The 54,432-nt window shown below is 65.6% G+C and carries 59 protein-coding genes and 1 pseudogene (2 of these 60 cut by a window edge); 32 read left to right on the forward strand and 28 right to left on the reverse strand.

The window, feature by feature from the left end; all coding sequences use genetic code 11:
• Positions 1-5 carry the start of a GyrI-like domain-containing protein gene (locus tag ACIG5A_RS31315; RefSeq protein WP_397246638.1) on the reverse strand. Its footprint begins 553 nt before the window's first position, so 5 of the gene's 558 nt are visible here — the first part of the coding sequence; the start codon lies at positions 3-5; the stop codon falls past the left edge of the window.
• A gap of 89 nt (positions 6-94) precedes the next feature.
• On the opposite strand from ACIG5A_RS31315, the gene ACIG5A_RS31320 reads away from it, so the two are divergent.
• Entirely contained in the window at positions 95-988 is an 894-nt protein-coding gene (locus ACIG5A_RS31320) for a serine hydrolase (protein ID WP_397247961.1), read from the forward strand.
• A gap of 39 nt (positions 989-1,027) precedes the next feature.
• On the opposite strand, the gene ACIG5A_RS31325 is transcribed toward ACIG5A_RS31320, so the two are convergent.
• On the reverse strand, positions 1,028-1,978 hold the full coding sequence (locus tag ACIG5A_RS31325) for a LysR family transcriptional regulator (protein ID WP_397246640.1): 951 nt from the start codon (positions 1,976-1,978) through the stop codon (positions 1,028-1,030).
• 83 nt (positions 1,979-2,061) lie between these two features.
• Here ACIG5A_RS31325 and ACIG5A_RS31330 point away from each other — a divergent pair, with 83 nt between their 5' ends.
• The 4 genes from ACIG5A_RS31330 (at position 2,062) to ACIG5A_RS31345 (ending at position 4,611) form a co-directional block, all read left to right on the forward strand.
• Entirely contained in the window at positions 2,062-3,069 is a 1,008-nt protein-coding gene (locus ACIG5A_RS31330; RefSeq protein ID WP_397246642.1) for an MBL fold metallo-hydrolase, read from the forward strand.
• An 89-nt stretch (positions 3,070-3,158) separates the two neighbouring features.
• Entirely contained in the window at positions 3,159-3,416 is a 258-nt protein-coding gene (locus ACIG5A_RS31335) for a hypothetical protein (RefSeq protein WP_397246644.1), read from the forward strand.
• 53 nt (positions 3,417-3,469) lie between these two features.
• Complete coding sequence (locus ACIG5A_RS31340) at positions 3,470-4,219, forward strand: SDR family NAD(P)-dependent oxidoreductase (protein ID WP_397246646.1); 750 nt, start codon at positions 3,470-3,472, stop codon at positions 4,217-4,219.
• Positions 4,220-4,227: 8 nt separating this feature from the next.
• Positions 4,228-4,611: a MerR family transcriptional regulator gene (locus tag ACIG5A_RS31345; RefSeq protein ID WP_397246648.1), complete on the forward strand. Its 384-nt coding sequence runs from the start codon at positions 4,228-4,230 to the stop codon at positions 4,609-4,611.
• Between the two features lie 5 nt (positions 4,612-4,616).
• On the opposite strand, the gene ACIG5A_RS31350 is transcribed toward ACIG5A_RS31345, so the two are convergent.
• Entirely contained in the window at positions 4,617-5,042 is a 426-nt protein-coding gene (locus tag ACIG5A_RS31350; RefSeq protein WP_397246650.1) for a hypothetical protein, read from the reverse strand.
• Between the two features lie 105 nt (positions 5,043-5,147).
• Entirely contained in the window at positions 5,148-6,287 is a 1,140-nt protein-coding gene (locus tag ACIG5A_RS31355; RefSeq protein ID WP_397246652.1) for an alanine racemase, read from the reverse strand.
• A 266-nt stretch (positions 6,288-6,553) separates the two neighbouring features.
• On the opposite strand from ACIG5A_RS31355, the gene ACIG5A_RS31360 reads away from it, so the two are divergent.
• The 3 genes from ACIG5A_RS31360 to ACIG5A_RS31370 all read left to right on the forward strand — a co-directional run bounded on the left by ACIG5A_RS31360 (position 6,554) and on the right by ACIG5A_RS31370 (position 10,401).
• Positions 6,554-9,070, forward strand: coding sequence for a hypothetical protein (locus ACIG5A_RS31360; protein ID WP_397246654.1), 2,517 nt, complete (start codon positions 6,554-6,556; stop codon positions 9,068-9,070).
• 222 nt (positions 9,071-9,292) lie between these two features.
• Complete coding sequence (locus tag ACIG5A_RS31365; RefSeq protein WP_397246656.1) at positions 9,293-9,589, forward strand: hypothetical protein; 297 nt, start codon at positions 9,293-9,295, stop codon at positions 9,587-9,589.
• Positions 9,590-9,666: 77 nt separating this feature from the next.
• On the forward strand, positions 9,667-10,401 hold the full coding sequence (locus tag ACIG5A_RS31370) for a hypothetical protein (protein ID WP_397246658.1): 735 nt from the start codon (positions 9,667-9,669) through the stop codon (positions 10,399-10,401).
• Here the strand turns inward: ACIG5A_RS31370 and ACIG5A_RS31375 are convergent.
• Positions 10,389-11,255 (reverse strand): phytanoyl-CoA dioxygenase family protein, encoded by an 867-nt coding sequence (locus ACIG5A_RS31375; protein ID WP_397246660.1) that lies wholly within the window; start codon positions 11,253-11,255, stop codon positions 10,389-10,391. The two genes, ACIG5A_RS31370 and ACIG5A_RS31375, sit on opposite strands and share 13 nt — an antisense overlap.
• 53 nt (positions 11,256-11,308) lie before the next feature.
• Here ACIG5A_RS31375 and ACIG5A_RS31380 point away from each other — a divergent pair, with 53 nt between their 5' ends.
• Positions 11,309-11,887: a TetR/AcrR family transcriptional regulator gene (locus tag ACIG5A_RS31380; RefSeq protein ID WP_397246662.1), complete on the forward strand. Its 579-nt coding sequence runs from the start codon at positions 11,309-11,311 to the stop codon at positions 11,885-11,887.
• Between the two features lie 132 nt (positions 11,888-12,019).
• Positions 12,020-12,430: a cupin domain-containing protein gene (locus tag ACIG5A_RS31385; protein WP_397246664.1), complete on the forward strand. Its 411-nt coding sequence runs from the start codon at positions 12,020-12,022 to the stop codon at positions 12,428-12,430.
• On the opposite strand, the gene ACIG5A_RS31390 is transcribed toward ACIG5A_RS31385, so the two are convergent.
• The gene (locus ACIG5A_RS31390) at positions 12,328-13,785 is read right to left on the reverse strand and encodes a PLP-dependent aminotransferase family protein (protein WP_397246666.1); all 1,458 of its coding nucleotides are present in this window, start codon (positions 13,783-13,785) and stop codon (positions 12,328-12,330) included. The genes ACIG5A_RS31385 and ACIG5A_RS31390 overlap by 103 nt on opposite strands.
• Positions 13,786-13,947: 162 nt before the next feature.
• Positions 13,948-14,814, reverse strand: a complete 867-nt coding sequence (locus ACIG5A_RS31395) for an NAD-dependent epimerase/dehydratase family protein (protein ID WP_397246668.1) — start codon at positions 14,812-14,814, stop codon at positions 13,948-13,950.
• A 114-nt stretch (positions 14,815-14,928) separates the two neighbouring features.
• On the opposite strand from ACIG5A_RS31395, the gene ACIG5A_RS31400 reads away from it, so the two are divergent.
• Complete coding sequence (locus ACIG5A_RS31400) at positions 14,929-15,543, forward strand: TetR/AcrR family transcriptional regulator (RefSeq protein WP_397246670.1); 615 nt, start codon at positions 14,929-14,931, stop codon at positions 15,541-15,543.
• Here ACIG5A_RS31400 and ACIG5A_RS31405 read toward each other — a convergent pair.
• Positions 15,488-16,483, reverse strand: coding sequence for a hypothetical protein (locus ACIG5A_RS31405; protein WP_397246672.1), 996 nt, complete (start codon positions 16,481-16,483; stop codon positions 15,488-15,490). The genes ACIG5A_RS31400 and ACIG5A_RS31405 overlap by 56 nt on opposite strands.
• 10 nt (positions 16,484-16,493) lie before the next feature.
• Positions 16,494-17,636: an FG-GAP repeat domain-containing protein gene (locus ACIG5A_RS31410; protein WP_397246674.1), complete on the reverse strand. Its 1,143-nt coding sequence runs from the start codon at positions 17,634-17,636 to the stop codon at positions 16,494-16,496.
• A 139-nt stretch (positions 17,637-17,775) separates the two neighbouring features.
• On the opposite strand from ACIG5A_RS31410, the gene ACIG5A_RS31415 reads away from it, so the two are divergent.
• Entirely contained in the window at positions 17,776-18,276 is a 501-nt protein-coding gene (locus tag ACIG5A_RS31415) for a carboxymuconolactone decarboxylase family protein (protein ID WP_397246676.1), read from the forward strand.
• Positions 18,277-18,397: 121 nt separating this feature from the next.
• On the opposite strand, the gene ACIG5A_RS31420 is transcribed toward ACIG5A_RS31415, so the two are convergent.
• The 4 genes from ACIG5A_RS31420 to ACIG5A_RS31435 all read right to left on the reverse strand — a co-directional run bounded on the left by ACIG5A_RS31420 (position 18,398) and on the right by ACIG5A_RS31435 (position 20,643).
• The gene (locus ACIG5A_RS31420) at positions 18,398-18,784 is read right to left on the reverse strand and encodes a VOC family protein (RefSeq protein ID WP_397246678.1); all 387 of its coding nucleotides are present in this window, start codon (positions 18,782-18,784) and stop codon (positions 18,398-18,400) included.
• A 46-nt stretch (positions 18,785-18,830) separates the two neighbouring features.
• Positions 18,831-19,742 (reverse strand): VOC family protein, encoded by a 912-nt coding sequence (locus tag ACIG5A_RS31425; RefSeq protein ID WP_397246680.1) that lies wholly within the window; start codon positions 19,740-19,742, stop codon positions 18,831-18,833.
• Positions 19,743-19,816: 74 nt separating this feature from the next.
• Positions 19,817-20,200: a VOC family protein gene (locus ACIG5A_RS31430; protein WP_397246682.1), complete on the reverse strand. Its 384-nt coding sequence runs from the start codon at positions 20,198-20,200 to the stop codon at positions 19,817-19,819.
• A 71-nt stretch (positions 20,201-20,271) separates the two neighbouring features.
• Positions 20,272-20,643, reverse strand: coding sequence for a nuclear transport factor 2 family protein (locus ACIG5A_RS31435; protein ID WP_397246684.1), 372 nt, complete (start codon positions 20,641-20,643; stop codon positions 20,272-20,274).
• 175 nt (positions 20,644-20,818) lie between these two features.
• On the opposite strand from ACIG5A_RS31435, the gene ACIG5A_RS31440 reads away from it, so the two are divergent.
• The 4 genes from ACIG5A_RS31440 to ACIG5A_RS31455 all read left to right on the forward strand — a co-directional run bounded on the left by ACIG5A_RS31440 (position 20,819) and on the right by ACIG5A_RS31455 (position 23,173).
• Positions 20,819-21,409: a TetR/AcrR family transcriptional regulator gene (locus ACIG5A_RS31440; RefSeq protein WP_397246686.1), complete on the forward strand. Its 591-nt coding sequence runs from the start codon at positions 20,819-20,821 to the stop codon at positions 21,407-21,409.
• Between the two features lie 174 nt (positions 21,410-21,583).
• Positions 21,584-22,549: a Gfo/Idh/MocA family protein gene (locus ACIG5A_RS31445; RefSeq protein ID WP_397246688.1), complete on the forward strand. Its 966-nt coding sequence runs from the start codon at positions 21,584-21,586 to the stop codon at positions 22,547-22,549.
• Positions 22,546-22,818, forward strand: coding sequence for a hypothetical protein (locus ACIG5A_RS31450; protein ID WP_397246690.1), 273 nt, complete (start codon positions 22,546-22,548; stop codon positions 22,816-22,818). The genes ACIG5A_RS31445 and ACIG5A_RS31450 overlap by 4 nt, the downstream gene beginning before the upstream one ends.
• Positions 22,819-22,939: 121 nt before the next feature.
• On the forward strand, positions 22,940-23,173 hold the full coding sequence (locus ACIG5A_RS31455) for a hypothetical protein (protein ID WP_397246692.1): 234 nt from the start codon (positions 22,940-22,942) through the stop codon (positions 23,171-23,173).
• Positions 23,174-23,285: 112 nt separating this feature from the next.
• Here ACIG5A_RS31455 and ACIG5A_RS31460 read toward each other — a convergent pair whose 3' ends face one another.
• From ACIG5A_RS31460 to ACIG5A_RS31470, 3 genes are read right to left on the reverse strand one after another with little or no spacing between them, the layout of a single operon-like run.
• Positions 23,286-23,609: a DUF1048 domain-containing protein gene (locus ACIG5A_RS31460; protein WP_397246694.1), complete on the reverse strand. Its 324-nt coding sequence runs from the start codon at positions 23,607-23,609 to the stop codon at positions 23,286-23,288.
• 10 nt (positions 23,610-23,619) lie between these two features.
• Positions 23,620-23,967, reverse strand: coding sequence for a DUF1048 domain-containing protein (locus ACIG5A_RS31465; protein WP_397246696.1), 348 nt, complete (start codon positions 23,965-23,967; stop codon positions 23,620-23,622).
• Positions 23,964-24,272 (reverse strand): PadR family transcriptional regulator, encoded by a 309-nt coding sequence (locus ACIG5A_RS31470; protein ID WP_397246698.1) that lies wholly within the window; start codon positions 24,270-24,272, stop codon positions 23,964-23,966. Before ACIG5A_RS31470 ends, ACIG5A_RS31465 begins: the two co-directional genes overlap by 4 nt.
• A 161-nt stretch (positions 24,273-24,433) precedes the next feature.
• On the opposite strand from ACIG5A_RS31470, the gene ACIG5A_RS31475 reads away from it, so the two are divergent.
• The 3 genes from ACIG5A_RS31475 to ACIG5A_RS31485 all read left to right on the forward strand — a co-directional run bounded on the left by ACIG5A_RS31475 (position 24,434) and on the right by ACIG5A_RS31485 (position 26,279).
• A complete protein-coding gene (locus ACIG5A_RS31475; RefSeq protein WP_397246700.1) occupies positions 24,434-24,724 on the forward strand; it encodes a MerR family transcriptional regulator in 291 nt (96 codons plus the stop codon).
• Between the two features lie 40 nt (positions 24,725-24,764).
• The gene (locus ACIG5A_RS31480) at positions 24,765-25,604 is read left to right on the forward strand and encodes an alpha/beta fold hydrolase (RefSeq protein ID WP_397246702.1); all 840 of its coding nucleotides are present in this window, start codon (positions 24,765-24,767) and stop codon (positions 25,602-25,604) included.
• A gap of 177 nt (positions 25,605-25,781) precedes the next feature.
• Entirely contained in the window at positions 25,782-26,279 is a 498-nt protein-coding gene (locus ACIG5A_RS31485; protein WP_397246704.1) for a hypothetical protein, read from the forward strand.
• Between the two features lie 41 nt (positions 26,280-26,320).
• Here ACIG5A_RS31485 and ACIG5A_RS31490 read toward each other — a convergent pair whose 3' ends face one another.
• The gene (locus tag ACIG5A_RS31490; RefSeq protein WP_397246706.1) at positions 26,321-27,211 is read right to left on the reverse strand and encodes a LysR family transcriptional regulator; all 891 of its coding nucleotides are present in this window, start codon (positions 27,209-27,211) and stop codon (positions 26,321-26,323) included.
• A gap of 231 nt (positions 27,212-27,442) precedes the next feature.
• Here ACIG5A_RS31490 and ACIG5A_RS31495 point away from each other — a divergent pair, with 231 nt between their 5' ends.
• The 4 genes from ACIG5A_RS31495 (at position 27,443) to ACIG5A_RS31510 (ending at position 31,748) form a co-directional block, all read left to right on the forward strand.
• Entirely contained in the window at positions 27,443-27,823 is a 381-nt protein-coding gene (locus ACIG5A_RS31495; protein WP_397246708.1) for a VOC family protein, read from the forward strand.
• 93 nt (positions 27,824-27,916) lie between these two features.
• Positions 27,917-29,455, forward strand: a complete 1,539-nt coding sequence (locus tag ACIG5A_RS31500) for an MFS transporter (protein WP_397246710.1) — start codon at positions 27,917-27,919, stop codon at positions 29,453-29,455.
• Entirely contained in the window at positions 29,440-29,982 is a 543-nt protein-coding gene (locus ACIG5A_RS31505) for a serine hydrolase domain-containing protein (RefSeq protein WP_397246712.1), read from the forward strand. Before ACIG5A_RS31500 ends, ACIG5A_RS31505 begins: the two co-directional genes overlap by 16 nt.
• A gap of 308 nt (positions 29,983-30,290) precedes the next feature.
• Positions 30,291-31,748: a serine hydrolase domain-containing protein gene (locus tag ACIG5A_RS31510; RefSeq protein ID WP_397246714.1), complete on the forward strand. Its 1,458-nt coding sequence runs from the start codon at positions 30,291-30,293 to the stop codon at positions 31,746-31,748.
• Positions 31,749-31,922: 174 nt separating this feature from the next.
• Here ACIG5A_RS31510 and ACIG5A_RS31515 read toward each other — a convergent pair whose 3' ends face one another.
• Positions 31,923-32,543, reverse strand: coding sequence for a TetR/AcrR family transcriptional regulator (locus tag ACIG5A_RS31515; protein WP_397246716.1), 621 nt, complete (start codon positions 32,541-32,543; stop codon positions 31,923-31,925).
• Positions 32,544-32,613: 70 nt separating this feature from the next.
• Between ACIG5A_RS31515 and ACIG5A_RS31520 the strand changes: the two genes are divergently transcribed.
• Positions 32,614-34,086, forward strand: coding sequence for a carotenoid oxygenase family protein (locus ACIG5A_RS31520; RefSeq protein ID WP_397246718.1), 1,473 nt, complete (start codon positions 32,614-32,616; stop codon positions 34,084-34,086).
• Between the two features lie 89 nt (positions 34,087-34,175).
• The gene (locus ACIG5A_RS31525) at positions 34,176-35,342 is read left to right on the forward strand and encodes an MBL fold metallo-hydrolase (RefSeq protein ID WP_397246720.1); all 1,167 of its coding nucleotides are present in this window, start codon (positions 34,176-34,178) and stop codon (positions 35,340-35,342) included.
• Between the two features lie 469 nt (positions 35,343-35,811).
• Here the strand turns inward: ACIG5A_RS31525 and ACIG5A_RS31530 are convergent, their stop codons facing one another.
• Positions 35,812-37,089 (reverse strand): ATP-binding protein, encoded by a 1,278-nt coding sequence (locus ACIG5A_RS31530; RefSeq protein ID WP_397246722.1) that lies wholly within the window; start codon positions 37,087-37,089, stop codon positions 35,812-35,814.
• A 253-nt stretch (positions 37,090-37,342) separates the two neighbouring features.
• On the opposite strand from ACIG5A_RS31530, the pseudogene ACIG5A_RS31535 reads away from it, so the two are divergent.
• The 4 genes and pseudogenes from ACIG5A_RS31535 to ACIG5A_RS31550 all read left to right on the forward strand — a co-directional run.
• Positions 37,343-37,507 (forward strand): annotated as a pseudogene (locus ACIG5A_RS31535) (DUF255 domain-containing protein); the annotation flags it as partial.
• 184 nt (positions 37,508-37,691) lie between these two features.
• Entirely contained in the window at positions 37,692-38,648 is a 957-nt protein-coding gene (locus tag ACIG5A_RS31540) for a hypothetical protein (RefSeq protein WP_397246724.1), read from the forward strand.
• Positions 38,649-38,730: 82 nt separating this feature from the next.
• Positions 38,731-39,594 carry a TIGR02391 family protein gene (locus ACIG5A_RS31545; protein ID WP_397246726.1) on the forward strand — a complete coding sequence of 288 codons (864 nt, stop codon included), beginning with the start codon at positions 38,731-38,733 and terminating at the stop codon, positions 39,592-39,594.
• 361 nt (positions 39,595-39,955) lie between these two features.
• Positions 39,956-40,198 (forward strand): hypothetical protein, encoded by a 243-nt coding sequence (locus ACIG5A_RS31550; protein WP_397246728.1) that lies wholly within the window; start codon positions 39,956-39,958, stop codon positions 40,196-40,198.
• 149 nt (positions 40,199-40,347) lie between these two features.
• On the opposite strand, the gene ACIG5A_RS31555 is transcribed toward ACIG5A_RS31550, so the two are convergent.
• From ACIG5A_RS31555 to ACIG5A_RS31590, 8 genes are all read right to left on the reverse strand, one after another.
• A complete protein-coding gene (locus ACIG5A_RS31555; RefSeq protein WP_397246730.1) occupies positions 40,348-40,569 on the reverse strand; it encodes a hypothetical protein in 222 nt (73 codons plus the stop codon).
• Positions 40,570-40,572: 3 nt separating this feature from the next.
• Positions 40,573-41,373: an IS21-like element helper ATPase IstB gene (gene istB, locus ACIG5A_RS31560; protein ID WP_397246732.1), complete on the reverse strand. Its 801-nt coding sequence runs from the start codon at positions 41,371-41,373 to the stop codon at positions 40,573-40,575.
• Positions 41,370-42,932, reverse strand: coding sequence for an IS21 family transposase (istA, locus tag ACIG5A_RS31565; RefSeq protein ID WP_397246734.1), 1,563 nt, complete (start codon positions 42,930-42,932; stop codon positions 41,370-41,372). Before istA ends, istB begins: the two co-directional genes overlap by 4 nt.
• A gap of 391 nt (positions 42,933-43,323) precedes the next feature.
• Entirely contained in the window at positions 43,324-43,509 is a 186-nt protein-coding gene (locus tag ACIG5A_RS31570; RefSeq protein WP_397246736.1) for a hypothetical protein, read from the reverse strand.
• 267 nt (positions 43,510-43,776) lie between these two features.
• Positions 43,777-46,446: a tetratricopeptide repeat protein gene (locus tag ACIG5A_RS31575; RefSeq protein ID WP_397246738.1), complete on the reverse strand. Its 2,670-nt coding sequence runs from the start codon at positions 46,444-46,446 to the stop codon at positions 43,777-43,779.
• A gap of 184 nt (positions 46,447-46,630) precedes the next feature.
• Complete coding sequence (locus ACIG5A_RS31580) at positions 46,631-47,950, reverse strand: tetratricopeptide repeat protein (RefSeq protein ID WP_397246740.1); 1,320 nt, start codon at positions 47,948-47,950, stop codon at positions 46,631-46,633.
• Positions 47,947-48,315 (reverse strand): hypothetical protein, encoded by a 369-nt coding sequence (locus ACIG5A_RS31585; RefSeq protein ID WP_397246742.1) that lies wholly within the window; start codon positions 48,313-48,315, stop codon positions 47,947-47,949. The genes ACIG5A_RS31580 and ACIG5A_RS31585 overlap by 4 nt, the downstream gene beginning before the upstream one ends.
• 185 nt (positions 48,316-48,500) lie before the next feature.
• On the reverse strand, positions 48,501-49,919 hold the full coding sequence (locus ACIG5A_RS31590; RefSeq protein ID WP_397246744.1) for a DUF4041 domain-containing protein: 1,419 nt from the start codon (positions 49,917-49,919) through the stop codon (positions 48,501-48,503).
• Between the two features lie 239 nt (positions 49,920-50,158).
• On the opposite strand from ACIG5A_RS31590, the gene ACIG5A_RS31595 reads away from it, so the two are divergent.
• The gene (locus ACIG5A_RS31595) at positions 50,159-50,293 is read left to right on the forward strand and encodes a hypothetical protein (protein WP_397246746.1); all 135 of its coding nucleotides are present in this window, start codon (positions 50,159-50,161) and stop codon (positions 50,291-50,293) included.
• Positions 50,294-50,332: 39 nt separating this feature from the next.
• Positions 50,333-53,167 (forward strand): hypothetical protein, encoded by a 2,835-nt coding sequence (locus tag ACIG5A_RS31600; protein WP_397246748.1) that lies wholly within the window; start codon positions 50,333-50,335, stop codon positions 53,165-53,167.
• A 16-nt stretch (positions 53,168-53,183) separates the two neighbouring features.
• Here ACIG5A_RS31600 and ACIG5A_RS31605 read toward each other — a convergent pair whose 3' ends face one another.
• A complete protein-coding gene (locus tag ACIG5A_RS31605) occupies positions 53,184-54,110 on the reverse strand; it encodes a hypothetical protein (protein ID WP_397246750.1) in 927 nt (308 codons plus the stop codon).
• Between the two features lie 314 nt (positions 54,111-54,424).
• Here ACIG5A_RS31605 and ACIG5A_RS31610 point away from each other — a divergent pair, with 314 nt between their 5' ends.
• Positions 54,425-54,432, forward strand: partial view of an FAD-binding protein gene (locus ACIG5A_RS31610; RefSeq protein ID WP_397247963.1) — the beginning only. The gene runs 1,102 nt beyond the window's last position; only the first 8 of its 1,110 coding nucleotides appear in the window; the start codon lies at positions 54,425-54,427; its stop codon lies beyond the right edge, outside the window.

Below are 54,432 nucleotides of genomic sequence, written 5' to 3' on the forward strand. Positions count from 1 at the left end.
TTCATCGCACTCCTCGTGATCGGGTGCCGACCAGCCTCGACCCTCCCGCGACGGGAGAGTCAAGCGACCAGGAATGCTGGCAGTCGTGCGGGAGATGTTCGAGAGCGCGGGCGTGCGCGGCTGGGTGCACGCGAGATGTTTCGACTGTGGCGCGGACGCGGGGTACGGCGCCGATCGGCCGGTGGTGCTCGCCTCGGTGGTGAAGGTGCCGCTGGTGCTGGAGTTCGCGCGGCAGGTCGCGGCGGATCAGCTGGATCCGGCGGACCGGGTGCGCGCCGGTGCGGCGGATCGGCTCGGTGGTGTCGGTACCGCGGGCTGTCTCGACGATGTCGAATTGAGCCTGCGCGATGCCGCCATGTTCGCGCTGACCCTCAGCGACAACACCGCCGCCGACCTGCTTTTCGATCGGGTCGGCCTCGACAATGTGCGCTCACTGTTGCGCGAGCTCGGTCTTGCGCGCACCAGGATCGTCGGCGCGCCGCGGGATATCGTGCTGAGCATGGCCGAGGATCTCGGCGCGGGCGATGCGGCCGAATTCGCGGCCCGCTTCGCGGAATTGACGGCGGCGCAGGTGCTGGCCACCCGCGCATTGGATCCGGAGCGGACAAGCGCGAGCACACCGCGCGAGATGACCAGGCTGCTCATGCTCATCGGCACGGAGCGCGCTGGTGCGCCGACGGCCTGCCGCTGGGTGCGCGACCTTATGCTGCGCCAACTCAATTGGTATCGCCTCGCTTCGGCCTTTCCCCCCGCCGCGGTGGTCTGGTCCAAGACCGGAACGCTGCCCGGCATCCGCAACGAGATCGGGGTAGTGGAGTATCCGGGCGGCGGGCGTTACGCCGTAGCGGTTTTCACCAGGGCGGACACGGTGGAGCAGCGAATGCCCGAGGCGGAGTTCGCGATCGGCGCGGTCGCGCGGCAGGCGATCGAAAGCATCCGCCACGAAAGGCCTTCCACCGCCTCGGATGCGCAGTGCCGCTGCTGCTGAGCGGTTGCTTGCCGCGGCCGCCGAGGTGGCGGGAGCCCGTCACAGATCGCCGTACACCACGTCCCACGGGCGCTGCGGTAGTTCCCGCGCGGGTGCGGGCCGGGATGCGCCGTCGCCCTGGACAATCCGCGCGATCAGCTCGGCGAGCTCGCGCACCCGCGGATGCGGCGCCGCCGACGGCCAGGCCAGCGACAGCCGCCAGTGCAGCGTGCCCTCCGGCAGCGGACGCCAGACCACCCTCGGTTCCTTCTGCGCGACCATGCCCTGGTCGAAGGCCACGCCGCGGCCGGAAAGCACCATGCCGAGCAGGAATTCGGGATTGCGCGCATGCGATACCCGGCTCGGCCGGAAGCCGTGCTCCCAGCAGGTGCGCAGCGTCGCGTCGTACAAACCCGGGGCGGCGGCCCTCGGGAAGATCACCAGGCCGAGCCCGGCCAGGTCCGCGAGCGTCAGGGTTGCGCGCCCGGCCAGCGGCGAATCGCGCGGCAGCACTACGCCGAGCGGAGTGTCCACCGCGGGGCCGAGTTCCATACCGACCACATCGACCGGATGTTGCAGCAGCCCGGCGTCCAGTTGTCCGTCGGCGAGCAGGCGCACCTGTTCGGCCGTCGTCAGCTCCTGCAGGTCGACCCGGATCTCGCGACTCTCGAACGCGGTGAGGATGGCGGCGAGCACCCGGCCGGCCAGCTCGGGCGGCACGCCGACGCGCAAGGCGTCGATCTCGCCCCGATGCGCCTTGCCGACAAGGGATTTCGTGCGCTCCCAGCGGGCGAGCAGATCCTTGGACTCGCCGAGCAGGATCTGCCCGGCCTCGGTGAGCTCGACCCGTTTGCTGTCCCGGTCGAAAAGGCGGGCGCCGAGATCGGTTTCGAGCCTGCGGATGCGCTGGCTCAGCGGCGGCTGGGCGATGCCGAGGCGCTCGGCGGCCCGTCCGAAATGCAGTTCTTCGGCGACGACGACGAAATACCGAAGCTGGCGCAGCAGGTCCACGCTGCGACGATATCGGTTCCGATATCGTCGCCGACGGTCGCTGGTCTTGGACAGCCGTACCGATCGTGTGTTGTGGTGCCCGCATGACACGTTTTCGACGGCGGGAGTTCTTCGGTCTGGCCGCGGGCGCGCTGCTGGCCGGTGCGGCCGCGGCCTGCGGACGCGGCGAATCCGGCAGTGCCGCTTCAGGAGTCACCACGCCCGCGGCCACCACCGCCGCGGATGCGCCTGCCGGCGGCGTGACACTGCGCTGGTGGGGCAACAACGGCTGGGAGATCCGGCTGCCCGGCGGCAAGACCGTGCTGATCGACCCCTGGCTCACCCGATTCCACACCGGCACCTACAGCAAGGAGGGCGCGAACCCGCAGACGCCGATCTCGGTCGACACCGCGCTCATCGACCACTACGTGGACAGCGGTGAGCTGCGCGCCGACCACATCCTGGTCACCCACGGGCATTACGACCACCTCACCGACGTGCCGTACCTGGCGAAGAAGACCGGCGCGACGGTGCTCGGCACCGAGACCCACCTCAACCTGATGGCCGCGCTCGGCGCACCGGAGGATCAGCTCGCGATCGCCACCGGCGGCGAATACCTGAAGTTCGACGGCTATACGATCCGCGTCCTCAACGCGCTGCACTCGGCCAGCGGCGACCGTGCCGAGGTCGCCTTCCCGGGCACCCGCCCCGGCTACGGCATCACGAAACCACCGCAGCCCAAGGTGATTCGCGATCTCGTGGAGGGCGGGACGCTCGCCTACCAGGTCAGCGGCGGCGGCGTGAGCGTGCTCGACTTCGGCGGCTCGAACTACATCGAATCCGAATTGGCGGGCTTGCACCCCGATCTGCTGCTGCTCCCCGCCGGCGGCGGCAAGATCCAGGACTACGTCGCCCGCCTGCTCCGCGCCACCGGCTATCCGCGCTATGTAATACCCACCCACTGGGACGATTTCGACTACCCCCTCACCGAACCCGCCAAGGACTGGGGCGGCCTGACCGCGCTGCGTACCGCCGTCACGGCGGCCAGCCCGGGCACCCGCTTCGTCCCCGTCGACCACCTGGAACTCTTCACCCCTGCCTTCACCGAGTGATGCACCGGGCGGTGGGCCGAAAGTTAGGCTGGTAGGCGCAGGTCGGCTGGGGGCGCGGCGAAAGCCGCGGGAGGAGTTGCGCCGATGAGATGGCCGGAACGGTCGAGCAGGGCCAACCCGGACTTCCCGTACGACAGTCCGGCGCGGCCGAGACTGCCACCGGCGCAGGTGATTCAGCGGCGGAAGCGGCGTTCCGGAAGCTGCGTCGCCGGGTGAGCGACGAGGCGACAGCCCGCCGCCTGGTGGCTCACGAGCGATCCCGGCACCCGGGCGCCGACGAGGTGACGCTGATCGAGCGGGCGATCGCCCGATTGGACAACGACCGGTACCGCCATGGCTCGATATGAATTGTGCTGCCGGGCTTGACCTTCACCCCGGGGGCCGGGTTTAGCGTCGCGGTATGAGTGCAGCGATGGCATTGACGGGGCGTGCGGTGGTCATCACCGGCGGTGGTACCGGTATCGGGCGGGCGGCGGCGCGGCGGTTCGCCGGGGTGGGTGCGGACGTGCTGATCACGGGGCGGACCGAGCGGACATTGGCCGACGTGGCGGGGGAGACCGGTGCGCGGTTCGTGGTCGCCGATGTCGCCACGGCCGAGGGGCGTGCCGCCATCGTGGGCGCGGCGCTCAGGGAGTTCGGTCGCATCGATGTGCTGGTGAACAACGCGGGGATCACCCGGCCCGCACCGCTGGGTGAGATCCAGCCGGCGGTGGCCGAGCAGCAGTTCGCCACCAATCTGACCGGGCCGCTGTTTCTTACGCAATCCGCGCTGCCGCATATCGGGCGGGGCGGCGTCATCGTCAACATCACGTCGAACGGCCCGGAGCGGGGCTGGCACGGTGCCTCGATCTACGGCGCGACCAAGGTGGCGATGGACTTCCTCACCAGGACTTGGGCATTGGAGCTGGCGGAGCGGGGGATCCGGGTTGTTTCGGTGGCGCCTGGCATCACGGAGACGCCGATCCTGACCAACGCGGGACTGACCGCGGCGCAACTGGATTCGGCCAAGCAGTACCTGACCCGCATTCCGCTGGCCCGAATCGCCGATCCGGACGAGATAGCCTGGTGGCTGGTGACCGTCGCCCGCCCGGAGGCCGGATACCTGACCGGCCAGGTCATCCGGGTGGACGGCGGCCTGGGCGCGGCGTGAGGTGCGGCATGCGGATCGGTGAACTGTCCCGGCGAACCGGGGCGACCCGGCGCGCACTGCGCTACTACGAAGAGCACGGACTGCTCCCGGATCAGCGCACCCCCAACGGCTACCGCGACTACGACGAGCACGCGGTCCAGCTGGTGTACCGAATCCGCCAGCTCCTGTCGGTCGGCTTCACCGCCGAGGAGATCGTCGGCTTCCTGCCCTGCCTGGACTCGATAACCGAACCCCACCCGGTGTGCCCCGAGGGCGCCGCCGCGATCGCCCGGAAACTGTCCGCCGTGCAATCCACCATCGACGAACTCACCGTCACCCGCGACCGCCTCACCACCTTGCTCGATGCGGCGGCCGGAGGCGTGGTGACCCGGCCGGTGCGGAAGGCTGGGTAGCAGTCCTACTGCCCGCGGGCGACGCAGCGGAACCAGCCGCGGAAGCTGATCTCGCAGAATGCGCCGGCGTGGGACAGCTTCGGACCGAATGGGCCCTGGTCGTTGGCGACCTGGAAGAAGTCGGGGTTGCCGCCGGGCAGGGTGTAGGGCTGGCTGAAGTCGTAGGAGGGGTGGATGCCGCCCGCGTCCTGGATCGACTGCGGGGCAGGGATATTGATGGGTGTGCCGCCGCCGATGGGGAGGGTGAAGACGGTGACGTTCTGCCAGCCGTCGCAGCCGATGACGCCGTCGGGCGTGATGGCGCAGTTCTTGCCGCCGTAGTTGAAGTACACCGACCCCGCCGGTGCGGCCTGCGCGGTCGCGGCCGTGACCACCGGAATCGATACCGCGGCCGCCACGCCGATGATCAAGCCGATTGCCGAACGCTTCATCTCGAAGTCCTCCTCGTCGAAACTGGGAGAGCCGATCGACAACCCCGGCCCCGTCCACTACTTGGACGCTTGTCTATAGATAACTGTGCAGTTGCTGTTACGGGGCTATTGCGACCTCCCGCGTCCTTGGATCGGCCACAGGTCGACCAGGGTGTCGCCGTCGACCACGTGCAGCAGGTCGTAGCGATCGATGGTGGGGTCGCAGTGCGGTATGACGAATTCCACATGTGCGCCGAGAGCCGGGCGGTCGGGGCGGTCGGTCACCAGCAGGCCCTGTTCGTCGCCGTACCAGAGGTAGGAGCCGAGGTCGGTGGCCGGTGGATTGGCATCGGTGGCGAAGGCCTTGAGCCCGGCGTCGACGGTCACCCAGTCGGGATGCGCGGTGCGGGTGACCGTGGCGGCGACGAACAGGGCGTGCCGCAGGCCGCCGAGCCAGTCGCCGCCGACGTCGCGATACTGGCCGTCCATCACCGTGTACGACCCCGGCTGCACTTCGGTCAGCACACCCAGGGCAATATCGGTGTCCAGGGTGCCGGTGCCGCCGCCGGTGCGGATGGTCGTGTCGTGGCCGTGCTTGTCGAGCAGCTCGATCGCCTCGGTGAGCCGCTCCATGCCCTTGGCCACCGCGTCGCGGCGCTCCTCGGCATCGCCGATGTGCTGCCAGATACCGCCGTATCCCTGAACGCCGCGCATCGTCAGTAGCGGGGCGGCGGCCACGGCCTCGGCCACCCGCAGCGCGGCGGCCGGATCCGGAGCGCCGGTGCGGGCCATGCCCACATCGATGTCGACGAGTACATCGATCGGCGTGCGCATCGTGGCCGCCAGCACCTCGGCCCCGAGGGGATGGTCGACGGTCACGGTAATCGATGCGCCCGCCTCCACCAGGTCGGCCGCTCGCTCGGCCACCGGCCCGGTCACGATGGGCGAGGTCACCAAGATGTCGTCGATACCGGCCTCGAACAGTGCCTCGGCCTCACCAAGCTTGGCCACGCAGATGCCGACCGCGCCGGCGGCGAGCTGAAGCCGGGCGAGATCCGCGCACTTGTGGGTCTTGGCATGCGGTCGCAGCGAAACACCCGCGGCACCGCAAACCTCCGCCGCCCGAACGATATTGGCGTTCAGCGCGGTGCGATCGATGATCGCGGCCGGTGTCGGAATCGCGGAGCGCGAGCCGGGTACGCCGATCAAGTTCATGGCCTGCCGAACCGCGGGTCGCCCGGCCAGTGCCTCGGGCCCGGCGCTCATCGGGCCGCGATTTCGCTGAGAAGTTGCATGACACTACGGTAGGCGCGCGTGCATGCTTCGACGCGGTGGTGAGATCGGCTGTGCGTCGGAAGCTTCCGCGCGGCATGATCGGCCATGGCGTGTTCGGCGATGCTGTCGCGGTGTGCGGTAGCGTGCCGACGGGATCGGCCGTTAGTCTGTGCAGTTCACTTCGCCCGGCCGCGACCGTTGTCGGCACCGCCCCGACTCGTATACCGGCACAGCACATTTCGCTATCAGGAAGATCTATGGCCCTGCATCACGCCGCCAGTCGCTATTTCGGGTCCGCCGTCCCCACCTCGGTGACCGACGCCATCGACGATTGCTTGCTCGACCACTGGGTGGGTGATCGCGGCCATCTGGTCGACGCGCACCTCGCGCTCAACTATCCCTACTTCGGTGCGATCGACAAGTCGCTCAGCGGTTTCGTGGTCCTCGACGACGAAGGCGACGACTACACGCTGCTCGATCTGCGCGGCGGCGGTGGCGTGTGGTGGCAGGACCACGAAACCCGGGAACTGATGCTGTATTTCGACTCCCTCGGGCACTGGCTGGCCGACCGAGCGGGGGAGGCCGCCGACTTCCGGCCGGAATCACCCGCGCCGGACGAGGAGCCGACCCCGAGCAGCGCCGAACTGGCGCAGCGCTACCAGTGGCTGATGTGGCTGCTCGCCCGGCCGCTGCTGCACGACGGGCAGCCCATGCAGGACGCAGAGGATCTGGCCGCCAATGCCGCGGGCCATTTCACGCAGCTGTGGCCCGACGGCGATGCCGACTTCGACTTCGAAGCGGAATTGCCACTGCTGCACCGTGATCCGCATCTGGCCATCTACTGGCTGCTGCACACCGCGCTGCTCGCCCGCGACGCCGACCGGGACCGGGTGCTCGACGAGGTCGCCCGCGCCGAATCGCGCCCCGAACTCCTCGACGCCTTCGTCGAGGTCTTCGGCGCACTGGCACTCGACGGCGCCCTGGACGCCGTCGCCGATTTCCGTATCCGCCGCTCGCTGCTGCTGCAATTCATCGCCGACGGCGATGACGATCGCGCTCGAGCCGCGCTCACCGCCATGGAGATGGCGCCGGACCACGAGCCGCTCGGCCGCGCGAGCTGGATCGTGCACGGGCTCGACAGTGAAACCTTCGGTGTCGAGCACCTACTGGCGGCGCTGGACCGCCTGCCCGACACCGCGGGCACGGTGCTGCTGCGCGCCGATGCCGACCGGCGGGCCGGCCGCGAGCACAGCCCGTCCGCCGACGCTCTCATGCGCCTGCTACCTACTGCCACCTGCGCATGGTCCAGTCGCGTCTGGGCGCTGTCGACGGCGATGCCGCTGGTGCGTGACGGTGTGGCGCTGGCGGGGGCGGCAGGGGAACTGCTCACCGAGGATCCATACAACCGTCCGACCCTTGCCGCCCTGCGGCGAGCGCATGAACTGTGCGGCGCCGAACCGGTTCTCTCCGGTGCGGAACTCGATCGGCGGGTGGCAGCCGCCGAATCGTCGGCTCGCTACCTGACGCGGCTGGGTGAGCCGGAGCTCGATCACGTCGAGATGCTGGCCGCGATCGACCCGCCTGAGCTGGCCGAGGTTGTCGCACAACGCATTCTGCTGCGCGCCGAGGTCGGCGATCTGCCGGCGGCGGCGATCGGCTGGGCGCTGCGCACCATTCTCGACGGCGCCGCAGCCGATCGCGCCGAGTTGGCCGCCGCCGGTCTGCGCCACCTGCTCGCCGAGGGATACACCCAGATCATCGGAGACCTGGATGTCGACAACCCCCTCGTCCCTGTCGTGATCCGGCTGCTCGAGCACACGCCGGAACCCGCCACTTCCGACATCATCGGCGAGCGGAAGATCCGCAACTTGAAGAAGGCCCTCTGCGCGGTCCTCGCGCCGATTGCCCACCGGCCGCCGGTCTTCGACGAATTGCTGCGGCTGTCCGCGGTGCACGCCGCGGGCAGCACCGTGGAAGCGGTGTGGAACAGGCTGTTCGACGCGTCCAAAGAGGACAGCGTCATCCGGCGGCTCGCGCCCGAGCAGGCCGAGCGCGCCGTCGCCGCCATGATCGCCACCGAGCTGACGCATCCGGCCATCGCCGCGCGCAATGCGGCAGGACATCAGCTCTACCGATTCGACCACCAGGGCGCGCAGGGCTACCTCATCGCGGCACTCGACGAGTACGGCAGGCGCTATGCCGAGTCGGACCGGGCGAACAGCCCGGCGCTCAGCCATCAGCAGACCGTGGACAGCCAGCTCGAAGATGTTGTCGCCAACCTGTATTCCGCCGTGCGCGCCATGAACACCAGCACCGCGCGTACGGCGCTGATCGAGCGCCTGTTCACCGAGCGCCGCAGCCTCTGGCGCATGGGCGACGCGATCGGCAAGCTCTTCTCCGCCGAGATGCACCAGGAGACAATGGGTTTGCTGCGCGAGCGGCGTGACGCCCGCGCCGCCGCGCACTACGCTTACGCGCTCGCCGAGCACGGCGGTCAGCGGTGGCCCGAAGTCGAACTGCTGCAAGAGATCATCCACTGGCCGACACCCGATGACGAGACCGAGCGGCGCCTGTTCGCCTACGCCCACGTCATCGGGGTAGTGGCCGCGTTGGCGGCCGAATCCGTCGATCTGGTCCGTGCCGCCGACGCACGCCTGAAGTCCATCCGGGCCGCACCGGCTCAACCCGACAGCCTGGCCCGCGACCGGACCTGGACCAACCCACTCGACACCGACGCCCTGCGCACCCGCCTAGCGGCGGTGCTGTCGGATTGAGCCGACAGCGCGTCGCCGCTCGGCCCCCAGTCGGTCCGCGATGACTACTGGCGGGTCGATGCGGGCGCCGTGCGAACCGCGGGTCACGCGGCCAGAGCTCGCGGCCCCGTGCTCATCGGGCCTCGATTTCGCTGAGATGCTCGAACCCGGCTGCGGCCGCCATCTCCGGCAGTCGGACGATCCGGCCGCCGCGACCCCAACGGCCGCGTCGACGCCGACCAGATGCTGATCAAGGACGGCCCGGTCCTGACGGCCTGCGCCGCCATGGGCCATCTCGACCTGCTGTTCGCGATGGTCGACGAGGTCTTCGGCGCCGAGATCGCCCGAGCGGTCGCGGCCCGCTCCACCGCCCTGCGTGGTCCGGACACGCGCGTGTCTACCGTCATGCACAGGGTGATCGTGGTTAGTGTTCAGCCGTGCGCTGTTTCGTCGTTCGTGCAGCGATGGCGGTACTCGTCACGGCGGGTGTCGCCGCATGCGGCCATGCGAGCGAGACACCGGGCGATCGCGGCACTTTGATCGTGGACTTTCGCGACGACCCCGGCATGCCGCGAAACTTCCGATCGGCCGAGGGACCGCTCTCGGCCATGGGAGCGATGCCGAGTACCGCCGGGCTGGCCGATCTTCGTGAGTCCGGCAGCACCGCACCGAGCGCCGACGGGTTCGCGGCATTGCGGCAAGCGCTGCCGCCTGGCCGCCGGATCGTTGTGGATCTGCGTCAGGAGACCCATCTGTACGTCAACGGCATGGTGGTCTCCTGGTATGCCCCTGGTGACGACGCGAATATCGGGATGGATCGCGCCGCGGTCCTTGCTCTGCAAGACCGCCGTGCCGACCAGCTTCGCGACCGGCCGCGGATCACTTTCGCCGATCTGCCGGGGAGGTCGGTGGACGCCGCGCCGATCACCGGGCCGCGGACCGTGCAGACCGAAGAGCAGGTGGTCACCGCGGCGGGCATGGAGTACGCGTATTTCCCGGTACCCGATCGTCATATGCCCGATCCGTCGACGGTGGACGAATTCGTCGCCTTCGCCCGCGATCTACCGCCCGAGGCCTGGCTGCACTTCCATTGCCGCGAAGGTCACGGGCGCACCACGACATTCATGGCGATGTACGACATGATGCACAACGCCAGGCAGGTGTCGTTGGCCGATATCCTGCGCCGCCAGTACCTCATCGATCTGCCCGGCGTCGGCCGCGACGGCGCCGTGAACCTCGAAACCGACACCGCCGCACACCCATTCGTCGACCAGTTCTACCGCTACGCCCACGACAACGACGACGCCTTCCGTACCTCCTACACCACCTGGCTCTCCGCTCATTCGTCCTGACCGCTCATCCGGTTGTCGGGTTCGAGGAGGCGCTTGGGGTGCATGCCGTCGACCTGGCCGATGAACGGCGGGTGGATGCTGTAGCCGAGCATGCGGCGGATGTCCTCCGAGACCGCGCGCACGGTGTCGCGCGTGGTGGAGAGGGTGAAGGCCTCCTGGGGGCGCAGCCACGGCTCGCAGTACTGGGCGGTGACGGCGAGACGCGGTGCGGCGGAGCGATTTTCGCCGCCACCGTGCCACAGGGTGCCGAGGAAGAACACGCACGAACCGGCCCGCATCAGCACCGGTTCGCGCTCGGCGCCGGTGGGCATGCGGTCACCCCACAGGTGGCTGCGCGGGAGGATGTCGGTGGCGCCGTTGTCGGCGGTGAAATCGTCGACGGCCCAGATCGTGGCCGCGCCCAGGGCTTTTCGCGGGCGCGGCAGCGGGTAGAAGCCGTCGTCGGTGTGCAGCATCTGCGCCTGTTCGCCGGGCAGGATGTTGATGACCTGCAGCATCGACAGCAGATAGTTGGGGAGGAACAGCCGGTCCAGCAGCGCCAATACCCTTGGGTGGTCGGCGATCTGGTCGCAGGTGCGGGTCTTGTTCAGCACGCTGTACACCCGCTGGGTCGTGTGCCCCTCGAAGTGGTTGCGGCCGTGCCGATCCAGCAGCGGCGCGACGGCCTCGCGAATGGCGTCGAGCTCGTCGGGTGTGAGCAGATCCGGCAGGATCACGTATCCGTCGCGCTGCACCGCGGCCAGGTCCGCGTCGGCGACGGCCGGGTCGATGCCCGCGCCGCTGCTGCCGGTCCGGCGATAGGTTCCGGCGAGATCGCCGCCCAGATCCAGCAATGACGAGACTTCGGCGCTCATGAGCTCCTCCTCGGAGGTCAATAACATAACTGAGTTCTGTTATGATCCCGACTATGGCACGCGCTCCGATCGGCCGTCAACAGCTGCTCGACGCCGCTCGCGACGAACTCGTGCGCGGCAACGGCGTCATGGAAATCGCCGCGCTCACCCGCCGCGCCGGACTCAGCACCGGCGCGCTCTACCACCACTTCGGCTCCAAAAGTGGTCTGCTGGCGGCGATCTACGACGGTTTCTACGAAGGGCTCGGTCACGCCGTCGCCGACGCGCACCTGCCCGCCGACGCCGACTGGGGCACCCGCGAACGCGAACGCACCCGCCGCTTCGTCGCCTATCACTTCGCCGACCCGCTGGCCGCGATCCTGTTGAGCCGCACCGCATCCGACCCGCAACTGACCGAACTCGAAGCGGTCTACATCCAGAACATGAGCGACAACGCCGCCGCCAACATCCGCCGCGGCCAGCAGGCGGGCCAGCTCCCCGCCGCCCTCGACGCCGACAGTGCCGCCGCCTACGTCATCGGCGGCCTGCGCCACGGCATCGCCCACCAACTCCGCATCACCCCGACCCCCACCCCCGACCAGGCCACTACTCGCCTCTGGCACCTGACCGCCGCCACCCTCGGCATCGCCTGACCCACGCGCCGTCCTCCACGTTCTCTCGAGCCGAGCATCCTCGGCCCGGCTGCCGCGCGCGGCGATTGGTCCAATAAAAGAGTCACGTAATGGACCATGCCGCTGTGCCGGTGGATGCCTAGCGTTCCAGGTATGACTCAGTTGACGAATCTCGCGCATGTGGTGCCGCCGTTTGTTCCCGAGGGGGCGGAGGTGATGACCGTGATCATCGAACTGGCGCCCGGCGATCCGGGAACGCCGCCGCATCGCCACTCCGGCCCGGTGTTCGGTTACATGTTGGAGGGCGAGATGATCTTCGAGTTGGAAGGCGCGCCCGAATACGTCATTCGGGCAGGCGAGGCATTCTGGGAGCCGGGCGGCGACGTGATCCACTACCAGGCGGCCAACAACCTCGCCGATCGGCCGAGCCGGTTTCTCGCCGTCATGGTCGGCGTGCCCGGTCAGCCGATGCTGACCTTGGTCGACCCGGAGGAGCTGGCCGCCCGCGGCGATCGGCGTGCGGTCACGAGAACATCGCGCAATGCCTCGATCGCGGGCTCGTAGGAGCGCTCGGACGGAGTTCCGTAACCGATGACGAGCGCGGGCGGATAGTGAACTTCGGTGCTGCGCAGATAATCTCCGAGCGGGTGGGTGAGGATGGCGGCCGCTCGCAATGCCTCGATGGCTTCCTGCTCGCCCAGGCGAGTCGGATCGGGAAGCTCGAGGATGGCGTGCAGCCCGGCATCGATCCCGTGAATCCTGCTGTCCGGCAAGGCATTGCGCACCGCAACGGTGAGGATGTCGCGACGCCTGCGATAGATCCGGCGCATCGAGCGCAGATGCCGGTCGTAGTCGCCGCTGTCGATCAGGTGAGCCAGGGCCAGCTGATCCATGGACCGCCAGTCGTGCGTCCGGCGCTTGGCTTCCGCGAGTGGTTCGACAAGCCTTGGCGGACAGGCGATCCAGCCGATGCGCACGCCGGGCCCGATGGTCTTGCTGGTGGAGCCGATATAGATCACTCGCTCCGGCTGCCGCGACTGCAGCGCCGCTACCGGTTGCCGGTCGTAGCGGAACTCGCCGTCGTAATCGTCCTCGACGATCCATCCGCGCCGCCGCGCCGCCCAAGCCAGTAACTCGGACCGGCGCTGTGGGGTCATGCAGGTGCCGATCGGAAACTGATGCGACGGAGTGCAGATCACCGCCTCGGCGCCGGATTCGCGCAGCATCTCGACCGACAGCCCCGCTCCGTCGAGCGGGATATCGGCGACCTGGAGCCGGGTCGACATCAACCCGACGTGGTCGCCGATGGTCGGGTCCTCCATCCCGACCACCGAAACACCCATATCCACGAACACTTCCGCCAGCAGCCCGAGCGCCTGCGTGTACCCCGAGCAGATCACCAGATGCTCCGGATCGACCCGCACCCCGCGGACCCGGCTCAGGTACGCGGACAAGGTCGTCCGCAACTCCGGGCGGCCACGCGGATCGCCGAAGCCGAAGGCGTCGGCGGGAGCCTCGCGCAATACCGAGCGCATCGCCCTGGCCCAGGCGCCGCGCGGAAAGGCTTGGGTATCAGGCCGACCCGGCCGCAAATCGTGCTGGGCCTGGGCTGCCCGCGGCAATCCCGCCCCGAGTGCGGGACGCGATACCGCCGTCCCCTCCGCCACCTCGGTACCCGCGCCCTGCCGCGCCGTCAGCCATCCTTCGGCGGTCAGCTGCTCATAGACAGCCGTCACGGTTCCCCTGGCAAGTCCGAGCTGATGTGCCAGATCGCGAGTCGACGGCAGCCGGGTTCCGCCGGCCAGCCGTCCATCCCGGATCGCCGTCCGCACTGCCTCTTCCAGTGCCCGCCGCCGCGTGCCTCGCGCCGGCAACTCGAGCAAGAGCTCGGGCCCCAACGGCGGATGTCGGTCACCCACGACAGGCTCCGATCTCCTCGACCTCCTCCGTCGTGATCCACTCGTACCGGACAAGTGCCGGCTCGGGTTCGAAAGACCTGCGCGATGGGTTGAGCACAACTCCGACGTTAGACGGTGTGGTTCGCGTGACGCGCTCGTCGCAGGAGGGGGTCGAGCCGACGGTCAGCGGGCCAGTTCGGCGAGCAGGCCGGGGCGGCTCGGGGACCAGCCCAGCTCCTTGCGTGCCTTCTCGCTGGTCGCGACCTGATCGAGGAGGAAGGCATCCACCATGACGCTCCAGTACTGGCGCGCGTCCTGTGGGTCCCAGCTCTCGACCCGGGCATTGTTCCGCTCCGCGACCACGCGTGCGGCATCGCGCACCCGCACCGATTCGTCGACCGTGCCCAGGTACACCGAGCCGGACGGCGCCGATGTCAGTGCGAGCGCGTACAACTCGCCCAGATCGTCGGCGTGCACGACCGACCACCGGTTCGATCCGTCGCCGAAGTGCCGCACGACGGCCTCGTCGCCGATGGTCTGCGGCGCGAGCAGCATCGGCACGTAGCCGCGCCCGCCGCCGTACACCAGGCCGGGCCGAATCCGGATCGTCCGCACGCCACGGGTGGCGGCGGCATCGGTGAGCTGCTGCTCGACCGCGGGCCGCCACGACACCACCAGCGGCGGGTCGAGCGGGGAGTCCTCGGTCGCCGGGGTGTCGCCGGTGCTGCCGTGCAGCCACAGGCCACTGCTGTAGATCAGGGTCTTGCCGGTGTTCTCGAACGCGTCGAGCACCGCCGCGATCAGGCCGGAGTCGAGTTCGCCCGACCGCTCGTCATTGCTCGACGCCGTGTGGATGAACGCGTCCACATTCGCCAGCTCCGGAACCAGGGTGCTCGGGTCGAACAGGTCCACGACCAGCGGTTCGACCTTCTCGGGTGCGGGCCGATCGGCGGCGGTCACGGTGCCGACCACGGCGTGCCCGTCGGCCACCAGCGCGCGGGCGACCGCATCGCCGATGGTGCCCGAGACTCCGGTAACCAGTACTCGCATCAGGTACTCCTCTAGCTCTGTACGTTGTTTTCTATCAACGTTAGAAAACAACCCTAGACCCGGCCGCTCGTGATTGTCTAGTCTTGTTAGAAATCCGATTCGAGGAGCGATCGAGTGCCACGCGACGGCAGGCGGATCAAAGGAACGGCGGGCGAACGCGCGGAGGGGCGCGAGCGGCTGCGTACCGAGCTGGTCGCCGCGGCCCGCGAAATAGCCTGTGAGACAGGCGGATATGACAGTGTCACGGTGCGCTCGGTGGCCGAGCGAGTCGGGTACACGGTGCCGATCGTCTACCAGTACTTCGCGAACAAGCGGGCGCTGCTCGTCGCGCTTGTCGATGTCGGTTTCGCCGAGCTGGCCGAGCGGCTCGGGCACGCGCAGCGTCCCGATGTCCGCGATCGCGCGGCCGATCCGCTCCTCGCGACCGCGGCGGCCTACTGGGATTTCGCCATGGCCGATCAGCACCTCTACCGGCTCATGCACAACCTGCCCGGAATCTCCTTCGGCACCAGCGAGGCCCCGGAATCGGCCCGCGCCTGCTTCGAGCTCCTGCGTGCGGCCGCCGACCGGGACATGCCTGTCCGCACCGACGCCACCCACGACCCCGACGCCGCCGCCGATCTACTGTGGGCCCATCTGCACGGCCTGGTCAGCCTGGTGCTGGACGGCCGCATCAAGGGCGGCGCGTCCCGCGGCCGGGAGTTGCTAGCGAAACCATGGTGCCGGTGAGCATTTCGTGCGTGCGCAGGTGGCCGACCAGGGTGCACAGTTCCAGCAGCTGCGCGTCGGTGTAGTGGTTCCGCAGCTGCCGCCAGGTGGTGTCGGAGAGGACGTACTCGCTGTACAGCTCCGCCACGGCCGCGAACAGGACGCGGCGGCGGGGGTCGGCGCCGGGGTCGAGGCCGCGCGCCGCCTGGACCAGTTCGTGCACGTCGAGGCTGCTGACCCGTTCGATCGAACGGGCATAGCGGGGCAGCGCCCATCGCAGCACCGGATGTACGAGGAGGGTGTCGTCGTTGCCCGGTCGCCACGGTGAGGCGATCCCTCCCCGATTCTTCGCGAATGGTCGTGGCAGTCTGGGGCGTTCGGCCGGGGCGGGCTCGGGGATCAACGGCTCGGCGGGTACGGCGGCACTCTCGAGCAGCATGCCGAGCAGCCCGTAATGGCCGACGACGAAGGCGAATTCGACGAGCTCGCCGTCGCTGTAGCCGTGTCCGCGCAACGCGCGCACTGTTTCTTCGGATATCGCGAGCTCGTTGTGCAGCTCGTCGGCGGCGCGGATGAGCCACGCCTGCCGCTTGTTCCAATACGGCGCGTCTCGGCCCTGCCTGATGGCGGCCACGAAACCGCGCCCGGCGCGGGGGCCGCCGAGCACGCTCTCGCGAACCAGACCCCAGAAGGCGTGCACGGCAAAGTGATACGTATGCCCGACGTTCCAATTCGCTCGCAGGATAACGATTTCCAGGTCGCGATGGGTATTCGCGGCGAGGACGAACTGCCCGAATTCGGCGACGCCCTCCAGGACGTACATCCGCGACAGCAGGCGCGGATGGTTGGCAAGCAGCCACAGGAACTGTGTGGTGCCGGGGACGATGTAGCGCAACCACGGTGCCCAGGGCGCGACCCGCGGTACGGAGGTCTCGGGCCAGCACAGACGGGTTTCGGTCATCGATGCGGCCTCAGGTGTGCAGCCGGACCGAGTACCAGGGGCCGAGCATGGGGCCGGTCACCATGTCGGGTTTGCCGTCGCCGTTGAGGTCGGCCAGCTCCAAGCTTTCCACCAGCCAAGGCGCGGAATGGGATTCGGCGCGGGAGAAGTGTCCGGCGCCATCGCCTCGGTACACCGTGATGCGCGCGAGGACCGAGTCCGCGGTCACCATGTCCAGGCGGCCGTCCCCATCGAGATCGGCGAGCGCGAGCCCCGCGTTGCCGAAGGTGCCGTAGGACCAGATCGGCGCGTTCACGCCGTATCCGTTGCCCAGCCACACGTTCATCCCACCCAAACTGTTGACCGAAACCACATCCGGCAGGCCGTCGCCGTTGACATCGGCGACCCGCATCGCCTCCTGCACGAGCGCGGGCGCGAGGTAGGCGTCGTTACGACCGAAGGTGCCGTCACCCTTCCCATAGGCGATGTTCACCAGTGGCGCGCCGCTGAGCACGACCAGGTCGAGGTTTCTGTCACGGTCGAAATCGGCCACCTCCAACCCGGTGGCGAGCACACCCGCCAGTACGGGATGTCCGACGAAGCTCCGGTCACCGCTGTTGTGGAATACCGCCGAAGGTGTCGCGGCGACAGCGAAATCCAGCTGTCCGTCACGGTCGAAGTCGCCGGTGCGCGCCGCGCCGGGGACCAGGCCGGGCGCCTGGTATGTCCGCTGATCCGGGAACCCGCCGTGACCGTCGCCGTAGCGCACCGTCATCGTGCTGGTCGCGGCGTTCGACACGATCAGATCGGTGTCGCCGTCGCCGTCGAGATCGGCCGCGGTGAGCGCGTCGGGCAGCACTCCGGTCCAAATATGTTGCGGTGCACCGAGTGTCCCGTCACCGCGACCGGGCAGGATGTTGACCCCGAATCCGCAGAAATCGGTCAGGGCCAGATCGGGGATCCCCTCACCGGTGAAATCCGCGACCGCGATCGCCTCGGCGGTCGGCGAATTGCCGCACACCGTTCCCGCGCTGTCCATGTTCGGCCCGAATACCATCGGATCCGCGTGTGCGACAGCCGCATTCGCTGCCGACAGCAGCAGCGCCGCGAGAATCGCGGCCCGTATCACCGCGCCCCCGGCGCGCCGCGCCGACTGCCCGCGTCGTCCTGTCACAAGCGCACGATAGGCAGCGATGCGGTCTCCCGGCCAGTGCCGCACAGGACGCGACCCTGACAGTTCCCGCCACTGGCTTGGTGCGGGTTACCGTCGACAGACTAATCATCGAGCCGGGCACGGTGACTAGAATCGGTTGATGGCACGTATCGCCTACGCCGATCCCGATCGGCTCACACCGGAACTGCGGACCTGGTTCGACAATCTCCCGCCCGACCCGCGGCTGTTTCTGGCTTTCGCGCAGGCGGGCGGGACCGCGGGCCTGGTCATGGATTCCGCCCTCGCCCTCCATCGCGCGGTGGAGCTGCCGGAACGGTTGGTGGAGCTGGTGGCCTTCACCGTCATCAGGGTGGAGAACTCGGAATACCTTCGGCTGCACCATAATCCGCGGGAGGGGCTACTCAGCGACGCCGAGCGTGACGCGATACTGCGCGGCACGGACGCGCCGAGCTTCGATGAGCGGGATCGCGCGGTGCTGCGACTGGCGGAGGCGGTGGCCAAAGGTCCCCGGGTCGACGACGACACGTTCGCCGCCGCGCGTAAGCATCTGTCCGACCGTGAGCTCGTGGAACTGATCCAGGCGCACGCCTTCTACTGGATGTGCGCACGAACCTGCAGCGTGCTCGACATCGAGCCCTAGCGATCGCGCACCGCCACGAGCCAGGTGTGCTCGTGCGGGCCCGCCGCTCATCGAGCCGCGGTTTCGGCGAGATGTGGGCATGCCGCCACGGTGGGTGACCCGCATTCCCGACGGGGGATGTCTACTGCGACTTGGGGTTGAGGCAGACCGGTGTGCCCTCCGGGTCGAGGATGATGGTCCAGGGTTGATGGCCTTCCCACTCCGGGTTCGCGCCGGGCTGGTGGTCCGGTACGGTGGCGCCGAGTTCGACCGCGCGGGCGGTCGCGGCGGTGACGTCGTCGACGCTGAGGTCGAAGTGGACGCGTTTGGGGTGGCCGGGGTCGTCGGGCCAGCGGGCGGGGGTGTGGTCGGCGATGGCGCCGAAGCACAGGGTCGTGTGGCCGTCGCCGACCAGTGCGTAGTCGGGGCTGCTTTCGTAGATCCGCCAGCCGAGCAGTTCGCTGTAGAAGCTGGCCAGCGTCGGCGGGTGTGCGGCGTCGATGGTGACGCAGGTGAACTCGATGTTCACGGAAAGCCTCCTGGTACAGGGGTTTTCGATGGGTATGCGGCGACGGTCACGGGCGTTCGAGCAGGCCGAGGGTGTTGCCGCTCGGATCGGTGAAGAACGCGTACGCACCCCCGGAGGGGAGCGGGATCTCGGGTTGGAAGGTGGTTCCGCCGTGGCGGCCGACCTGTGCCAGCGTCGCGTCGATATCGGGTGTCTGGAACAGGACCACCGGCTGGCCGACGCGATAGAGCGGTTCGGCGGGGCCGGCCGCCGGGTCGTCCGAGCGGGCGATACCGATATCGGGTCCGGCTCCGCTGGACAGGATCGGATAGCCCGGTGACTCCTCCTTCAGGCGCAGCGTGAACAGCCGCTCGTAGAACAGACGAGTCGCGCCGACATCGGGTGTCGAAATGGCGACCAGCGTCGCAGGATTGGGCGTGGCGGCCTTCGGCGGCGCCGACGTGTGCTTTGTCGCTGTGGTCAATCCGATCGTGTTGCCGACCGGATCGGTGAACATCGCGAACGCGCCCCCGGTCGAGATGGGTGTCTGCGGCTGAATGATCCTGCCGCCCAGGGTTTCCGCGCGCCGCAGCGTGGCGGAAATGTCCGGAACGCCGAAGAAGACAACGCTCTTACCGATCCGATACAGCGGTTCGAGTTGCCCCGCTTCGGGATTGCCGAGCATCGCGATACCGATATCGGGTCCGCTCCCAGCGGCAAGGATCGGGTAATGCGGATAGTCGGCCCGCAGAGTCCAGCCGAAGGTCTGTTCGTAGAAGGCGCGGTCGCGGGGGATGTCGGCGGAGGTGATATCGATCAGGACCACCTGCACCGGTTCGGGAATCGGGCGGGATCCGGTGGATTCGCTGTGGCGATCGAAGAACACGACCGTCAAGGTTGCGATGAGCACGGCGGCGACCGCCACGGCGATGAGCGCATGACGCGTCGTCCAGTGAATCGCCGAGCGTTCGAGCTTCATTGCACTCTCCTGTCTCGCCGATCCGGGCTACCCCTCGACCGATGGTCCGGATCGGCGCGTCATGGGCCGAGTTGTCAACTGGCGGACTGGATCTGGTTCACGCCGATGAGGTAGCCGTTCAGGTCCCTGAAGTAGAGGAGGCGGCCGAAGTCGAACTTCTCGTCCTTGACGATCTCGACGCGGTCGATGATCGAGTCGATGAAGGCGGCGGCGTCGTCGAGGTTGAGATACAACCAGCCCGACATGGCGCCGTACGGGACATCGGCCTTGGTCGGCATGAACTTGTGCGCCTCACCCGCGCCCATGACCTGGACGAACGCCTCACCGTCCATGGCGATCAGGTGCAGGTCGTCGGGGGCGATATCGCGCATCACGTCGAAACCGCGCTCGGCGTACCAGTCCAACGTGGCGCTGGGGTCGGGGACGATCATCAGCGGGCACACTCGACGCATCTGCATGGTCATACCTCTCGTGTTGTGGGCGTGAATCTCGTTGAGTCAGTCCGAATCGGCGACCGAGGGCGAACGGGTCAGCCGCCGAGGTAGTCGGTCTGGGCGGCGACTTTGCCATCGCGTAGACGCAGGACCGAACAGAAGCTCGTCTTCAATACGGTGCCCGCCGGCGGCAGGGCCGCGACCTTCCCGGAACTTGTGCCCAGAAAACGGTATTCGACGGCGATCAGATCGCCGTCGGCGATCACCTGGTCGAGGGTGAATCGCCGGTCGGGGACACCGTCGGCGTACTCACGGATGTGCTGTATGAAGGCATCGCGTCCGGTGTAGGTGTGGCCGAGCGCGGCAACGGTGTAGACGACATCATCGGTGTTCATCGCCGCGAAGCGGGTGAAATCCATCTCGTTGTAGGCCTCGACCCACTCATGAATGAACTCGGTGGCGTTCATCGGGGACTCCTCTCGTAGCGCGCGAATCGAATGCTCCGAGTTTGCCACACTTTAGTACTTATGTACAAGTACGTGAGTACAATATTTTGGGAAGTGATTGTGAGCGGCGTGGGTCGGGGGATTTGTACATCTGTACGGTAGCGTGCGGAGCGGCACCCTGGAGGAAGTGGAGGATATGACCGCCGATAAACCCGCCCGCCGACGCCGCGACCCCGCGGCCCGGGTCGAGGAGATAGCCGCGGCGACCGAGCGGGTCATCGCCGAGAAGGGGGTCGAGGGGTTGACTCATCGCGCGGTCGCCGCGGTGGCCGGTATGCCGCTCGGCGCCACGACCTACCATTTCGCTTCCAAGGACGACCTGATCGAGGCCGCGCTACGGCGGGCAGTCGATCGGTTCGCGCTCTATCTGGAACAGTGGCGCGCCGCCAATCCCCGGCTCGATACCGAGGAACTTGTTGCTGCACTGGCCGATTCGTTACTGCACGCGATTGTGGACGATCGCAACTACAACGTGCTGGAATCCGAGCTGTATCTTGCCGCGCTGCGCCGCCCTGCTCTGCGCCCGATCGCCGATCGCTACACCCGCCTCAGCTACGACACGCTCCTGCACTACACCGATCCGGACACGGCCGCCGCCGCGGCGGCGGCGATGACCGGCTTCAGCATCCAGACGGTCGCGCGCGGGGAACCGCCGACGCGGCGGGAGATCGAAACCATCCTGCGGCGCATCCTCACCCCCAACCCCGCGCTTTCGCCGTCCGGATAGCTCCTGCCCTGTGAGGAGCTGCCTGGCTCCTGGGCGAGAAAATATTTGTACTTGTGTACTTGTACATTTGTCTCGTAGAGTAGCTAGCGCTCAGCAATCATGATGCGGCCGTGCGCCGCCGTCGGAGCGGCCTTCCGTCGCAGCTCCAGATCCTGACTCCGAGAGGGGTTCGCCATGAAGATCGCGTTGCTCGGGACCGGATTCGCTCAGGTCCATGCCGCCGTCTACGCCCAGCGGAATGTCGAGGTTGTCGCCTTCAGTCGCAGCGCCGACAAGCTCGCCGAGATGAAGCAGCGGTACGGATTCGAGGGCACCACCGATCTCGATCGCCTGTTCACCGACCCGGCCATCGACCTGATCGACATCTGCCTGCCCGGCCACCTGCATGCCGAGCTCATTCTGCGCGGTCTCGCCGCGAACAAGCATGTGCTGAGCGAAGTTCCGCTCGCGCTCACCGTGGACGACGCCGAGCGCGTCGTCGCGGCGACCGCGATCAGCGATCGGGAGGTCTTCGTGGACATGAATCTTCGCTTCCACCCGGCATATCGGCGATTGCGTGAGCTCCTCGTCACCGAGGAGCTCGGCGCTTTGCTGGCCTTCGAAAGCGAAGTGCGGTCGGTGATTTGGCCCGGCTACCGGGGCGGTCTGGACGAAATCATGCCGCATATGCTGCACGGCGAACTCGATGCCATCGCGCACGCGCTCGGCGTGCCGAAGGCGTTCACGGCGACCGGGTGTGACGCCATCGAGGGCGGAGCCGCCGCGCAGGTCGTGTTCGACTATCCAGGTATGGTGACACGGCTCAGCGGGAACTCCATGATGCCCGCCGCATACGGGATCGCGGCGTGCATGCGCGCTACGTTCGCCGGTGGGGTACTGGAATATACGGTCGCACTCGAAGACGCCACCGCGGTGCCGCAACTGGCGATCCATGAGTATCGGGGCAGCGAGCGGCGCGTTCTCGCCGCAGACGACCCGGATTCCTACACCGCGATGATCGATCACGTCTTGGCGTGCCTGCGTGGCGAAGCAGCCAATGAGATCGCGCCGCTGAGCGTCATCGAGAGCCTCGGGCTCACCCTCGACATCCAGCGGGCGCTCGACGAGCGCGCCGCTCGACCGGACCGGCAGCTGATATGACACCGAAACCGCAGGGACGCAACGGTATCCGCATTCGCTCCGCGCGCACGAACAACCTGCGCGAGATAGACCTCGACCTGCCGCGCGGTGCGCTGGTGGTCTTCGCCGGGGTTTCCGGTTCGGGCAAATCCTCCCTGGTGTTCGACACCATTGCCGCGGAAGCGGGCTATGAGCTCAACGAGACCTATCCGCCCTACATCCGCACCCGGCTGCCGGTCGGCCTGCACCCGCACGACGTCCAATCCATGGTCGGCTTACTCAAACGCTGACGGGACAACGGCAATTCGGTGCTCGTCGTCGAACACGATCCGGACGTCATGCGCCACCCGCGCCGTCTACGTCCTCGACGAGCCCACCACCGGCCTGCACCTATCCGATATCGACACCCTCATGGCGGTCCTGGACAACCTTGTCGCCCAAGGCAATACCGTCGTGGTGATCGAACACAACCTCGACGTCATCCGCCGCGCCGACTGGGTGATCGACCTCGGCCCCGGCGCGGGTCGCCACGGTGGCCGCGTCCTGGTCCAGGGCACCCCCGAAACCCTCGTCGAATCAACGGAATCCAAGACCGGACACGCGCTCGCGAGCGGCGCGACGAGCGCCGGAAAGCAGCGACGGTGACGAGACGTTCGGGTTCAGATGAGTTGCGCGACGATCAGGTCGAGCACCCATTGAGCCAGCCCGGTCGGGAATCGGGTCGACATGTCCGCATCCCGGCGGGCGTCGGCGCGGATCACATTCCCTCACCGGCTTTCTTGACGGCGGACTCCTGGTAGATCTCGGCGTAGGTTCGAGAGCCTTTTATCAGGTCATCGGAGAACGCCGCGACATCATTGCCGATGAGTTCTATTACCCCTTTACCGGAGGCGGCTCCCTCTTCGAAGAAATCGACAATTCCGGACAGTAGGGTCCCGTCGGTCAACCCGACCGGCCCGACCTTGAAATAGTACTTTTGAATCTCCTGATAGACGATCTGGTAATCGGATGGGAGCGCCTTGACTCGTGCCATATGCGCCCGCCACTCCCGCTTACCTTCGATCATGTCGCGGATGCCCACGTTATCCTCCTCACCGGCCCAGTTTCCTTGCCGCGTTTTTGTTCAGTTGGTCACGCCACTTGTCGCGGTAACTTTTGGCTCCTTCTTCGCCGGCAATCGCCGCGCAGAAGCCTTTGATGTCGTCGCCCAGTGTCTCGTGGACACTCTGGCCATCCGCCGCTGCTTCCTCGAGCAGGCCGAGGGCGCCTTCGAGGATCGGCATAAGGTTGCGGCCCGTGAATCCCGCGTAGGGTGAGAGATTGGCCTGAATCTCGCCCCACGCCGCTTGATACTCGGCCGGGAGAGCCTCGGCTCGGGCTTGCAATGCCTTGTATTCCCTGGTGAGGTCGCTGCCTGTGATTGTCTCCCAGAAGTTCATTGTTTGCTTTCCTTGAGCTCGTTGATGCGCGAGGAAACGTAATCCCATTTAGCCCAGAAGGTCGCCAGTTCTTTGCGCCCCGCATCGTTGAGTGCATAGAACTTGCGCGGCGGACCGACTCCGGAAGGGCGTTTCGACACATCGACCAACCTGTTCTTCTCCAAGCGGAGCAGGATGGCGTAGACAGTGCCTTCGATGACGTCCGCGAAACCGAGTTCGTTCAGCCGGCGCGTGATGGCGTAACCGTATGTCTCGTCGGCGTCGATGATCTCGAGGACGCAGCCTTCCAGCGTGCCCTTCAGCATCTCCGTCAAGTTGTCCGTGACGTCCTCCTTTGATCGAACCACGCTATTCGGTGGTAATGACTACCGCTAGAATGTAGCACAGAGTACTGGGGCTTGCGCAACCGCTACTCAGTGTTGCAGTCTAGTGGTAGTCATTAGTACTGAGTAGCACGAGGAGGCAGGTGACCGAGGTGAGCGCGGAGAAGTCTCATGGCGCCCGGGCCGGGTTCACGATCGACCGGGCGGCGGCATTCGCCGGCATCACGGTGACGACAGTGCGGCACTACCACCAGCACGGTCTGGTCGAAGAACCCGAATTCGACAGCTCCGGCTGTCGCCGATACCGATCCGCCGAACTGCTGCGGCTGGTGCAGGTCCGAACGCTGGCCGGGGCGGGCATACCGCTGGCCGAAATCGGGGATCTACTCGACTACTTCCGCCATATCGAGCGCGTCCTCGACGGCGCTCGGTGATCAAGGCTGTCATTTCTCAACAATCCCAAGGGTGAAGCACATGCATGCTCGAAGTAGGGCCACAGTCGCCTCGGACAACGCGACCTGGACCGGCATGGTGCCGGTCGGCGATACGGAACTGGCCGTCACCGACACCGGCGGTTCCGGTATCCCGGTGATCTATCTCAACGGCCACATGGCATCTCAGCGGAATTGGCGGCGAGTCATCGCCGAACTCGGGCCGCAGTGGCGGCACATCACCTACGACATGCGGGCCCGGGGCAAGTCGAAGCGTTCGGCGGACTATTCGTTCGCGACGAGCGTCAACGATGTCGACGCTGTCCTCGCGGCCAGGGGCGTGCAGCGGGCGCTGGTGGTCGGCTGGTCCTACGGCGCGTTCGTCGGCGCACACTGGGCCAGCCGCAATCCCGACCGTACGGTGGGCGCGGTCCTCGTCGAGGGCGCGCAACCCTACGACTGGATCGATGAGATCGATATCGAGCAGATGCGAAAGCTCTGGCGGCGGTTGAACTTTCTCATGGTGTTACTGCGCCCGACGGGCCTGGCGCCGCGGATGACCGCCGAACAAATGGCGAACAGCAATATCGAGGCCGGCGAGATCGCCCGCGAGCGCGCACTGGGTCCCGTGCTGGACAACATCACCGTCCCGACCCGCTATGTGAACGCCTCGGGGTCGTCGTTGGGCAGCAAAGGCGATGGGCAGGAACGCATCCGCGCCAGCCTGGACCAGGTGGTCCAACGCAACCCGAACATCGAAATCCACGCGAAGGTTCCCAGCAACCACGGCAGCATCCTCCGCAAGGACTTCCGCACCATCGCCGCGGCCATCCGCGAAACAGCCACCGCATCCCGAAACCACCCGGGCCCCTCGACCCGGTAGCCCGTCGGCCTCGCCACCCGCGCGGCTCAGGGGGCGGAGGTTTCCGCAGGGCGGCGCAGCTCAATCGGATCGAGATGCGCTGTCCCCGAGATGAATTGCTCCGATTCCCGTCTATCGGCATGACCTCGCGCGCACAATCGAAGTAGTCGGATATCCGGCGTTCGCTGGGGAGGGGCCATGCACAACCCGATCACGGTGTCTTCGGAGTTGTCAGTGCGGCGTCGGCTCGCGGGCGTGCTCATGATCGCGGCGCTCTGCGGTATGGCCGGATGCGGGGACGACGAGGGGCATCCGGTGCCTGCCGACATCACTTCGTCGCGGTCGACGACACCGCCCGTGACGACGCCCCGCACGACTACCACCACCGCGGCACCGACACCGACCGCACTGCCGGAGGCCGCGGACGGCACGAATCTGGATGCCTGCGTCGACGGCAACTGCGAGGTACAGATCGACGGTCCGACGGTCATTCCGATATCCGTGCCCGGTCGCCTCGACAGCCTCGAGGTCGAGGCGATCACCGCCACCTCGGTAACGCTGAAGGTGATCATGGGATCCGGAACGAGGGGGAACGCCACCACCGGAGTCGGCGGAACGATCAACTTCAACGGCGTGGTCATCAGGCCGATAGCGATCAAGGATGGCTCGGTAGTCCTGAGCGTGGCCACTTCCTGACATCGAGCGTTGTGGCGGGCTCGGGATCAGGCGCTGATGTGTCAGAAGCTGGCCTGGCCCAGGTCGCGGATGACCTCGGCCAGGGCGCGGATGCGTGCGTTGTCGGCGTCCGAGCGCCAGATGAGCGCCCAGGTCAATCGTGGCTCGCCTTCGATGTCGAGATAGACGACGTCGGGACGGGCGAAGTAGCGGCTGCCGTGCGCACCCATCGTGTGCACGATTCCGTCGTGGACGACGGCCAGCAGGATGTCTTCGAGATTGGTGACCTCGGCGACCTTGTCGACCGGGCGGCCCGACGGCGTATAGAACGAGTTGAACGCGTCTTCCCAGTATTCGGCGACGGCCGATCCGGAGGTGGCGCCGCTGTAGTTGCCGCGCGTCTCCGCCGGCACCGACTTGCGGTCGGCGAGCTCGTGCCCTGCCGCAACGAGCAAGGTCTTCGGCTCAGTGAACAGGACCGGTCCGACCGTCAGATCGGGTTCTTCGATGGGCAGCCAGGTGATCAGTGCGTCGATCTCCCCGTTGCGTAGCGGGGCGAACGGATCGACGAACGGGTTGTGCCGGATCTGCAGGCCCCACTGCGGATGACGGGCGCGGAATGCGTCCCAGAACGGCCGCAGCTCGTGCGTGTTGGCGGCGATCGTGCCGATCCGCAGCACCTCGTCCTTGCCCTGCGCGGCCAAGCGCGCCTTGGCCACGCTCTGGTTCAGGCCGCGGTACAGCGGCTGCAGATCATCGCGCAACTGCTCGCCCAGCGTGGTCAAGCGGACGGTGCGGCTCGTGCGTTCGAACAGGTCCGCACCGACCATGCGTTCCTGTTTTTTGATCGCCTGGCTGATCCGGGCCGGTGATACGTGCAGCCGCTGGGCGGTCCGGCCGAAATGTAGTTCCTCCGCGAGGGTCAGAAAGATCTCGATATCACGCAGTTCCACGCCGACCCCGTTCGATCACCACCGGAGAATCGACGCTACCCCATCCTGCTGACGTCTCCTCACCTGCGGTGACGTGCGGTACGGGCGGGTCGTTAACCCGAGGGTTAACCGGCATTGCGAACTGTGTCGTTGTTCGCCGTCCGCCGACATCCGATGCTTGGTGGACACCGCCGCCCACCGGGTCGGCGGCCATCGCACCCAGATGACTTCGAGAGGAGGCGAGTCGGTGACATGAACGTTGTCGGTACCGCGGTGATCCTGATGGTTGCCGACCCAGCCGCGTCCAGTGAGTTCTTCGGCGCCCATCTCGGGTTCCGTGAGATCCTCGCCAACGAGGACTTCATCTGCCTCGGCCGCGATGACGCGTGCACCGAGATCGAACTTCGGCGCTCGAATCCCGAACTACCGCAACCGAGTCCGTGGCCGACCGGCGTTACCACGTCGCTCGCCGTCATCGGCATAGCCGGCGAGTACGAACGACTGCTGCGCGAAGGCGCGCACATCACCGCTCCGCTGCATCGAATGTCCAGCGGCGAATGGGCGCTGCGGCTCACCGATCCCAACGGCGTGGTGGTGCAACTCATCGAGTGGATCCCGCCCGCCGGGGCCTGATCGCCATACCTGCCGATCCCACCGAACGCGCCTGCGCGTGCGGCGATCCATGGCGCCCCGAGCATGGGGTGCGCATTTACCGGAAAGATTCCCATGGAAGTTGTATCGAAACCGAAACATCAAGCGGCCCAAGGGAGTAACCCCCGGCGCTGGTTGATCCTCATCGTGCTCTGCCTGAGTACTCTTGTCCTGGTTATCGACAATATGGCGCTGTCGGTGGCCGTTCCGTCGCTGGCGGCGAATCTGGATGCGAGCGCGCAGGACATCCAGTGGATCCTCGACTCCTACATACTCGTTTTCGCCGGCTTGCTGCTCACCTCGGGAAGCCTGTCCGACCGATACGGCCGCCGCCGGGTGATGATCGTCGGACTGGTGTTGTTCGGTGGCGCATCCCTGGTGGCGACACTGGCCGAGACGTCGGCGCAACTGATCGTGGCGCGCATCGTCATGGGCGTCGGCGGCGCCATGATCATGCCGTCCACACTGTCCATCCTCATCACCGTCTTCGATGCGGGGGAGCGCCGCCGAGCGATGTCGGTGTGGGGTGCGGTCAGCATGCTCGGCCTGGTGAGCAGTCCGATCATCGGCGGCGCACTCATCTCGCACTTCTGGTGGGGCGCAATCTTTTTGATCAACGTGCCGATCGTCGTGCTTGCCGTGGTGGCGGCACTCGCGCTGATGCCGGAATCGACGGGCCCGTGGCGGCGACCGGATCCGCTTGGCGCCGTGCTGTCGGTGGCAGGCATGACCGCGCTGGTGTGGACCATTATCGAGCTACCGCGTCACGGCCTGACCGGCTCGGCCACCCTCACCACGGCGGCCGTCGCCGTCATCGGCCTGGTGGGGTTCGTTATTTGGGAGAACATCACTCCCGATCCCATGGTCCCGCTGATGTTGTTCCGGGATCGTGATTTCAGCGGCGGCAGTCTCGCGCTCACCCTGGTACAGGTCGGCAACGGCGGTCTGCTGCTGGCGCTGCCCCTGTATCTGCAATCGGTCCTCGGCTACTCGCCCGCCGCGGCCGGGTTGGCATTCATCCCGTTGGCGCTGGCGTCCCTGATGGGCAACACATTCGGCGCGACCGTTGGCGCACGTTTCGGGAACCGGGCGCTCGCCGTGAGTGGTTTGGTCGTGATGGCGATCGGGTCGGTGCTGCTGGCGTCGCTGAGCGCCGACAGCGACTTCGTGATGGTCGCGATCGCGCTGTTCGTATTCGGTGCTGGCGGTGGCTCGGCCATGCCCGCGGCGATATCGGCGCTGATGGGCGCCGTTCCGCCCGCCCAGGCCGGGGTCGGCTCCGCGCTCAACGACACCATCCAACAGGCGGGCGCCGCGCTGGGCGTGGCGATTCTGGGCAGCATCCTGTCGAGCCGATTCAGTCGTGGCTTGCCGGAATCGGCTCCCGAGCAGGCGCGGCACTCGATCGGTGACGCGCTCGCCACCGCCGCGCGGACCGGCGACTCCGCGCTGGCCGACACCGCCCGCCACGCATTCGCCACCGCCATGTCGGGCAGCTTCCTGACCGGCACGGCCGGAATCGCCGCCGCGGCGATTCTCGCACTGTTCGTCATGCGCGGCCGTGATGCATCGACTCACCTCGAGGATGGAGAAACGTCTTGTCGTACAACGTAACTTGGGATCACCGGGGCAACTGGCAGGCATCCGGCACAGGTCCACTGTCGAGAGACGGCCTGCGCAGGATGCGGGATGTGCTGAGCGAGCACGTCGCGTCCGGAGCGATTCCCGGGCTGGTCGCGCTGATCGACAATGGCGAGGAATCGCACATCGAGGCGCACGGAACCTTGCATACCGGCGGCACCGAGCCGATGCGACGCGACACGATCTTTCGGCTCGCGTCGGTGACCAAGCCGATTACCGCGGCGGCGGTGATGGTCCTCATCGACGAGTGCAGATTGCGGCTGGACGATCCGATCGATGAATGGTTGCCCGAACTGGCGAACCGGCAGGTGCTGAAGCGGATCGACGGCGAACTCGACGACACCGTCCCGGCTCGGCGTTCGATCACCGTTCGGGACCTGCTGACCTTCACCTTCGGATTCGGCATGGTCGCGGCGATGTCTTCGAATGCTGCTGAACCGCGGCATCCACAAGGGCGAACGCGTCCTGTCCAGGCCCGCTGTCGGGTTGATGACCACTGATCATCTGACCCCCGGGCAGCGCGCCGGGAAGGACGAGCTGTTCAGCACCGAGGGCGCGGGAGGTTTCGGCAACCAGGGCGGCTTCGGGTTCTGCAAACCTGGGCCAATTCGGTTGGGACGGTGGGCTCGGCACCTCGGCCTACGCCGATCCGGCCACCGGATTCACCGGTGTCCTGCTGACCCAGGCGGCAATGGACGGCCCGGACACACTGCGCCTTTCGCGGGACTTCTGGACCATCGCCTGTCAGACGCTGGAGAACTGACGGCGGGGCTCCCGCTTCATCAACACACGATCGAGAGGAAAGACATTGTCCAAGAACGTAACTTGGGACGAGAAGGGCGCCTGGAAGGCGAAAGGCGCTTGGGGGGAGACTGATTCGCAGGGCGGTGGCTTCTCGGTCGCGCATTGGCAGGCACGCTTGGATGAGTTGCGCGCGGCGCGCCACGTGCCAGGCGCGACGCTGGCGGTGCTGGTCGGTGGCGAGATCTACGAGCTGGCAAGCGGTGTGCTGCACCGGGGTACCGGAGTCGAGGTCACCGCCGACTCGGTGTTCCTGTCCGGCTCGGTAGCCAAGATCTACACCGCCACCCTGGTCATGCAGCTGGTAGGTGAGGGGCTGCTGGATCTGGACGCGCTGGTGGTCGATGTGCTGCCGGAGTTCGGGACACCGGATCCGGCGGCGACGAAGGTCATCACCGTTCGCCAGTTGCTCAGCCATACCGGCGGCTTGACCAACGATTTCAACCGTGACACCGGTCGCGGCGACGACTGCCTCGAGAAATTCGTGGCCGCGGCACGTGAAGTGCCGCTGGACTGTCCGCCCGGCAATGCCCTGTCCTACGCAGGCGTCGGATACGCCGTGCTCGCCCGCATCGTCGAGGTGTTGCGCGGCAAGACGTGGGACGAGGCGATCCGTGATCACCTGGCCGGGCCGCTCGGCCTCGAGCACCTGATGACGCTGCCCGAGGAGGCGCTGCGCTTCCGGGGCGCCATGTCGCACCTGGGCGATGCGGGTGTCGACCCGGATCCGGCGCCCGTGTGGGATCTCATGCCCCGGTCGATGGGCCCGGCCGGGCGGGTGATCACTACCGCGGGCGATATGGTCCGGTTCGCGAAGTTGCATCTCGATGGCGGCGTCGCGGCGGACGGCAGCCAGGTGCTGGCCGCCGACGCGGTGACCGCGATGCAGCACCCCGAGACCGAAACCCCCGACAAATGGACCGTCAGCTCCGACGCCTGGGGGCTGGGCTGGACCCTGTACGACTGGAACGGAATTCGCGGCTACGGCCACGACGGCGCCGCGGTCGGCCAATACGCCTACCTGCGCGTGGTCCCCGAGGCCGGGGTGATCGTCGCCCTGATGACCAACGGCGGCGGCGCCCGCCAGCTATATGCCGACCTGTATCGGGAACTGCTCGCCGAACTCGCCGGCGTGCGTATGCCCGACGCGTTCGCCCCGGCGGATCCGCCCATCTCGGTGGATATGACGCCGTTCCTGGGTACCTATCGCCGCGAAGGCGTGGTCATCACGATCAGCCGCGACGATCACGGAAACAGCCATATGCGTTACGAATTCGTCGATGATATGAAGGACATGTCTCCTCCGCTGGAGATGGAGCTCGAGCCCTACTCGGCGAATATCTTCGCCGCGTCGGGCGCCGGACCCTCCTTCAGCGAGGACTACATGCCTGTCGTCTTCGCGACCCTCAGCGACGGCACCCAATGCTGCTACGCCGGCATGCGAGCCGCCCCGAAGGTCGCCTGACACAGCATGATTGCCCACTCGAGTTTCCGCGGGTCGCTGTCGACGATCACGACATTGTCACCGCGTTGGACTCCACCGGTATCGAGGGCGGCACCGATGCTCGTGCGGCCGCGTAACTGAACCAGCTTCGGCGCACAGCGGCAGTTCGCGCCAGCTGACACGGATGTGGCTGCCTCAGGGCCTCAACGCCGCGATAGAGAGGCGGGCGGTTTCGGTGGCGAGTTCATCGACGGTCAACTCGACGGTGCCGTCGAGCCATCCCTCGATGAGCTGATTGACACCGCCGGTGATGAACAGCGCGGCCCGGCGCAGCTGGTCGGGGTCGGGCTGCGCGCCGAGCGCGTCCGGAGCGTATTGCACGACGAGATCGGCTATGCGGCCGAGGATTTCGCGTCGGCGATGGACCAGTTCGGGCACGCCCGCGGGGTCGCTGGCGACGATGCGGTGGACGTGCGGGTCCCCGGCGGCCAGCTCGAGGAAGGCGTGCAGCCCGGCCCGGAGCTTGTCGGCGGCCGCACCCTCGGCGTTCAGTCCGGCCTGCACCATCGCCGCGAGGAGTTGATCGCTCAGCTCGTCGACGATCGCGACCAGCAGCTCGTCACGGTTGGCGAAGTGTTCGTAGAAGTAGCGGTCGGTGAGCCCGGCCGCTTTGCAGACGCCGCGCACGGTCACGGCGCTCAGGCCGGTTTCGCCCCAGAGGCGCCGCCCGACGGTCAGCAGCCGAGTGCGGCGTTCGGCCCGCCGGTCCTCGGCGCTGACCCCGCCGTAGCTGCGGACCGCATCAGACCTCGTCATTGACAGCATCTTAGCCATCGCCCTAAATTGGATGACACGCGTCATCAGATGGTCGATTCAAAGGAGAATCATGTCTGTCCACGACATCGCGACACCAACCGCCGACCCCTACCTGCGGGCCTTCGAACCGCTGCTCGACGAGTTCGACTACCGGGTCGGGCAGGTCGACGGCGCACTGCCCGCCGAGCTGACCGGCACGCTGTACCGGATCGGGCCGGGTAAGCACCAGGTCGGAAAGACGCTGCTGCACAACATCTTCGATGGTGACGGTATGGTGTCGCGGCTGGTCTTGGACGGGAAGTCGGTGCACTACCGCAACCGGTATGTCCGCACCTGCCACTTCGAGCACGGGCAGACCTCGGACCGGATCCGGTATCGCGGTGTGGGAACCCAGATTCCGGGTGGGCCGCTGGCCAATATCGGCCGCCTGCCGGAGAACGTCGCCAATACCAATATCGTCAACTACGCGGGTGGGCTGCTGGCACTGTGGGAACTGGGCAATCCACACCGCATCGACCCGGACACCCTGGAAACCTTGGGGCGCTGCGATTTCGACGGCAAGCTCGGCTTCCTCGGCGCGTTCTCCGCGCACCCGAAGTGGGATCCGGCAACCGGCGACATGTACAACTTCGGCCTGGACGTGCTGCCTACCCCGCGTATCCGCGCCCACCGCGTCGACCGCGCCGGGAAGCTGCATTCGCTCGCGTCGATCCCGATGCTGGATCTGCCGTGGAATCACGACTTCGCCCTCACCCAGCGATATTTGGTGTTCGTGCTCGACCCGCTGCTGCCCGACGTGGCGAAGATGGCGCTGGCCACCCATTCGTTCGTCGACTCCTTGCGGTTCAAGCGGTCCAAGGGCACCCGCTTCCTGCTCGTGCCCAAGAACGGCGGGCGGCCGCGCATCATCGAACACGAGGCGCTGCTGCACGTCCATCTCACCAACGCCTACGACGACGGCGACGACGTGGTGGTCGAACTCGTGCGCTTCGACTGCGAATGGGACGATTTCCGCCGCGGCGTCGGGCAGGTCAACACGCCGCACGTGCCCCAGTTCCCGGCGTCACGGCTCATGCAATATCGAATCACCGCCGCGGGCACCGTAATCGAACGCGAATTGACCGACATCACCGGCGAGTTCCCGCAATTCGACTGGCGCCGCGGCACCCGTCGTCACCACTACAGCTACCTCGCCGCCCAAGGCCCCACCTCGGCAGCCCTGAACCGGATCGTCAAGGTCGACCACCGCACCGGCACCACCACCGCCTGCGATCTCGGCCTCGCCTCCGTCGGCGAACCCCTGTTCGTACCCCGCACCCGCGATGCCGCCGAGGACGACGGCTGGCTGCTGTTCCTCAACCACGACCTCACCGAAAACCTCTCGCAACTGGTCATTCTCGACGCCCGCGACCTCGAGTCCGGCCCCATGGCAACCGCATGGCTCGACCACCACGTCCCCTGGGGATTCCACGGCACCTTCAGCCGCCGCATCGCCGCCACCGCGGCACCGGTCCCCGACCCCGGCAGCCTGCCCAGCCGCTGAACGGGCCGAGTCGCGGATCCGTTGCCCGCATCCGCGTGTCGGATCCGCCAGATCGAGACCGGGCCGGATTCCTGGCATACGTTTCCCCAATGTGCGAATGCCGTGCTACCAGCAGCGACACGTTCGATGCCGGGGCGATCGGCTCGGGACCGAACCGGCGATCGTTGCTCGCGTCGGGTCTCGCCGCGATGGGAATGTTCGGCCTCGCCGCGTGCGGCTCGTCCACCTCGAAGCCCGCGGGCCCGACCACGCCGAATCCGGTGCCGGACAGCGCGATCGAACTGATCACCCTCGGCACCGAGGCCGGTCCGCCGCCGGGTGCCGCCCGGGTCGGCATCGCCAGCGCGCTGTCGGTGCGCGGCAAGGTGTACATCGTCGACTGCGGGCGCAGCGCCGTCACCCAGTTCGTCGAGGCCGGACTGAAATTCACCGATATCGCCGGGATCTTCCTGACCCACCTGCACGCCGACCATCTCGCCGACTACAACAACTTCTTCATGCTCGGCGGCTGGTTCCTCAACCCCGACGCCCCCGGCTTCCGGCCGATCCCGGTGTACGGTCCCGGCCCGGCCGGCGGACTGCCCGGCCGCGACGGCGGCGGTGAGGTCTGGACCCTCGGCGACAATCCCACCCCCGGCACCGTCGAGATGACCAACCGGCTGCTCGACGCCTTCGCCTACTCCTACAACATCTTCGCCCGGGATTCCTACCTCCCCGACCCGCGCCGGATCATGAACCTGCACGACATCGTGATTCCCGATGTCGGCGCGAGCTTCACGAATGTCAGCCCCGTCATGAAGCCATTCCCGATCATGTCGGACGACCGCGTCCGCGTGACCGCCACGCTGGTCGAGCACGACGATGTGTTCCCCGCCTTCGCCTACCGCTTCGACCTGGCCGACGGCGGTTCGGTGACCTTCTCCGGCGACACCGTCAAGAGCGGCAACCTCATCACCCTCGCCCAGGGCACCGACCTGCTGGTGCACGAGTCGATCTTCGAAATCGACGAGCATCCCACCAAACCCGCCACCTACACCCCCGCCATGGCGGGCCCGCCCGACTACTTCCTGCGCAGCCACACCCCGGCCATCCAGGTCGGGGAGGTCGCCAAGGCCGCGGACGTGAAGAAACTGGTGGTCAGCCACTACGGCCCCGGCGATCTACCGGACGGCCAGTGGATCGACCGCATCGCCAAAGGCGGCTACGGCGGCCCGATCTCGATCGCCCGGGACAATCAAGTGCACACGATTCGCTGAAACCGAGGACGACTGCCGCCCGGAGACGTCCAACCTCCTTCTGTTCCTGACGGGCCGAAGCCCGCAGCATCAGGCCGTAGAGCAGGTTCGCCGACGGCGAGAGCGCGAGTCCGCGCGCCGTGCGGGCCGCGCGGTGGCTCTGGGCACCCGCGCGGGCAGGCTCACCGGACAACTGCGCGCGCAGCCGTTCCGCACGCTCGGATTGCGTTGCGCGTCCCGCTGATCCGGCGACCGTGTCCGTATCGTAATTTGTTGTGCCACATCATAATTAACGGAACCGACCAGGCGGGATGTACCCGTTCTCGCCCCGGCGGACACTGTGGAAAAGCTGGAAAGACCGGCGGCTACCCCATACCCAAAACCCATTGGTCAGCGCGCCTACGGTGCGCCAACCAACACGAATCCTGGGCGGGCTGAAGGATCGCGACATCGTGCAGAGATGGTCACGGGCCTGATCGCCTGTTCTGGTTCAGGCGGGTGGGGTTGTCCACAGTCGATCGAGGGGGAGGACGTGGAGCTTTTCCTCATACGTATACGACTTCTGGCCGAGATTGATAACCGCGCCACCTACGAAGGCGCTGCCCAGTTTGTTGCGAAGCATCCGGAGCCCTTCGAAGTCGCGGTCGGTCACGGTGCCTGAGGCTTTGACCTCGATCGCAGCGACGGACCCTGTGACGGTTTCGATCACGAGGTCGACCTCTTGCTGGTCTCGGGTTCGGAAGTGGGAGAACGCAACATCTTGTTGTGCCCAGCCGGCTTGCTTGATCAGCTCGTTCACGGTGAACGTTTCGACGAGGTGACCGAACTGGCTTAGTGCTGCGGGAATACGACTGGACAGTTTCTGTTCTGTCAGTCCGGTGAGGTACGCGGCTAGGCCGGTGTCGACGGTATGGACCTTCGCGCTGCGGATAGCCCGTTGGGTGGCCGATCGGGTGAACGGTTCGATGCGATGGATGAGGAACACCGCCTCCAAGAGACCGAGATAGTCCTTGACCGTCGTCGAGTCGAGTCCGACAGCGTCGGCGATGTTCGCGATGTTGATTACTTGGCCGGTCTGGCCTGCGAGCTTTTGAAGTACCTGTGGCAGTACTTGTCGCTGGCGGACTTTGCGGATCTCCATGACATCGCGCTCGACGACGAGGTTGACGAAGTCTCTGAACCACCGATCGCGGGATCGACCAGGTGCCCGAGCCAGAGCGAGTGGGAACCCGCCGGTGAGCACGGCCCGCTCATAGTCGGCACGGGTGGTTGTCGACGAGCTGGCATTCACCAGCGACGCGGGATCGCTGATCAGAGCGTCCAAAGCCGTGTCGAGCGTCCCTGCCAGTTCCCCCTGGGAGAGCGGCCACATCGTCACGATATGGGCTCGGCCGGTTAGCGACTGCGCGGCCGCCGGGAGTGACCCATAGCGAGTCGAGCCGGTCAGAATGAAGCGCCCAGCCCGCAGATTTGTGTTGAGTTCGGCCTTGATGGCGTCCAGAAGCAACGGAACATGCTGGAATTCGTCGATACACACGGGTGTGGGGCGGTCCGAGGCGACGAACAGTGCAGGGTCGGCCGAGACGGCTCGTCTGGTCTCCAGATCGTCGAGATCGAGTACTTGGAGACCAGCCGTCCTGGCACACGCGGAGAGTAGGGTGCTTTTGCCGACTGTGCGGGCGCCGGTCAGCACGACCACGGGTTCGTCGTGGACCAGCTCGGCCAGTACTCCCTGTAGGTGACGTTCGATCAGCTTGGGCTCCGGCATCGTGGATCCTCTCTGATCTGAAATCTGCCGGGGATATAATCCCACATTCGCGACAATAAAATCCCAGAACTGCCAGACATCTAATCCGAGATTTGCCAGGGCATACGACTCCCGGAGCCGAAGCGAGGGATTGGATCGTCACCGAGGGTGGGTTGCGCTATCCGCTGATCTGCCGACGGCTTCGCCACTGATCAGCCGATGAACCCGGATGCGGATCGCCCTGCGTACTTGCCGGGTGTGGAAGGCTGGGAACATGAACCGATTGGCCACCGCGACCTCGCCGTATCTGCGTCAGCACGCCGGGAATCCGGTCCACTGGCGGGAGTGGGACGCGGAGGCGCTGGCGGAGGCGGCGGCCAGGGATGTGCCGATCCTGCTGTCCGTCGGATACGCGAGCTGCCACTGGTGCCACGTGATGGTTTAGGGTTACAAGCCGTATTTGTGCAGGTAGGCGGCGGTTCTTATTGCAAAATCAGCCGTAGGCGCGTTTGATCTGATCTAGATCAAGTCGACTTTGAAGTCGTTCCAACAGTGCAGCGCCTTGGTGTGGGTCGCTGCAATGGTGCCCGTGGTAGCGGGCAGAGCGATGTGGGGAGAGTCTGGTGGACGCTCAGGAGCTCGCGACAATCGCCGCAGAATCTACGACGCCTACGTTCGCGGACATCTCGGTCGCGTCGAACGCGATCGTGACTGCCCTGATCGATGAGGAAACGGTGTTGACTGTCGATGAGGCAGTCGCGATCGTGTGCGATGTGGTGGGAGTGCCGGTGGCGCGTGGCGGGCGGATCGAGATCGGTTCTGTCGCAGTCGCTGTGGTGGCGGAGCAGGTGCGCACCGCATCTGTGCTGGGCTACGTGAAGGTAGTCCATGCGACGCGGCTGGCGATCGCCCGATTGATCGCCCAGGGGTTGATCGTTCCTACGACCATGGGCGGGTCAGATTCCGACCATTCGATCACGGTGCCTTACCAAGTGCGCGGACACGGAAGTGGTGTACAAATTCCGGTGGGCCGCGTCCTGGTTCCGGGGTCGTTTCGAGCGACGCCGGGGCTTTCCGTGGTGGGTGATCTGGCGTTGTTGACCATGGAGCGGTGGGCGGATGTGAAGCCGTTGCTCAATGATCGGTTGTTGCGACTGCTGGAGGAGTGCCTCGATGCGGCACGCCGGGGCAGCCACCTGAGCGCGGTCACATTGATGGGCGCGGTGCTGGAGGGCACGTGGTGGACCGTTGCCGAGAAGCTGCGTAAGCGTGACCCGCAGCTGGATAAGTTGGTAGCTGCCAAGGGGTCTGCGGCGCCGATGCAGGTGAAGGTGGCTGAGGTCCTGCGTGCTGCGAACCTTCCTGCGGGGAAGGCATCAGCAGACGCGCTACTGGCTTTCGCCGGGCAGGTGCGGCAGGTTCGGAACTACGGGATTCATTCCACAGTCAAGGATGACCTCGCTGCGGAGAAGTTTTTCACCGAGACAGGGAGTTATCTGTTGATCCTGCAGGCACATTCACATTTGGTGCAGTTCCTTGGTGCGGCGAGAGCATTGCGCCCGCGCGCTTTTCGCAAATGAGGCGACTCGGTGCGGATCAGGGCTCTCGAACAGCGGGTGAAAACTGACTGTCCGATTGGAGGCGATCTTGCGAAGATGAGCCGTGGCTAACTACAGCAGCGACTACCTGCGGCGACTGCGCGATGCGGTGACCGAATTCGATAGTGCCTTCGAAGCTTGGATGCAGACTCAGGTCGAATCCGATCACATGTCGGCGCGGGGCTTGTTTCCCACAGTTTGGGCGAAGGACGAGCAGGACCCCGCCGAAGTACGCCGCCTTGAGCTCAAGGTCGCAGAAACCGCTGGAGCCGCGGCTAAGGCCGTCGCTGTGACGGGAACCTACATCGCCGTCGCAGGGATCGGAGCTATCGACCCGATCGCCAACTGGTTCATGATGGCGAACCCGAAAGCCCCGCTCAGCCCCAAAGACGTTCGCATGACCGCAGCTACCACTCGTGGGCGACTCGACACGCTGATCGCTGAAGCCGAAGCCGCCTCGGAGTCAGGTCTTCCGGGTTTCGTGCCGTCCCAGCTGCATCCGATGGTCTGGGCATCCGCCGCCGATCACTGGACATCACACCAGTACCGCGTCGCGGTGGTCGAAGCCGCTGAGGGGCTCACGATCCATTGGAAGACAAAGCTCGGGCGCAACGATGTTGACGGCACCGAGTTCTGGCAACAGTCCCTCTCTCCTGGGGAGCCGACGCCTGAGCGCCCGAAGCTGCACTGGCCCGGTGATCGCACCGACAAGACGGTTCGAAGCATGCGCGGTGGCCTCGAACCGATGGCCCGTGCGCTCAATGATTTTGCGACGGGGCTGAATCTGACGGTCCGCAATGTTGCGACACACACTCGGCAAGAGCTGTCCGAGCAGGAAGCGATGGAAAGGCTGGCGGCATACAGCTATCTCGCGAGGCTCCTCGATAAGTGCGAGATCCGCCGCGCGGACGAGGAAGCGAACACGTAGCCGTGGCCGTTATTTACTGGTGCAAACCGGCATTGGCGGTCGTCGTTACGGCCTCTGCTGCGGACGAACGGTGAGGATCTGTTGGGCACATCCGATGGGTCCTCGGGTGTCATGTAGGACGGCCGTGGTCAGGCCCTGATCGACGTGGTCTGGGTGTATTTCCCGGGCGATTCGAAAAGTATCCACGGCCAGTCGAGCGCGGTCGCAGGTTCGGTTCATCGGCGGGGCACGATACAGATGGGAACAGGACCGACCAGCATCTTCTTGCTGGACAGCTGGTGATCGAAGCTGACTTCGCGCTGTGAAAGCGGGGAACCCTCAGCCAGAGTGGCCAGCTGCAGCGCGTAGTACCTGAGTCCAGATGGCCTCAACGTGGCGGGCGAAGGTCTGGCTTTACCGACGAATCCTGGCGCGGTTTCCTGACGAATTTCAGCGGGGTTCCAGCGGTTTTCGGCCATGGCATGCTGGTGAATCTCAGCGCGATACCTACCGCCCGAAGGCGCTCCGTCGGCGCATCCGCACCGACGGAGCGAGCATCCGCGGCGGCCGGATCATGGTGTACGACAAGGACATCGGTGCCATCCTCGCGCTGCGTAAGCTATGAGTGGCTATGCCAGCGAATCTTGACGTCGGTTATCGGTGAATTGTGACGTCACTCGGGCCGTGGAGGGCCGCCGTGTATCGGTGAAAAGTGACGTCACCTGGCTGGTGTGTCGTGTGGGTGTCGATGGTTGATCGTGCCTGCTCGGGTGGTCAGAAGTCGTTGGGCGGCAGGTAGTGTTCGCCGTCGTTGCCGCCGAGCAGGAACGCGAAGCGTTCCAGGTCGGTGCGCATGTCGGCGGCGGTGGAGACCGATCCGCCGAAGTGGTTCAGGGCGGCGGCTGCGGTTGGGTCGGTGTCGAGCCAGTCGCGTAGGAATCCGAGGAGTTCGGCGAGTTCGATGGCGTCTTCGACCGCGATCTGGATCCTGGGCATCAGCTATTGAGAGTGGCTGGCGGTTCTGGTGCGGGCGAGTCGGTAGGAATCGGTGCCGGTTTCGATGATGTGCCCGCCGAAGGTGAGCCGGTCGACGATCGCGGCGCAGAGCCGCGGATCGGTGAAGGTTTTGGTCCAGCCAGAGAACGATTCGTTGGAGGCGATGGCGACGGAGTTCTTCTCCTCGCGTTCGGTGAGGACCTGGAACAGCAGCTCGGCGCCGCGTTTGTCGAGTTCCATGTAGCCCAGTTCGTCGATGCAGAGCAGGTCGACTCGTCCGTAGCGGGCGATGGTTTTGGTGAGGACCTTGTCGTCGGCGGCCTCGACCAGTTCGTTGACCAGTTTCGCGGCGAGGGTGTATTTCACCCGGAAGCCTTGCATCGCGGCTTCGGTGCCCAACGCGATCAGCAGGTGAGATTTTCCGGTGCCGGAATCGCCGATCAAACACAGCGGCAACCCTTTCCGGATCCATTCGCAGGTGGCGAGGGTGTGGATGGTGGCGGGGTCGACGGTGGAGTTGGCGTCGAACTCGAAGGCGCGCAACGACTTGTTGCGTGGGAAACCGGCGGCGCGGATGCGGCGTTCGGAGCGGCGGCGGGCGCGGTCGTCGCATTCAGAGAGCAGCAACTCCGCCAGGAACCCCCGGTAGGTCATCTGTTCGCGTAGTGCGGCGTCGGCGATTTCACCGAATTGGGTGCGGATCGTCGGTAGCCGCAGCATGCGGCAGGCCTGGTCGATCGAGGCGTCGGCGGCTTGCTCGGTCATGCCGTGGCGGCGAGGTGTGGTGGTGGGCGCGGGCGTCATGAGCTGGTGGTTCCTTCCTTGGCTGCGGGGGTCCGGCGCAGCAGTTGGTCATAGACCGCGACCGAGGGCGGTGGCCGTCGATCCGGTGGCAGCTGGGCCAGGCGGCGTTCGGTCAGCGAGGGCATCGGGTTGGGTTCGTTCAACTCGACCGCTGTCGTGTTCGGTGTGGTGTCGCCGATCTTGCGGGCCTCCAACGCGACCGCGTCCGCGGTCAACGCCCCGGCCTGCAGGGCCGCGGCCAGTCCCGCGACGATGTGGTCATGGGGCAGATGCCGGTGCAGTAGAAGCACTTCGATCAGGGCGCGGGTGCCGTTGCGATCGCCGTGCGCGCGGCGGGCGGCGGCCCACCACGCGTCGTGCACCGGGGTGAATTTGCCTGCGGCGCGGGCTTGGTCCAGGGCGGTCGCGCCAGGTAGGGCACCGGGTTTGCGCAGCAGCCCTTCCAGGTAGTGGTCCAAATCCAGGCGGGATCGTTCCCGCCCGACGAGGCGTTCGTGGCGGGCGACCTCGGTGCGGCCGTCATAGACGATCAGGTGGCTGGCATGCAGCAGCACCCGCACCTGACGGCCGATCAACCGCGCCGGAACCGAATACCGGTTGGTGCGCACCACGATCTGGGAGTATCGGTCGACTCGCGGGGTGAACCAGCTGCCGGTCTCGAACCCTTCCTCCGGCAACGGTTTCAGCAGTTGCTGCTCGATGGCGAAGTGCTCGCCGATCGTGTGGGAGCGAGCCTCGATGCGCCGCGCATCGTCCTCGACATCCCAGACGTCGATCTTCGCGTTCAGCTCCTCCAACGAGTCGACCTCGGGCACCGGCACCAATCGGTTGCGGCGAAACCAGCCGATATCGCCTTCGACACCGCCCTTTTCGTGCGCGCCCTCGATACCGGGCTGGCAGTAGAACGGCTCCAAGTCGAAGTGCGACCGGAACGCGGTCCACCGATCGGTCTCCTTGCGTAACCGCGCGAACCCGAGCACTTGGGCGACGGCGATCTTCAGGTTGTCGTATCGGACCCTGCCGAACGGGACTCCACCCAACACGGTGAACGCGTGAACGTGGCCTTCCAGGAACGCTTCCTGCCCGCCGGAGGCGGAAACACGGTGAACAGCCTTGCCAGAGAACGACATTCGGAACGAGAACAGATAGCAAGTGACCGTCTCACCGCGCAGCCGGACGGTGAAATCACCGAAGTCGACCTCGGCTTCGGCGCCCGGATGATGGGTCTGCGGGACGAACACGTCGGCGGGGCCGCGCCCGGTCTCGACCCGGATCTGCGGCTTGCGCGCCGAAACATAGTCCCGCAGCGTTTGATACGCGATGCCGGTCATACCGTACTCGTCGATCAGACGGGCATAGATCCGCTTGATCGTGTGCCGCTGCTTGCGCGGCGCGTCCAGATCCTTGAGCAGGATCTCATCGATGACCGGCTTGAACGGGTCCAGCTTCGAACCCCGCCGCGCATACTGCTTGCGCTCGGCCGGCCACACCGATTCCAGCGCCGACTTCACCGTCCGCCAGCCCACCCCGTACTTGCGCTCGATCTGACGCCCCGACATCCCCGCACGCGAGTCTCGCCGGATGGCGGCATACAACTCCACCTTCGACTGACGAGACGACAACGGTGACTCTCTTCCGGCAAGGCCCTGCGCGAAGCACACGCATCCTTACACCGCAACCATGATCATGACGTCAAAATCCACCGATACGAACATCTTCCGATCCCGGCCACCGTCGAGATTCACCGACAGGTGACGTCACAGATCACCGATCTAGCCACTATGAGTAGCCGGATGTGCTTCGCTGAGACCACGCCGAAATTCGTCAGCATCGACTGTGTCCGATTTCGGGGGTCGGCCGGGATTCACCAGGAAACCGCGCTGGGATTCACCAGTGAAACCAAAGGTCGGACCGAAACGGGTGCGGACCCGATGGTGGTTGGTGCTGAAGTCACAGCACGTCGAGGTGGTCCATAAGCAGCACGGTGATCGTGACGGTGCCAGCAAACCCCACTCCCGCGTCACGGATTGCTCGGGCGGCATGTATGCCTTGGGCCTTGGCGAGGAAGGCCGTAACCATTCCGATGATGATTCCCAGAAGTACGGCGATGGCGATCAACAGGATCTTGGTGCTCATGTTTGTCCGATCTCGTCAGTGGCTGGTGTTGGTAGAGATTCACCAATCCAGCTGCGACTGCACAACCCGGGCATCATCGGCTGGCGGGAGATCTGATGCAGGTCAGAGGCCTTTTATGAGTATCGGAAGGTGGCTGCGACTCGTGTCGACTCGCACCGAGTCGGCACTTGTCTTCGACAGAAACGATGTGTTCAGGAGACAAGCCTCCCTGCAGATTGGGCCAACCGCTACGCGCGGATACGGTCCCCTTCGAGTTCCCTCACGCCGCTATTCCCGGTCGAGAGCACCCGTGCCACGTGAGCGTTCGAGCCAACGGTGCGATTCCAGTTTCTCGCCCTTGTCCGTCAGCAGAAGGGCAAGATTGTTCATTGCGCGGTAATGTCCTCGCTCGGCCGCTCTGCGGTACCACTTTTCTCCGAGTTCGAGATCGCCGCTACCGACGTGACGGAACCCGAGTCGATACATCGCATCCAGGTCACCCGCATCTGCACACCGTTCCAGCCAGTAATTTGCCTCCTCAAGCTGGTCCGCGAGGTATAACGCCTTCGACAAGGCCACCATCGACGGCAGGTGGTTGCTCCCGGCTCCCCTCCGCAAATACGGCATGGCTTCTTCGAGACTGCCGCGATCATGCAGCAACCCGGCATAGCTGCGCATCGACTCCAGATCCCCCGCATCGGCGCCCGGTCGCAGGAGTTCTTCCGCGGCAGCTACATTGCCGCCCTGGTATAGAGCGATGGCGAGGAACCTAACAGCCGTTAGGTTTCCATCGCCTGCTGCGCGGCGTAGCCAACTCTCACTCTCTGTCACGTCACCGCGGTCCATGAGAAGGACACCCAACGCTGACATCGCCTTTGTCGATCCGGCTGCTGCCGCATGACGGAACCACATCTCGGCGTCGGTCAGGTTTCCACGGTCGGAGTGGACGACGCCGAGGCCGTGAGCCGCGTGCATAGCGATCTCAGCGTCCGCATCGGCGTCGGACTGCTGGACTCGCACATACCAACGCTCTGCCACATCGAGGTCCCCCCGGTCGAGCGCCACACAGGCAAGGTTGAAAGCAGCGCGCATATGTCCAGCGCAGGCTGCCCGCAGGAACCAACGCTCAACCTCCGCCATCCGATCGCTGTGGCGGCGCAGCGCCTGCCCGTAGTCGAACATCGAGTCCGGATCACCGGTGTTAGCTGCCCGCGCGAGCAGATCTTCGGCCTCATCTGCCCGTTGCGACTCGGTTAGCAGGACAGCCAGATTGTGTACTGCCGTGAGATCCCCGGCCTCCACGCCCCTGCGGCACCATATCTCGGCCTCGCCCAGGTCATTTCGTTCCTTGCACAGCAACCCGATGTTCGCGAACGCCGGTGTACAGCCAGCTGCGGCAGCTCGGCGATACAGGTCGTCGGCCTCACGCAGATTTCCGCCGAGATGCCTCGCGACGGCGAGACTGTAAAGCGCCCCGGGGTATTCGGCGTCGACGCCGCGACGCCAAAGACTTTCAGCGATGTCGCTATGTCCCCGCAGCTGGGCTTGGAGCCCGACAAGGGTCAGAATTTCGGGATCAGCATCGTGTGTGGCTGCTGCCCAATAGTCGCGGGGAATCGCACGCGCCGGACGATCCTGGCCATCATCTGCGGCTACGAGGTAGTCGAACGGCCGGTACGTGCGCTCGCCGGTGGGTAACCGTTCGGCCTGAAGGGCCGCTACCCGACCAGAGCCTTCTCGCGGCATCCGTGCCTCCACCACAGCCTCTCCGATCGCGGAGTTGGTGATGTCAACATGTGGCCACTGATGTTCGACGACAAACGCGGCGAGTCGGCACAGCTGACTCTCTGGGATTGCGTCGAGCCGACCTACCCTGATCCAGTCGATTGCTGTTTGGATGACCGCACCAAGTGCAGGGTCGGAGCACCGAGCTGCGTCATAGCGCTGAAGTAACTCCGGTGCGCCGGCGAGTACCTCCGCCAGTCCGTATCCACGCAGGTTCAGCGAGGGATAGAGTGCGGCGGCCAAGGATTGCTCGGAATCGTCGTCGCTGGTCGATCCCAATCTGACGAACTCGCCCTGAGCCAAGACCATCCGTTGGTCACGAGTCAACTCGCCGGTGCTTTGGATCAGCCGGTTGACAGCAACATCGCGAATAGTGGCCGCAACGACCGTTCGTGCTGGCCGCGCGGTGATCTGTGCCAGGATTGCCGGGCTCAGCGGACGGTCGCCGACTAAAAAGTCCTGTAAATCATCCAGCCACACAACGATCTCATCGACACAATCACGAAAGTCTGGTAGGTCGATCACAGCCCCTAATGCGCCGCGGCTTGGTATGAGCATCCGTGCGTGCGGCACTGCCCGGCGAGCGCCCTCGAACAACGTGCGCGTTTTGCCTGCCTTCGACGGGCCGACTAGCACGACCACGTCAGCATGTTTCAACGCCGAAATGACCTTGCTGTCAACCTGATTCGCCGTGCGGGGAACATATCGGTCACCTCCAGCATTGCCTGCTCGTCCGAATATGTTGCGTGTCGCACCCACCGAGTACGGATCGAGGTCCGCGACTCGCGGAAGACCACCATCGGAACCGAGCTGTTCGACGCATCCTTGCCACACTGAGTCCGCGCGCCCGGTGTCTTCCGCTGATACCGGAACTTGACTGGCCGAGACAACAGTTGCCAACGCGGCTCGGCGGGCTTGATCCCATCTCCTGATCTCACGCGTATCGGGCTGCTTCCGGCCTGCGCGCTGCATCAGGAATACGATCAGTCGCTCAAACTGGTCACTGTTGCGCGGGACCGTCCGCTTCTCTGGACAGCGCGCCAGCCAACCACGAACTGTCGTAGTGCTCGTCTTGGTGTGCTGCGCGATCACGTGCTCCGGCGGCGATGCAGCCGCCTGGTGTAATTCATCCAATCGAGCGAAGAACCGTTCACGCGGACCAAGTTCCCCCACGCTAGCCCCCTTCGAGACCATTGGTAGTGACTAGTGACCGTTCCGTGGTCACATACCATCCTGGAGAAATTGTGTCCCTCCGTATTCAACCGCCCAGTACTTCGTCTGGAGAAGCTCGGCGGTTCGGGTGCCGGTCTCAGCAGCGGCTCCGCATTGAAACTAGGTCCTGTCCGGTACACCGTTCTCACTGCGACTGCTTTCGTGAAACTGGCCCGCGCAGCTTCTCGCTTGTGCGTTGTACCCGTCGGTGACCGGCGCGTTGCCACCAGGTGGTGGCTTCGGGGAGTTGTCCGCGGTAGCGCAGGCGGATCGCGAGGTTGTGCATCGCGTCGGTGTGGCCAGATTCGGCGGCTCGCCGATACCAGGTGAGGGCTTCCTCGGGGTGGCGGGACTTATCGAGCAGGAGGGCGAGGTTGTACATAGCGTCCGTGTTGCCGGACTGCGCTGCTCGGCGCCACCAGAGTTCGGCGTCGCTGACGCGTTTCACCTGGTGCAACAGGACTGCCAGATTGCCCATGGCCTCGACGTTGCCGCGCTCAGCGGCCTCGCGGTACCACTCGTGCGCTTCGCGGGCTTGACCTTGCGTATCGAGCAGATCGGCGAGGTTGTTCATCGCGCCAATATGTCCAAGCGACGCGGCCAGCCGCCACGAGCTCTCTGCCTGAGGGAGATTGCCTTGGAGGACGAAGCGCCGACCGTTCTCGAATAGTTCGTCGGTGTCGCCATCAGCACCGGTGGGGTGGTTGATGATCGGCGTGATCGAGGGAGCGCCAGGTGTCGGTCGGAGGGTGGGTGGGGTGAATAGACGTAGTTCACCGGCGATGTTGATGCTGCGTCGTTGGGGGCGGGGGTAGCCGTCGCGGTGCAGGGCTTGGTCGATCTTCTGGTAGAGCTGGTCGAGTGTGAGGTTGGTGTTGGTGGCGGTGCTGAGCAGGGCTGCGGTGAAGGCGGTGTGGCGGTGGCCTTCGGGCGCGACTGACGGTTCGTTTCTGGCGGAGGAGGCGATGGTATAGGTGCCCTGGATGTCGATTTGACCGTCGACGAGCGAGGATGGCGCACCCATGGCTTCGAACGCTCGTCCGGAGAAGCAGCAGTCAAGGATCAAGATGCGTGCACGGGCCGGACTCGCGAGGAGTTCGTCGCGCAGTGTCGCGAATGGCACTGAGCTCCATTCGGGTTCGTCTCGGCTGGTGCCGGACAGAGCCAGGTACAACCGTCCGCGCTTGTCTACGACACCGTGTCCGGCGAAGTAGACCAGCAGCACATCCTCGGCTTCGCGTGCGGCGGAAGCGACCGCCTTTCCAACCTGCGTGTTGTGCTCGGGATCGGTCAGGACACTGCATTGTTTTTCGGCAAGCGCGCTGCCGGTGGATGCGGTCAGGAGCCGGGCGAGGTCCGCGACGTTGTTGAGGGCGGCCGGTATATCAGGGAACTCGGGGTCGATGTACCGGCTCACTCCGATCAGGGCGGCACGCCACCCGCTGCGACTCGGTGCCGGTGTCATTGTGGGTCGTGGGGCCGTTCGAGCATGCTCTGCAATGCTTGGGTGATCTCCGGTGTCTTGATTCGCTTGGCGTCGAGGGTGATCTCGGTGTGGTCGTCGAGTTTGAGGGTGACGGCGATATCGGATCGGCGCACGGTGAACCATGCTGTCAGCGACCGGGCTAGCGCTGGGGCGATTCCTCCCGCGCCGACGGCCACGACAAGCACGTCGTAGAGGTCGCCCATCTGGCCCGGACGAATCTGGTTTGGGGGCAGGCTGACTCGACCCCGGAGTTCGTCGTCGTCGTTGAACCATTCGAGGAGTTGGAACAGGTCATCGGCGCTGCCGTTGGAGCGGATCGTCAACTGGCCCTTGGCTTCCGGCATGGTATCCATCCTGCCGCGCCCAGCCTCACCACGCACACGAACCAGTGGGATTGCACCATCATTTCTCGTCTGAATCCCAGACCGCATCGCTGCGTGTGAGCGAGCGGTGTCGAGAACCCACTCACTCCGGTCGACATGTCCGTGCAGTCGGACGCTGGAGTGTCGAACCACGGTGGTGGGCATGATCATTGCTGGCGGGTACTCCGGGGGTCGGCTGGGCTTTGGCGGTATTCCACTGCTTCGGCGAGCTCGTTGAACTCGAGCATCTGGTCCGTCAGTGCCTGCAGGTGCTCACGTACTTCCGCCGGAGTGGCGTAGAAGAATTCTCGACGTTGATTGACTCCGTTGACGCGTTTGTCGCTCAGCCGGCGATGCAGCTCGGCTTCGATTCCGGCCGCGTCTTCGGCGTAGAACAGGGCGTGGACGTCGTATCGGAACGGTACCGCCGAATTGCTCAGTTCACTGATGCGGTCCGACGGGTCGTGGCGGCGGGTCATGCCGATCTGGACTACACCTTCGCCGAACGCGCCGACGTTGGAGATGACATAGACATGGCCGATGCGAATGTCGTTCTCCTGGTTGGTGATTGTGGTGAGTTTTCGTTCCCGATCCTCCAGCCGGGCGCGCAGGTCTTCCGCGTCCGCGGTGTCCTTATTGCCCGCGGCCTCGAGCGCAGTGAGGGCTTCGCGGTCCTGCTGTTGCAGTTTTTCGAGTTTCGCTCGCTCACGAGCTAGCTCTTCGTGCGCTTTGCGGTCCTCACGCAGCCGGTCGCGTTCGTCGCGCTCGCCCTGCTTTTGCTGGGCGACCTTCTCGAGATGATCAGCGGTCCATTCCAGCTCGCGTCGACGGAGCTTGTGATATTGCGGGGTGACGCGCAACTGCATCGTCTTGCCGTACCGTTCGATGATGGTCGCGATCTTGTCGAGACGGTCGAGCGCCGCGGGGAGCTTGTACGGCTTGAGACTTCGGACGAGGTTGTCGGCCTCGGCGTTGTAGGCGCGCAGCATCAGCATCGAGTACTCGCGGATCATCTTGCGGCCCGCGGCGTCCGACCCTTCGACAGCCCATGTCTTCGACGCCTCGATCGCGCCACCATCGCGGCGCGCCAGCTCCTTGATCTCACCTTGTAGATGTTTGAGCTCGTCACGATAGTTGACCGAGTCCGATAGAGGGTGACGATATTCGTAGATGCCGATCTCCTGAAGCATCTGTTCCTCTTTGGTGCTGATCAATTGTGCGCGCAGGCTTTCCAATTGTATGCGCAGGCTGTCCAGCAGCGTCTGCTGGTCGGTGACCTGCGCTGCGCGCTGATCACGCAGGCGTTGCAGTTCGGCGATCTCGAGTCCTCCGATGCTTTCCAGTTGTGCTCGGAGTCTTTGGTTCTCGGTGAGCGCGTCAGCCAGCTCCTGCGACTGTCGCTTCGCATAGGCGCGGGCGCCGAACAGTGGCACCTTCTCAGCCTGTACGACGCCGTATCGGATCGCCCCGGCGGCGTCTACGGCAGAGGTAGGTATCCGGTCGCCGGTCCAGTCCGTGCCGTTCCAATACCTCAGAAAGCCCTTGTCCTGAGGGTCGGGATACCAGTTCGGTGGTGTGGTACTCATGATCCCCCTTGTCGCAGTAGCTGTTTCGAGGATGCCAGCGCACACCAACATTCGGAGGCCCAACGCACGAACCGGTCCCAACGGGACGATCCGAAGGAGCGGGCGCGGCAGGGGGAGACTCGTCAAAACGAATCAATTCCAGTCAGTTCCACACAATCGCATTCATAGCCATTCACCGAAGTTCGCTACGAATCATGGTGTGCTGCACTAGATGTCGGATCTGCTCGTACGAATGGAGGATGGCGATGTGGCCCGAGATCGGCAAGACCGTGCGGAAGGCGATGGACGGGTGGGCAACCACGCTACGGTTTGTGGTGTGCGTGCTAGTTCTCGCGGCGGCGGCGATGGCGGTTCTGTTCGTGTGCTCGCTGTAAAGGTCCACGACAGTAGTCGGGCAGCGCATGGGATGGCCGATGGGTAGCCCGGATCCAGGCGCGTGTAGGCAGCTGGCCGCTGACCTCGCCGCACTGCGCGAAGAGGTCGGCGGACCCAGTTACAAGATGCTGCACCTGAAGTTGAAGGCGATATGCGACGATCCGGTCAGTGTCGGTACGTTGTACAACGCTGAACGCGGTATTACCCCGCCGAAGTTCGCGACAGTGCGTCAGTTCGTCGCTGCGTGCCGTCTGGTCGCGCAGGCCGAGGGATTGCCGTCAGACACGTCTCGATTCGCCGTCGAGACGTGGCGGGGGTTGTGGGAGAAGACCAGAAAACGGGGCGACTCGCTGTCGCTATGCGAACCGTTCGCAGGGGCTGCCAAGTTGCGTCCGCTGGCCGATCCGGCTACCGCTGCACAGTTCCAAGATTCGATTTATCCGGTCAGCAAACCGATCGGTGAGTGGTCGTCCGAAGCACTGCGCGTACACGCGACGGTGGGCGGAAATCGAATGGTCGACTATGTTCTGCGCCCCCATGACATCGCAGTCCGACAGGCGATCGATCGCGCCCTCGCCGGGCACGGGAGTCGGATGATCATCGTGCGTGGAGGTTCGTGCACCGGCAAGACCAGGTGTGCAGTGGAGGCAGTACGAGACCGCATCCCGCACTGGTCGCTTGTCCGCCCGACCGGGAAGGATCAGCTTCGGCAGGTCCTCGGAGGGGGCGTAGGTGCGTCGACCGTGATCTGGCTCGACGACATCCAGGTCCTTCTCGGAAACGGTGACATCGACGACGTTGTCATGCGGCTCTTCGAGGTCCTAACCGACGGTTGCGCCGTGATCGCCATCGGGACCATGTGGGGTGGAACGGATTTCGTTGATCAGCTCGATCTCGGGATCGCGGTCGAGCGATTGTTCGATCTGAATGTAGAGATGATCGATGTCCCCTCGACGTTCTCCGCCTCGCAGATCGACGACGCCCGCAGAATCTTGGGGCCGGAGTTCGGCGACGTGGTTGATGCTGCTGTCGCCAGCGGAGAACTCGTGCAGAACTTGACCGGCGGCCCGCTTCTCGTGCAGATGTACGAGAACGCCGACGCCCAACTGTACGCCGTGTTGACCGCCGCGATCGACCTGTTCTGCATCGGCCATACACTTCCGATCCCAGAGGGGATGCTGCGCGAGGCCGCCTCTTGCTACCTGAGCTCACGGCAACGACTACGGCTGCGTCTCGATTGGTTCGAGCTGGCCATCAGACAAGCAGCGACACCGGTGAAACGGGCAATTGCAGCTCTAGAGCCTGCCAGAACCGCCGTCGACGGCGAAGCCCTGGATGGCTTTGTGCTCGCGGACTTCCTTGGCTACTACGGCAAACGGCATCGAAGCCAGCCACCGCACAAGGGGCTGTGGGGAATCGTTGCGACTTGGGCAGTCAATCGGTCTGCAGCTCGTGCTGTCGCGCTGGAGGCTCGGCGTCGTCTCCTCTATCCGGAGACAGAGCGTTTGCATCGGCGAACCATCGAATTGGGCTGGATCGGCGGGTGGTCGGACCTCGCCCGATTAGCTCTGCAGTTTCATGACCTGTCGCTTGCCGATGAATTGGTCGCTGCAGCACGGGCTGATCTCGGTGCAGCACATGGCTATCCCGGCTATCTCTGGTACGAGATCGCCTTGCTCTATTACGTGGTCGACGACCCGGCGGCAGCCGAGACGATGCTCCAGAATGCCAATGACGTCTTCGTCGATTGGTCTGTCGTGGCAAAGTTGCGGGAGCAACATGGAGATGGCCTCGGCGCAGACGAAGCCGCCCGGAAAGACTGTGAGCGAGAAGGCATCCCGACCACATGGTATGAACATCTCATCCCAAGCCGCACTTCCTCAGGTGATTTCGTGGGCGCAGAGCGTTCCGCCGAGGCCATGGCCGCTGCGGGCTTCGCCTACGGATGGATCAAAATCGGCAACGAACTCATGTATCCGTATGGCGACTACCGCGGCGCAGCGCGGGCATTTCAGGCAGCTGCCGAACGAGGGATCGAGGACTCCTGGCAGGACGTCGGACGAGCGCTGGCATTGCTGGGGGAGTACGAGGCCGCGGAGCAGGCAATGCTTCGTACGGCCCTTTCTGACGTCGATGAGCCGCAGTATGCCTGGTCCGAACTTGCCGCCCTGCGACATGGCCGCGGGGATGCACAGGGAGCAGAGCGCGCAGCCGAGCAGGGGGAGGGAATGGGTTGGGCGCGACTCGCTTCTGAGCGGGCGAAGGATGGACAATTCGGCACCGCCGAGGTCGCTGCAGCCAAGGCTGCAAGCCTCGGAGAAGGAACTGGATGGGCAGATCTGGCTGGCGAGTACGAGCGAGCGGGGCTACAGGAGGAAGCCGAGCGCGCTGCGCGGAACGCGGCACCGTTCGAGTCCGGCGGACTGTTCGGTGGACAGGACGGCTGGCGGCAGATCATCCGCCAGCGCTGCGATGTTGGCGATTGGGATGCCGCCCAGCGTGCGTGTTCGGAGTATCGCGACATCGACGGGGAATACGCCCAGAGAGTCCTCGTGACAATCTACGAACATACCGGACAACACGAGGAGGCTAAGCGTATCGCGCAGCGGAATACAGAATCGCTGAGCGCCTTCGACACAATCAACGCCCTTGAAGACGATGGCGATTCACTAGGCGCTGAGGAGCTGGCAATCGACGACGTCGCTGTGCACGGCCAGGTCGGTCTATGGTGGCACATCGCCGACCTCCGCAATCGACGCGGCGATGCTGCCACCCATTATCGGTTGAGCCGTTTCGGCCTACACCCTGATGGAACGTTGCGTGACAAGGCCGCAGCCAGAGTCCCATCGGGGAATAGCGCAGAGTCTCGATGACGATGTCCCACCTGCGTCAAAGCACAGCGGGATCCCGGTTAGTGCTGCTACTGCGTCGTCTGGAGGTGGGCTGGCGGCGCACGATCAACCGGGCAGTGCCGAACTGGTACATCACTTCTCTTGTGTTGTTTGGGTTGTCTTCGGTGTAGAGGACCTCGTCGTAGTAGGGGTCCAGGGTGACGTCGAGGTTCGCGCGCAGCACGATCTCCATGTAATGACCGGTTTCGAGTGGCCCCGTCCATTCCATGCACAGATCGTCATCTGTCGTGTAGGTCGACACCGAGGTGGCCCCAAGGGAGCATGGGTCCAGCAGGCTGGGCCTGCGCAGAAGGCGACTGCACAGCAGAGCCCAGTCGCCGTCAGGTAGATGGCGCCAGTCGAAGTGGTCGCGCTCGTGCGCGGCTGCCGGGTCATCGATCAGCCGCCACCATTGATCGCTCTGTATCTCGAACAGACTGTCCGGCACGTCGAACACTCGGTGGGCTACCAATCGCACTACGGCGTCGGCAATGCCCAAATGCGTGAGCAGCCAGTGTGATCCGCATCGGCGCGCTCTCAACCCTGGGATGCCGTGGATTTCCTGGCCGTGATCGTCGGCGAATGCGCGTGGCAGCAGTTCGTTCAGTAGGGCGGCGGTGGCCTGTGTGCTGCCCGCGTTGAGGGTAAGGGCGGCACGGGTCGAGTGGGCTGCCAACTCGGCAAACCAGCTCTTCGTCGGTGCCCAGGACCCTCGGTGGGCCAGATGCGCGCACAGGACCGCTTCGAGCTGGCGCTGTTGGCCTGCCGAGTCGGCGACGGACACGGTGGTGAGACTGTCGCTACGAATGGCGTGCAGGGCGCGCTGGTACCCCTCTCGGGTCAAGCGACTTCGGGCACGGGCGGCCAGCCACTCGTCGCGTTGTGGGGTGGGCACGAGGATCCCTTCTTCACCGCGCCCGGTCATGGTGCGAGATCGCAGGCTCCGGAAGATCATTCGGAACGCTCGAGCCGCCGCGGGCTTCATCTGTGATCCGCCTCCGGGTTGGCGGTCCTGATGGGCCGTCGAACGCGGCCTCGGCAACAGGTTAGAGGCAGCAAGTGTTCGCATCGGGCGACACGCCGGGGCAGCTGACTACGTTCCTCGGAGGGGATTGACCTAGCCGGTCGAGGGAGGGGCAGTTCCGGATGGGAATGGCGGCGTGCCGCCTGTAGCGGCGAGCTTTCGTGCGGGGGGTTCGTTACAGTTTTGCTATGACGGATGCGGACCCCCGTGGTGCGATGCGTGA

The sequence above is a fragment of the Nocardia sp. NPDC052566 genome (assembly GCF_044547285.1).
Lineage (GTDB): Bacteria > Actinomycetota > Actinomycetes > Mycobacteriales > Mycobacteriaceae > Nocardia.

What these genes read in the sequence shown, in the direction of transcription:
- ACIG5A_RS31330 (WP_397246642.1), top strand. Translation starts at nt 2,062, where the DNA reads ATGACACGTTTTCGACGGCGGGAGTTCTTCGGTCTGGCCGCGGGCGCG.
- ACIG5A_RS31590 (WP_397246744.1), bottom strand. Translation starts at nt 49,919, where the DNA reads ATGAGTACCACACCACCGAACTGGTATCCCGACCCTCAGGACAAGGGC.
- ACIG5A_RS31555 (WP_397246730.1), bottom strand. Translation starts at nt 40,569, where the DNA reads ATGCCCAGGATCCAGATCGCGGTCGAAGACGCCATCGAACTCGCCGAA.
- ACIG5A_RS31360 (WP_397246654.1), top strand. Translation starts at nt 6,554, where the DNA reads ATGGCCCTGCATCACGCCGCCAGTCGCTATTTCGGGTCCGCCGTCCCC.
- ACIG5A_RS31385 (WP_397246664.1), top strand. Translation starts at nt 12,020, where the DNA reads ATGACTCAGTTGACGAATCTCGCGCATGTGGTGCCGCCGTTTGTTCCC.
- ACIG5A_RS31600 (WP_397246748.1), top strand. Translation starts at nt 50,333, where the DNA reads ATGGGTAGCCCGGATCCAGGCGCGTGTAGGCAGCTGGCCGCTGACCTC.
- ACIG5A_RS31395 (WP_397246668.1), bottom strand. Translation starts at nt 14,814, where the DNA reads ATGCGAGTACTGGTTACCGGAGTCTCGGGCACCATCGGCGATGCGGTC.
- ACIG5A_RS31485 (WP_397246704.1), top strand. Translation starts at nt 25,782, where the DNA reads ATGCACAACCCGATCACGGTGTCTTCGGAGTTGTCAGTGCGGCGTCGG.
- ACIG5A_RS31550 (WP_397246728.1), top strand. Translation starts at nt 39,956, where the DNA reads ATGGCCTCAACGTGGCGGGCGAAGGTCTGGCTTTACCGACGAATCCTG.
- ACIG5A_RS31435 (WP_397246684.1), bottom strand. Translation starts at nt 20,643, where the DNA reads ATGAACGCCACCGAGTTCATTCATGAGTGGGTCGAGGCCTACAACGAG.
- ACIG5A_RS31530 (WP_397246722.1), bottom strand. Translation starts at nt 37,089, where the DNA reads ATGCCGGAGCCCAAGCTGATCGAACGTCACCTACAGGGAGTACTGGCC.
- ACIG5A_RS31430 (WP_397246682.1), bottom strand. Translation starts at nt 20,200, where the DNA reads ATGCAGATGCGTCGAGTGTGCCCGCTGATGATCGTCCCCGACCCCAGC.
- ACIG5A_RS31470 (WP_397246698.1), bottom strand. Translation starts at nt 24,272, where the DNA reads ATGCTGAAGGGCACGCTGGAAGGCTGCGTCCTCGAGATCATCGACGCC.
- ACIG5A_RS31525 (WP_397246720.1), top strand. Translation starts at nt 34,176, where the DNA reads ATGTGCGAATGCCGTGCTACCAGCAGCGACACGTTCGATGCCGGGGCG.
- ACIG5A_RS31580 (WP_397246740.1), bottom strand. Translation starts at nt 47,950, where the DNA reads ATGACACCGGCACCGAGTCGCAGCGGGTGGCGTGCCGCCCTGATCGGA.
- ACIG5A_RS31450 (WP_397246690.1), top strand. Translation starts at nt 22,546, where the DNA reads ATGACACCGAAACCGCAGGGACGCAACGGTATCCGCATTCGCTCCGCG.
- ACIG5A_RS31595 (WP_397246746.1), top strand. Translation starts at nt 50,159, where the DNA reads ATGGCGATGTGGCCCGAGATCGGCAAGACCGTGCGGAAGGCGATGGAC.
- ACIG5A_RS31480 (WP_397246702.1), top strand. Translation starts at nt 24,765, where the DNA reads ATGCATGCTCGAAGTAGGGCCACAGTCGCCTCGGACAACGCGACCTGG.
- ACIG5A_RS31495 (WP_397246708.1), top strand. Translation starts at nt 27,443, where the DNA reads ATGAACGTTGTCGGTACCGCGGTGATCCTGATGGTTGCCGACCCAGCC.
- istB (WP_397246732.1), bottom strand. Translation starts at nt 41,373, where the DNA reads ATGACGCCCGCGCCCACCACCACACCTCGCCGCCACGGCATGACCGAG.
- ACIG5A_RS31335 (WP_397246644.1), top strand. Translation starts at nt 3,159, where the DNA reads ATGGCCGGAACGGTCGAGCAGGGCCAACCCGGACTTCCCGTACGACAG.
- ACIG5A_RS31465 (WP_397246696.1), bottom strand. Translation starts at nt 23,967, where the DNA reads ATGAACTTCTGGGAGACAATCACAGGCAGCGACCTCACCAGGGAATAC.
- ACIG5A_RS31605 (WP_397246750.1), bottom strand. Translation starts at nt 54,110, where the DNA reads ATGACCGGGCGCGGTGAAGAAGGGATCCTCGTGCCCACCCCACAACGC.
- ACIG5A_RS31340 (WP_397246646.1), top strand. Translation starts at nt 3,470, where the DNA reads ATGAGTGCAGCGATGGCATTGACGGGGCGTGCGGTGGTCATCACCGGC.
- ACIG5A_RS31440 (WP_397246686.1), top strand. Translation starts at nt 20,819, where the DNA reads ATGACCGCCGATAAACCCGCCCGCCGACGCCGCGACCCCGCGGCCCGG.
- ACIG5A_RS31500 (WP_397246710.1), top strand. Translation starts at nt 27,917, where the DNA reads ATGGAAGTTGTATCGAAACCGAAACATCAAGCGGCCCAAGGGAGTAAC.
- istA (WP_397246734.1), bottom strand. Translation starts at nt 42,932, where the DNA reads ATGTCGGGGCGTCAGATCGAGCGCAAGTACGGGGTGGGCTGGCGGACG.
- ACIG5A_RS31405 (WP_397246672.1), bottom strand. Translation starts at nt 16,483, where the DNA reads ATGACCGAAACCCGTCTGTGCTGGCCCGAGACCTCCGTACCGCGGGTC.
- ACIG5A_RS31350 (WP_397246650.1), bottom strand. Translation starts at nt 5,042, where the DNA reads ATGAAGCGTTCGGCAATCGGCTTGATCATCGGCGTGGCGGCCGCGGTA.
- ACIG5A_RS31370 (WP_397246658.1), top strand. Translation starts at nt 9,667, where the DNA reads ATGCCGAGTACCGCCGGGCTGGCCGATCTTCGTGAGTCCGGCAGCACC.
- ACIG5A_RS31380 (WP_397246662.1), top strand. Translation starts at nt 11,309, where the DNA reads ATGGCACGCGCTCCGATCGGCCGTCAACAGCTGCTCGACGCCGCTCGC.
- ACIG5A_RS31365 (WP_397246656.1), top strand. Translation starts at nt 9,293, where the DNA reads ATGCTGATCAAGGACGGCCCGGTCCTGACGGCCTGCGCCGCCATGGGC.
- ACIG5A_RS31345 (WP_397246648.1), top strand. Translation starts at nt 4,228, where the DNA reads ATGCGGATCGGTGAACTGTCCCGGCGAACCGGGGCGACCCGGCGCGCA.
- ACIG5A_RS31320 (WP_397247961.1), top strand. Translation starts at nt 95, where the DNA reads ATGTTCGAGAGCGCGGGCGTGCGCGGCTGGGTGCACGCGAGATGTTTC.
- ACIG5A_RS31455 (WP_397246692.1), top strand. Translation starts at nt 22,940, where the DNA reads ATGGCGGTCCTGGACAACCTTGTCGCCCAAGGCAATACCGTCGTGGTG.
- ACIG5A_RS31355 (WP_397246652.1), bottom strand. Translation starts at nt 6,287, where the DNA reads ATGAGCGCCGGGCCCGAGGCACTGGCCGGGCGACCCGCGGTTCGGCAG.
- ACIG5A_RS31415 (WP_397246676.1), top strand. Translation starts at nt 17,776, where the DNA reads ATGGCACGTATCGCCTACGCCGATCCCGATCGGCTCACACCGGAACTG.
- ACIG5A_RS31425 (WP_397246680.1), bottom strand. Translation starts at nt 19,742, where the DNA reads ATGAAGCTCGAACGCTCGGCGATTCACTGGACGACGCGTCATGCGCTC.
- ACIG5A_RS31570 (WP_397246736.1), bottom strand. Translation starts at nt 43,509, where the DNA reads ATGAGCACCAAGATCCTGTTGATCGCCATCGCCGTACTTCTGGGAATC.
- ACIG5A_RS31515 (WP_397246716.1), bottom strand. Translation starts at nt 32,543, where the DNA reads ATGACGAGGTCTGATGCGGTCCGCAGCTACGGCGGGGTCAGCGCCGAG.
- ACIG5A_RS31375 (WP_397246660.1), bottom strand. Translation starts at nt 11,255, where the DNA reads ATGAGCGCCGAAGTCTCGTCATTGCTGGATCTGGGCGGCGATCTCGCC.
- ACIG5A_RS31445 (WP_397246688.1), top strand. Translation starts at nt 21,584, where the DNA reads ATGAAGATCGCGTTGCTCGGGACCGGATTCGCTCAGGTCCATGCCGCC.
- ACIG5A_RS31585 (WP_397246742.1), bottom strand. Translation starts at nt 48,315, where the DNA reads ATGCCGGAAGCCAAGGGCCAGTTGACGATCCGCTCCAACGGCAGCGCC.
- ACIG5A_RS31520 (WP_397246718.1), top strand. Translation starts at nt 32,614, where the DNA reads ATGTCTGTCCACGACATCGCGACACCAACCGCCGACCCCTACCTGCGG.